This window comes from Pseudomonas sp. ADAK2 TE3594, from assembly GCF_053628675.1.
In genome coordinates, this window is sequence record NZ_JBRJGV010000001.1 from 3,466,876 (window position 1) to 3,524,546 (window position 57,671).

Below are 57,671 nucleotides of genomic sequence, written 5' to 3' on the forward strand. Positions count from 1 at the left end.
AGCAGATCGCCGATCGGCTTCTCGCGCACCGGGAACAACTGGCTCAGCTCGCGGCCGACCATCATTGAAATCAGGCTGTCGCCGTCCATGCTGTCGGCCCGCTGCAAGCCGATGTAGGCGCCGTCACGGAACACCGCCACTTCATCGGCGATGCTGAACACTTCGTTCATTTTGTGGGTGATGTAGATGATGCCTTTGCCTTGGCTCTTGAGGTCGGCAATGATCGAGAACAGATGCGCGACTTCCTTATCAGTGATGGCCGAGGTCGGTTCGTCCATGATCAGGATGTCGGAATCGTAGGACACAGCCTTGGCAATCTCGACCATCTGCCGTTCGGCGATACTCAGGTTGCCGACCAGCTCTTCCGGGTCGAGGTTGATCCGCAGACGCTCCAGCAGTTTGGCGGTGCAACGGTGCATCTCGCGATGGTCGATCATGTGCAGGCCATTGAGCTGTTCGCGGCCGATCCAGATGTTCTCGGCGATGCTCATGTGTGGCATCAGGTTGAGTTCCTGGTGGATCATCGCGATCCCGGCCTGGAGCGCAGCCAGTGGTGTTTCAAAGACCACCGGTTTGCCCCGCAGGCGCAACTCGCCGGCGTCCGGCTGGTAGATGCCGGCAATGATTTTCATCAGGGTGGATTTGCCGGCGCCGTTCTCGCCCATCAGCGCCAGCACAGAACCGGGACGTACCCGCAGCTGTACGTCGGACAAGGCCACCACACCGGGAAACCCCTTGCTGACGTTGATGATCTCCAGCAGGTACGGCTCATCGACAGGTGTTGCAGTTGGCTGGACACCCATTAACGGGGTGCTCGAAGCAGTCGCTGAAGCGAACATGATCAGGTACTCCATCAGCAAGGTCGCGTTGCAACCTTGCGTGCTTATTGTTGTTATCGAACGGACGGACTATTTGAAGGTGTCGACGTTTTGCAGCGTGATCAGGCGATACGGCACCCACACGGCCGGCTCGACCGGTTCGTTCTTGGCCATTTTCACCGCCGTGTCGATCGAACCGTCCGCCTGACCCTTGGCATCCTGGAACACCGAGACCAGCAGAGAGCCCTTCTTCACCGCATTCAAACCGTCGGGCGTACCGTCGACACCGGCGATCAGCACACTGCCTTTGGCGACGCCAGCCTGTTGCAGGGCCATTGCCGCGCCAATCGCCATCTCGTCGTTGTTGGAGACCACCGCGTCGAATTTGCGGCCCTGGGTCAGCCAGTCGTTGACCAGGGTCATGCCCTTGTCCCGCGACCAGATGCCGGACTGCTCTTGCTCGATCTTGATGTTCGGGTATTTGGTCAGCACCTCTTTTACGCCCTTGGTGCGGTTGGTGGTGGAGTTGTTGGCCAAATCACCGAGCAGAATCACGATGTCGCCCTTGCCACCCATTTTTTCGGCCAGGTACTGCATCTGCATCTGGCCGGCCTCCAGATCGTTGGAGGCGACAGTGACCACGCCTTTGGGCAGGTTCAGGTCATCGGGACGACGATTGACGTACACCAGCGGAATACCGGCCTTGACCGCCGCTTCAGTGATTTTTTTGGTGGCGGCGGTATCCACCGGGTTGACCACAATGGCGTCGACTTTCTGGCTGATGAAGCTTTCTACCTGGCTCAACTGCCTGACCACGTCGCTGCGGGCGTCTTCGAACTGCAGCTTGACGCCATCGGGGTAGGACTTGGCCTTGGTGTCCATGGATTCGCGCAGGTAGGTCAGCCAGGTGTCATCGAACTGCGACATGCTGACGCCAATCTTCATGTCAGCGAGTGCGGCGCCGCTGGCGAACATCAGGGACAAGGCCAGCGAGGCGAAACGGATCTTGGTCTTCATGAAAAGTCTTTCTCCACATTCTTGTTGGTTTTATGGATAAGGCGTGACGATTTCAGTGAACGGGCAAGCGGACAATCGGGGCACCCGGAATACAGCAGACCAGGGCGCCGTTGCGTTCGACGCAAAGCAAGCGAAAGAAGGAATGAAACGAGACGCGAGGCAGGTCGCGAGAGAGGTGCAGCGCGGAACGTAAAGCATGCAAAGCAGAGTTGAAGGTTTTCATCGACGGTACCTGGCTTTTGTTTCTTGTTTTTGGTGCGTCCTTCACCCGTTCAAGGCCTGCTTGAGCGTGATCGGACGTTGATAGTCGGCAACCTGGAAATGACTTTATTGGAAAATAATTTCTATATCAACTCATTTTAGAATTTTATTCTGATTTTATTCCATGACTCTCGAACGGGCTCAGTGCCACCACTTGATGTCGCTCGAAGCTGAGCCGCGCAGCGTCTAGCACGCGGGTGGTCGCCAGTGCATCACGTGCCTCGACCGGCAGTGGGCCACCGCTCTGTAACGCGGTTTGTAGCTGCAAATAGAACTGATTCCAGCAGCCACGCTCGGACGGCACCCGCTCACGCACCTCGCCCTGCTCGAACCAGCCCCAGCGCCGGTGCTCTTCGACACCCCAGCGCTCGCCTTCGGATTTGGGCGTGAGCCCGGCGAGGGTCGACGCCTCTTGCCCGTCCAGACCGTCGACGCTGTAGCAGCCCTGGGTGCCGGTCACGCGAAAACGCGGGCCGGGGGTGTTTTGCAGGCAACTGCCGCCCAGGTGCGAGATCACGCCGTTGGCATGGGTCAGGGACATAAAGAAGCCGTTGTCGAAGGCTTGGCCTTTTTCGAGGTAATCCAGTTCGGCGTACACCTGAGTGACGGGGCCGAACAAGAGTAGCGCCTGATCCACCAGATGGCTGCCCAGATCGCGCAGAAAACCGCCGCCGCTGCCGTTGTTCACCGACTGTGGCGAATAGCGTTCGATCCGCGATTCGAAACGGGTGATCTGACCCAGCGCACCGGACTCGATGAGTTTGCGCACAGTGAGAAAGTCCGAGTCCCAGCGCCGGTTCTGGTAGACGCTCAGTTGCACGCCCTGACGCTCGGCCATGGTGATCAGGGTTTGCGCCTGTTGCGCATCGGCGGCGAACGGCTTGTCGCTGACCACCGCCACACCGTGTTCGATGGCGTCGAGCACCAACGCCGGGCGACCTTTGAGCGGTGTGGAGATCACCAGCACATCGACCCCGGCTTCGACCAGTTGGCCGATGCTGTCGAAGGCCGGCACACCGGGATGTTCCGCCGCCAGCAGTTGTCGGCGCTCGGCGGAACGGGTGACCACGCCCACGAAGGTCGCCGCCGGCAAACTGCTGATCAGCGGAGCATGAAAAAACCGGCCGCCATGGCCGTAACCGACAAGTCCGATACGCATGAAAGTATTCTCCTTATAGAACGCAGCCCCTGTGGGAGCGGGCTTGCCCGCGATAGCGGTCTGATAATCACAGATATGTTGAATGTGCCGCCGTCATCGCGGGCAAGCCCGCTCCCACAGGTTTTGTGCAGGTCGGTCAGCGGCAGAGTTCGCTTTTGACACGTTCAAGCATCATGCGATTGGACTCGTCCGACCGGTCCTCCCAGGCGAATACCGAGACGGTCGCGATGCCGTCGAACTTGATCTCGCGCAAGATGCCAAAAAACGCTTCCCAGTCGACCTCGCCCTGGCCGATGTCCAGATGCTGGTGCACGGTGGCGGTGACGCCCGGCGGGTTGACGATGTAGCGCAAGCCCGAGGACGCCTTGTGGTTGTAGGTGTCGGCGATGATCAGGTGGCTCAGCTTTGAGCCGGCGTACTTGAGCATCGAGGCGATATCACCGACACCGTCGTCATAGAAAAACGTGTGCGGTGCGGCGTAGAGGTAGTTGATCCAGTCCCGGTCCAGACCGCGAATGATGTCCACAGACTCATTGTTGCGCTCGCAGAAATCGTAAGGATGGGCCTGGATATCGAGCTTGATGCCTTCGCGTTCGAACTCGGGGATCAGTTCGTCCATGGAGCGCATGAACTGGTTTTCGCACACCAGCGGGTTGTCCGACTGGCCGGTGAACTCGGTGTTGACCAGTTCGCAGTCCATCTCCACGGCAATCTGGATCGCGCGCTTCCAGTTACGCACGGCGGCCACACGCAAACCTTCATCGGCGGCAGCCCAGTGGTACATCGGTAACAAGGAAGAGAGTTTGACCCCGGTGTCGCTCAAGGCTTTGCGAAATTCCTTGATCCGCGCCTTATCAACCCGTGGGGCTTTATAGAACGGCAAGAAGTCTTCCCGGGGCGACAGCTCGATGTGTTCGTAACCGAGCTCGGCGACCTTGTCGACCATCTTGCCCAGGGACAGGCTGCGGTACATGTAGGGATCAAGTGCGATGCGCATGTTTTTTTGTTCTCCTTAACCAGAATCGACACCGCCCCCTGTAGGAGCGAGGCTTGCCCGCGAAGCTTTTAGCGATCTTGAGGGCCTCTTCGCGGGCAAGTCGGATCGCCGCCCGCTCGCTCCTACAGGGGGACGGGGTTAGCCGTAGAAACGGGGGCGGTCTGGCAGGCCGACTTTTACGATCTGGCCGCTGTTCTGCGCCTCGATGCAGGCATCCGCCGCCACCGCTGCCGCAAAACCATCCCATGCCGACGGCCCGCCGACCTGCCCGGCCCGCACGCCATCGATGAACGCCTGCAATTCGACGTCATACGCGGCGATGAACCGGTCCTTCCAGTCCATCAGAATCGCGTTGGACAGCTTCGCCCCGCTGCGCAATTGAACCTGCGACGGTTCCGGCAGTTTGGCGATGCCGGTCTCCCCCACCACTTCGCACTGGATGTCGTAGCCGTACTGGCAGTTGACGAACACTTCCACATCGATGCGCGTGCCCTTGGCGGTTTCCAGCAGCACGATCTGCGGGTCTTTCAAATGGGCGTGGGCCTTGCTGGTCTTGCGCGGGAACACCACTTGCACCGACACATAATCGTCGTCGAGCAACCAACGCAACACGTCCAGCTCATGGATCAGCGTGTCGGTGATCGCCATGTCGGTCTTGTAGTTTTCACCCACGGTCGGGTTGCGGTGGGCGCAATGCAGCATCAGCGGCTCGCCGATCTGGCCGCTGTCGATCACTGCTCTCAACGCCCGATAACCTTCATCGTACGGGCGCATGAAACCGACCTGCACCAGCCGCTTGCCGTGGGCCACTTCGGCCTCGACGATCTTGCGGCAGCCTTCGGCAGTGACCGCCAGCGGTTTCTCGCAGAACACCGGTTTGCCGGCGGCAATCGCTGCCAGTACAAATTCTTCGTGGCTCGGGCCCCAGGAGGTCACGAGGATTGCTTCGACTTCCGGTGCCTTGATCAGCGCATGACCGTCAGGATAGACCTCGGCAGTCAGTTTCAGATCGGAAACGACCTTGGCCGCTTGCTGCAGATTGATGTCGGTGACCGCGACAACCTGGCTGTTGAGCAAGGTCTGGCTGCAACGACGGATATGGTCCTGGCCGATGGCCCCGGTGCCGATGACGCCAATGCGCAACGAATTTGAAAGCGAAGACATATAAACACTCCTGTTTGTTCGTTTCAGGGCAATCAGTATTGACGGGCCTTGGCCAGTCGTTCGTTCAGGGTCTTGGCCACCGCATCGGTGCGGGCGCTGGTGGAGACTTGCGCCACGCCGACCCGCCACCACGACAGGTATTTGTGAATCATCGTCTTGGGCAAAACCTTGATATCGATCAGCGTCGACACCGTCTGCAACCGCGCATCCGCCAGGGCGTCTTGTAGTTGCTCGACCGTGTTCACTTTGTAAGTCTTGCAGCCATAAGCCGCCGCGCTCATGGCGAAATCCACCGGCACGAAGCCGCCATCGAGCTTGCCGGTTTCCGGATTACGGAAACGGAACTCGGTGCCGAAGCTGTCCATCCCGTGTTCCATTTGCAGGTTGTTGATGCAGCCGAAGGTCATGTTGTCCAGCAGCACCACGTTGATCTTGCGCCGCTCCTGGATCGAGGTCGCCAGTTCCGAGTGCAGCATCATGTAGGAGCCGTCGCCCACCAGTGCGTAGACCTCGCGCTCAGGCTCGGCGAGCTTCACGCCCAGTGCGGCGTTCACCTCGTAACCCATGCACGAATAACCGTACTCGACGTGGTAGCTGTTCACGCCTTTGCTGCGCCAGCTGCGCTGCAGGTCACCGGGCAAACTGCCAGCGGCGGCGACGATCACGGCATCATCGGCCAGGGTTTCATTGAGCACGCCGAGCACCCGGCTCTGGGTCAGGCAGGAACCGGTCAGCTCGATGAATTCGCGCAGCACCGCCGGGTCCATGTGGTCGTTGATTTCCGGAACGAAATCTTTCGCCTGGTATTCGACCTGATAAATGCGATCGACTTCTTCATCCAGTTGCGCCTTGGCTTGACGGGGTTGATCGCCCCAGCTCGAGCGGTAATCGCCCAGTGCTTCGGCCAGTGCCTGCAAACCGGTTTTGGCGTCTGCCAGCAGTTGCACGCCGTCGAGCTTCAGCGCATCGCAAGGGCTGATATTGAGGTTGAGAAATTGCACGTCCGGGTGTTTGAACAAGGATTTCGACGCGGTGGTGAAATCGCTGTAGCGAGTGCCGACACCGATGATCAAATCAGCGTCCTTGGCCAGCAGGTTCGCCGCCAGGCAACCGGTTTCGCCGATCCCGCCGACGTTCAGCGGATGGCTGGACACCACCGCGCTCTTGCCGGCCTGGGTTTCGGCGAAGGGAATATCGAAGCGTTCGGCAAACGCTTGCAACGCTGCATTGGCGCCGGAGTATTTGACCCCACCGCCGCAGATGATCAGCGGTTTACGCTTGCCTTTGAACAATGCCACGGCATCGCCAAGCATCGCTTCGGTGGCCGGCCGGCGCTCGATGCGGTGCACGCGTTTTTGCAGGAAATAATCGGGGTAGTCGTACGCCTCGGCCTGCACGTCTTGCGGCAAAGCCAGGGTTACCGCGCCGGTTTCGGCGGGGTCGGTGAGCACGCGCATGGCGTGGATCGCCGCGGTCATCAGTTGCTCGGGACGGTTGATCCGGTCCCAGTATTTGCTCACGGCCTTGAACGCATCGTTGGTGCTGATGCTCAGGTCGTGGAACTGCTCGATCTGTTGCAGCACCGGGTCCGGTTGGCGGCAGGCGTAGACGTCGCCGGGCAACAACAGCAAAGGGATGCGGTTGGCAGTGGCCGTCGCGGCAGCGGTCAGCATGTTCGCCGCCCCCGGCCCTACCGATGAAGAGCAGGCGTAGATCTTGCGTCGCAGGTGTTGCTTGGCAAAACCGATGGCGGCGTGGGCCATGCCTTGCTCATTGCGACCCTGATGCACGATCAGGTCGCCGCTGTCCTGTTCCAGGGCTTGCCCCAGACCCAGCACATTACCGTGGCCGAAAATGGTAAAGATCCCGGCGACGAATTTGCTCTGAACCCCATCGACCTCGATGTACTGGTTATCGAGGAATTTCACCAGGGCCTGGGCCATGGTCAGTCTTGTTGTGGTCATGTCCGATCCTTCAATACGTGAAGAAACCCTGTGGGACCGAGCCTGCTCGCGATTGCGGTGTGTCAGGCGATATCAATGTTGAATGTGCCGCCATCATCGCGAGCAGGCTCGCTCCCACAGTTGATCTCCATCAGCCCGAAAGTGTTGTCAGGCCAGGGATTTCTGCAGGTGATCCATGCTCGCGCCAATCGCCGTCTGGATATCCGCCAGGCCATGGACGCTGTCGGCGAACGGTTCGAACGACAGGTAGCCGCTGTAGCCAGTAGCGAGCAAGGTCTCGATCTGCGCCGCGTTGCCGAGGATGTCGCCCTCGCCCACCAGCACCCGGTGGCCGTCGCGGATGGTCGCCAGTGGCACCTCGGCATCTTCGACGCCGGAGATGTGCACCAGCCCGGTCAGCTCGGGGAAGAATTCATGTTCGCTGGCCAGGTGATGGTGAAAGGTGTCATGCACCAGACGGAACACATCCAGCCCGCCGATGGCTTTGATTGCATCGACGGCGGTGCGTTTGCGCCGCAGCGAGCATTCTTCGAAACCCAGCGGCTCGATGAAACCGAGGATGCCGTGATCGCGCAGGATCGGCGCCAGTTCACTCAACGCCGTGCGCAGCCCGGAAGCACGCTGCGCCTCGGTTCGTGGATCGGCACGGTCGTTCAATGGGCACATCACCAAACCCTGCGCGCCACAATCACGGGCATAAGCGGCGAGCTTCAGAGCGTGTGCGCGGCGCTCGTCATTCCAGACATCGAACGGATACAGCGCGTTGATCGACAGCACGGTGATGCCTTTGGCCGCGCACAGCTCACGGACATGTTCGGGCGCGGTGCCGTCCTCGATCTCGACACCCTTGAGGTCGTTGCGGATCTCGATGGCGTCAGCCTTGAGGGTCACCGCCAACTCGATGAACGCGGGCAGGGACAAACGTGGGGCGACCATACGGTTCAGGGCGAAACGCAGGGGTTTGCTCATTTTTTGTTGTTCTCCGCACAAGTGAATTATTTGGCTGTCGGCATGCTGAATTCAGGGCCCTTGGCAATACTGTCGGGCCAGCGCTGCATCACGCTTTTGTAACGGCTGTAGAAGCGAATGCCTTCTTCGCCATAGGCGTGGTGATCACCGAACAGCGAGCGCTTCCAGCCGCCGAACGAGTGCCAGGCCATGGGCACCGGAATCGGCACGTTGATGCCGACCATGCCCACCTTGATGTTGCGGGCAAACGAGCGAGCAATGCCGCCATCGCTGGTGAAGCACGACACGCCGTTACCGAATTCATGGGCGTTAATCAGCGCCACGGCGCTGGCGAAATCCGGCACGCGCACGATGCCCAGCACCGGCCCGAAGATCTCTTGCTGGTAGATGCTCATCTCGGTCGTGACGTTGTCGAACAGCGTCGCGCCGACGAAGAAACCATTCTCGGCCCCCGGCACCTTGAAGTTGCGCCCGTCGACAATCAGCTGCGCGCCCTGTGCCACGCCCCCGCCGATAAAGCCCTCGACCTTGGCCTTGTGCTCGGCAGTCACCAGTGGCCCCATGTCGCTGTCGCCCTGCATGCCGTTGCCGACCTTCAGTTGATCGATGCGCGGCAGCAGTTTGGCAATCAGTTGGTCGCCGACATCGCCGACGGCCACGGCAATCGAAATCGCCATGCAGCGCTCACCGGCCGAGCCGTAAGCGGCGCCGATCAATGCATCTGCCGCTTGGTCCAGATCGGCGTCGGGCATGACGATCATGTGGTTCTTCGCCCCGCCCAGCGCCTGTACGCGTTTGCCGCGCGAGGTCGCTTGCTGGTGGATGTACTCGGCAATCGGTGTCGAGCCGACAAAGGAGATCGCCTCGATGTCCGGGTGTTGCAGCAAGGCATCGACCGCGGCCTTGTCGCCCTGGACCACGTTGAACACACCGTCCGGCAACCCGGCTTCGGTGAGCAAACGGGCCATCAGCAAACTGGCCGACGGATCGCGTTCGGAGGGTTTGAGGATGAAGCAGTTACCGGTGACCAGCGCCAGCGGGATCATCCACAGCGGCACCATCACCGGGAAGTTGAACGGCGTGACGCCGGCACACACACCCAACGGCTGGCGCAGGTTCCAGTTGTCGATGCCGCCGCCGATGTTGTCGCTGAAATCGGTTTTCAGCAGGTTCGGTGCGCCACAGGCGTACTCGACGATTTCGATGCCGCGCGTCACTTCGCCCTTGGCGTCGGAGAACACCTTGCCGTGTTCGCGGCTGATGATTTCCGCCAGCTCGTTGTGATGACGGTCGAGCAGTTCCTTGAACTTGAACATCACCCGCGAACGGCGCAGGGAAGATTGCTCGGACCACGCCGGGAACGCCTTCAGGGCCGAGGCGACGGCATCGTCCACGGTCTTCTGGCTGGCCAGCCCGACCCGCGCCTGAACCGCGCCGGTGGCCGGGTTGAAGACATTGCTGAACCGCTCGTTGCCGCTGTCTTGCACCTGACCGTCGATGTAATGGCCTATTACCGGGGCGTCACTCATTGTTCTTGTTCTCCCTTTGAATGTTGAAATTCAGAGATCCAACAGCCAGCTGTGCTGCGGATCGTTGTGGAACTGCCAGACGCGTTTCGGTCCGGCCATCACGTTCAGGTAATACGACTCGTAGCCGTAGGGCACGCTGACCGGGTGATAGCCCTTGGGCACGACCACCAGGTCGCTGTTTTCCACGGCCATGGCCTGGTCGATGCTGCGGTCGTCGGTGTAGACCCGCTGGAACACGAAGCCCTGGGGCGGATTGATCTGGTGGTAATAGGTTTCTTCGAGAAAGCTCTGGTGCGGCAGATCGTCGGTGTCGTGCTTGTGCGGCGGGTAGCTCGAGGAGTGCCCGGACGGCGTACGCACTTCCACCACCAGCAGCGAATGGGCTGGCTCGGTGTCCGGCAGGATGTCGCAGACGTAACGGGTGTTGGCGCCCTTGCCGCGCACGCTGCGTTTCATGCTGTCGGGTTTGATCAGCCGTGGGCTGTGATTTTCGGCGGTCGAACCGGGCGCGGCGCAGACGGCGATCTGCACGTCGCTGAGTGCGACCACTTGCGCCTGACTGCCCGGTGGCAAGTACGCGGCGAACGGCGATTTGTCTTCGAACACCGATTGGCGATCGCCGATGTTGTCCCAATTGAACGCGCCCTGCCCCGGCGCTTCGCCCTTGATGCTGACCCGACCGCTGAGCAGCACCAGGCACAGTTCCTTGTCACCGGCGCTGACCGGCAGGGTTTCGCCGAGGCTCAGGCGGTACGCGGCGAAGCCGACGTATTCCAGCGCTCCCTGCCCCAACTCGACCATGGTCCGCCCGCGAGCATTGCTTTTGACCAACAGGCTCATCACTTAATCCTCTCGTCGAGCAGCGCACGCAGCGTGTCGTAGCCTTTTTTGGCATAGACGTAACTCGGTGCCACCGCCGGATCCTGCTCGGCCTCGACCACCAGCCAGCCGTGGTAATCGGCGCCCAGCAGGACGTCGAGCAAGGCGCCGAAGTCGATGTCGCCATCGCCGGGCACGGTGAAGGTGCCGTTGATGATGCAGTCCGGGAAGCTCCACAGGTTGTTGCGCGCCAGTTGCACCACCGGTTTGCGCACGTCCTTGAAATGCACGTGGCAGATGCGTTCGATGTGTTTGCGCAGCACCTGCAAGGGTTCACCGCCGCCCATGTAGCAGTGGCCCGAATCGAACAGCAGGCCGACTTCGCTGCCGGTCAATGCCATCAGTTTGTCGATGTCCGCCGGGGATTCGACGTAGGCGCCCATGTGATGGTGATACGCCAGGCGCACGCCCTGGGACAGGGTGAAGCGTGCCAGTTCGGTGAGTTTGTCGGCGTATTCCTGCCAGGCCTGCTCGGTGTGGAAACGCGGGCGCTCGACCAGTGGAATGCGCTGACCTTGAATCGAGTCGGCGACTTCGCCATAGACCAGCACCTTGGCGCCATTCTTCGCCAGTAGCTCGACATGGTTGGCGATGGCGTCGATTTCCTCGGCCACGGAGCGGCGGGCCAGACGGCTGGAATACCAGCCGGACACCAGCGCCAGATCGTAAGGCCGCAGCACGTCGCCGACGCCTTTGGCATCCTTGGGGAATTTACCGTTGAGTTCGAAGCCTTCGTAGCCGATGTCCTTGCCTTCGCTGAGGGCGGTGCTCAACGGCGTCTCGCCACCGAGGGACGGCAAGTCGTCGTTGCTCCAGGAGATCGGGTTGATGCCAATTCGGATAGCGGGCATGGCTGCACCTTTTATTGTTTTCTAAATTACCGTTAAGTCTGAGGCCGCCTTCGCGGGCAAGCCTCGCTCCTACAGAACACCGCAGCTTCCCGTAGGAGCGAGGCTTGCCCGCGAAGAACGATAACGCGGTGTTACGTCAGGCCCGGGCCGTGCGCCAGGCTTCGATCAATTCGACGAACGTGCCCTGCACCTGGCGGATCAGCGTTTTGTCGTCGATTTCACCGGCCATCCACGCGCGGCTCGGCTCCTGGAAAATCGTCCGGCCTACGGCGAAACCACGACAGGTCTGGCTCTGGCTGGCCTGCTGAAACCCTTCGGCCAACGCTGCCGCCGGTGCATTCAAGCCCAACAGCACGACACCACGGCAATACGGATCGCGTTCCTGAATCAGCTCGTCGAGTTGTTTCCATTCCTCGGCGCTTTGCGCTTCGATCTTCCACCACGCCGGGTAGATGCCCAGGTTGTAGAGGCGTTTCAGCGCGCGATACAGCACGTCCGGATGCGGTGATGGGTGATCCTTGGGCGGAATGATCTCCAGCAGCAGTTCATGACCGCTGACCTGGGAGGCCTGATACAAACCCTTGATCTGCGCTTCCTGCTCCAGACGCAGCAGCGGCTCGTCGTCGGGATGAAATTGCACCAGGCACTTGATGATTTGTTCCTGCGGCCAGGCGATCAGGTTGCTGCCGATCGAGCGACCGTGCTCGAACGCCAATGGCCGCGAACCCTGCACTTCCACCGGCCGAGCCACCCACCAGCCGCGACCGGTGGCAGCGTTCAGCGAGTCCTGACCGAAACGTTGATCGGCCAGCAAGCCGACGTCGGCGTCGACGCCCTGCTCACGCAAATCCGCTTCGACCCGTTCCACGGCTTTGATAAAGAGTTGTTTGAGTTCGCCAATGCTGCTCAGGTCGCGACCGCCCTTGTGGGCCAGTTCCACCAGTTGCCCGCGATGATCGAAAGCGAAGATGAACAGTTGCTTCCACTGTTTGCGCGGCACGCTGACCTGATGCAGGCGCTGCAACGCGGCGTCCTGATCCGGCCGGGTGATTGGCACCGGGCTGTTGAACAGATAGTCGAGTTCGGCACGGGTCGGCATCGCCGGGGCGCAGGCGTGGCGCGACACCACCAGAGCGCCGCAGGCATTGGCCAACTGGCAGCAGCGCTCGTCGCTGGCGTCCTCCAGCCAACCGCTGAGGAAACCCGACATGAAGGCATCGCCGGCCCCCAGCACATTCAGCACTTCGACGCGCACGCCGGGATAGATCGCGCCGTCTTCGAGACGCGCCGGAATCGCTCCATGAATCACCGTGCAGCCTTGCGGGCCGAGCTTGACCACCAACGTCGCCGCGCTCAGGCGCCGGACGTTTTGCAATGCAGTGAGCAAATCCTCGGAGCCCCCGGCAATCAGGAATTCTTCTTCAGTGCCGACGATCAGGTCGAAGCGCGGGAGGATTTTCTGCACGTGCTGGCTGACGTTCTGATCAGCAACGAACCGGGTTTCGCCGTCTGCCTTGCCGGCCAGGCCCCAGAGCACCGGGCGGTAGTCGATATCCAGCACCCGTTTGACGTTGTGCTTCTCGGCATAGTCCAGCGCCTGGATGCTCGCCTTGTAGACGCCGTCGGTGGAGAAATGGGTGCCGGTGATCAGCAAGGCTTTGCTGGAGGCGATAAAGGCTTCGCTGATGTCTTCGGCGCGCAACGCCATGTCGGCGCAGTTTTCGCGGTAGAACACCAGCGGAAAGGTTTCGCGGTCCTTGAGGCCCAGCAGGACCATGGCGGTCAGGCGTTCCGGATCGACCTTGATGCCGCTGACGTCGCAGCCTTCGCGGGTCAGCGATTCAACGAGGAAGCGGCCCATGTGGTCGTCCCCTACCCGGCTCAGCATCGCCGATTTCAGACCCAGCCGAGCGGTGCCGAAAGCAATGTTGGCGGACGAACCGCCGAGGTATTTGGCGAAGCTGCTCACATCCTCCAGCCGCGCCCCGACTTGCTGCGCATAGAGGTCGACGCCTAGGCGCCCCAGGCAAATCAGATCCAATTGACGCCCACTGGCAAAACGAGTCTGGCCCATGCTGGCTCCTGTTATTTTTATCAGCCTGCGTTCGGGGCGATGAAGGCGCCGAACACTCTTGGTGGATGCAGACTAAAACGACCGGGACCGAACAATCAATAATTATTCTAAATATTTTTTACGTGGAATATTTTTTCCAATAAACTTTTACACAAGCGTTCCAGACACAGTGCATCGTTTCAGCAGACCCCAAGGCGGGCGCAAGCCCAAGATTTTATTCCGGCCTACCCTGTAGACTGCGCACAGCCAACCTATTGTCAGGGGATGACGCGACCTGTCATCTCTATAAGCACAAGCCAGAAGGATTCCTTATGTCCCGCACCGATCAGCCGGCTACGACCGAGAGCACGCCCGACAGCGATCTCGCCAGCCCTCCGATCAATGCCGAGCGTTTGTTGCAGCTGATCACCGATGAATACGAAAGCCTGCCGCGCCAGCTCAAGCGCATCGCCAGTTACATGAGCCAGCAGAGCGACCGGATCATGGTCGACCGCATCAGTGACATCGCTCGTGAATGCGAAGTGCACCCGTCGGCCATCGTGCGGTTTTCCCAGCGTTTCGGGTTCAGCGGTTTCAGCGAAATGCAGGCACTGTTTCGCGAGGCCTACACCCACAAGACCACGCCGGTGCAGAACTACCAGCAACGCATCCGCAGCATGATCGCCAACAAGTCGCAGAAAGCCAGCGGCGGCGACCTGGCGCGCGAATGCATCAACGCCACCCTGTCGGGCATCGAGCGGCTGGGGCTGGAACTCGATGACCAGGCCTTCGACAAGGCCGTGGACCTGGTGGTGAATGCCGACAACATCTACGTGGTCGGGGTGCGCCGCTCGTTCGCGGTGGCCGATTACCTGGTCTACAACCTGCAACACACCAACAAGCGCATCCATCTGGTGTCGGGCCTGGGCGGCAGTTACCGCGAGCAGATGCGCAGCGTGCGCGCCAATGACCTGGTGATCGCCATCAGCTTCACGCCCTACGGCAAGGAAACCCAGCACTGCCTGCGTATTGCCCAGCACCATCAGGCGAAAACCCTGATCATCACCGACAGCAACCTTTCACCTTTGGCCAAGCGCGCCAACACGGTGCTGTTGGTCAACGAAGGCAGTTCGTTTGCCTTCCGTTCGTTGAGTGCGACCTTGTGCCTGTGCCAGGCGCTGTTTATCGCCGTGGCTTATCGACTGGAATTGAAGGTCGATGAGATTCATGAGCAGGTAGGCTTTGAAGATTAGCCTTTGAGGATTAGCGCGAGACCGTTTGCAGGTCGCTGAACCTCAGCTAAGGTTGTCCATCCCCCAAGGACCGTCGAGGAGAGGCTCAATGAAACTGATCGGCATGCTGGATTCGCCCTATGTGCGGCGCGTCGCCATTTCCGCCAAATGCCTGGGCATACCGCTGGAGCACGAGTCGGTTTCGGTGTTCAGAAACTTCGAGCAGTTCCAGCAGATCAACTCGGTGGTGAAGGCGCCGACCCTGGTGCTGGATGACGGCGAGGTGTTGATGGATTCGACGCTGATCATCGACTACCTGGAGGCTCTGGCCGCGCCGGGTAAAAGCCTGATACCCAACGATCTGGAGCAACGCTTGCGCTCGCTACGGCTGATCGGCCTGGCGTTGGCGGCATGTGAGAAGTCGGTGCAGCTTTACTACGAACGCAACCTGCGGCCGGCGGAGATTCAGTACGCGCCTTGGGTGGAACGGGTCGAAGGGCAATTGGCCGCGGCGTATTCGGCGCTGGAGCGAGAGTTGGAAAAACAGCCGCTGAAGACCGACGGTTCGATTGCGCAGGACGGAATTACCCTGGCGGTGGCCTGGAGTTTTACCAACCTGGTGGTGCCGGATCAGGTGGCGGCTGCGCAGTTTGCGCGGATCAGCGCGTTCACAGAGTATGCCGAGGGGCTTGAGGTGTTTGTCGGTACGCCGATCGATTGAGAATTGTTGCGCCAGTACCGAAGTCTTCGCGGGCAAGCCTCGCTCCTACAGGTCATCGCCGATCATGCGGGCGACCTGTAGGAGCGAGCGGTGCGGCGATCCGACTTGCCCGCGAAGGCGTCCTCAAGCATTCCATTTCTGCCGCGCTCGTCATCGATCGTCAGTTGGAAAACACGTAGCGTCCTTTGACCTTCTTCGAGCCGAGGAAGCCCAGATCCGGGAACAACAGCGTCTTGAGGTAAGCGACGAAAAACACCATGCCCAAGGTGATTGCCGCACCAACGAGCGTCAGCAACGGATCTTCCTCAAACCCCTGGAACATTCGCGGAAACTGGCTCAGGGACAGGATCACGTAAATGGTGTAGGCCTGCGCAACGTTCCTGTAAAAACCCCAGGCGAACAGCAGCGGCACCCCTGCGGCAAACAGGGTGAAAAACACAGCGGCACCTGGCCCGATCATCGAGCCGAGGAAGAACCCGAAGACTGCACCGAGCAACGCTTGAGCAATCGTCAGAAACAGTAATGTCTTGATCTTGCCGGAGTGCCGCTGACACAGCGCAGGGTCCGCATAGGCACCGATCCAGTACGCCAGCACCCGATCCTTGACCTCCCCGCCGGACAGCGTCTTGAAAATTTCGGTCTTCGAATGCCCGCTTTCGAGCATCGCCACCAGTTGCCGTTTGCTTTCCTTTTTGTCCAAGGTATTTCTCCTGTGAGGCAACACAAAATTTAAGTGGAAGCAGCTGTGAGATTCTCGCTGTATCAGGGACGGAAAAGCAAAACGCCGCTTCTACCTGAAGTAAAAGCGGCGTAGACAAGCGCCTCAAGGAGTCAATGCGTGAACAGGGCAATCAGAATGATGATCGGGATCGGTACGCCGAGAAGGAACAGCAATATAGAGCGCATGATGGATCTCCTGGGTTAGCGAACAGGGGGCAGCGTCGTGGTTGTGGTGGTGGTCACGTAGGCATCGGTTTCCAGATACTCCACGGCATCCCGACGACGACCGCCGAAGATCGCGGCGAGGCTGGCAAAAAATGCACCGGCCAGTAGCGCGACGAACATCCACAACGCCGTCAACGCTGCGGCTTTGGCCGCGGTGTCAGCCGCTTGTTGCGCGGCCAGTTTGGCGTCGGCGACGGCTTTCTGGGTGTGGGCATAGACTTCATCGACACGACGTTCGGCGTCCGCTTGAGTGAGGTTGGTCCGCTGGGCGACCAGTTGTGCCAGGTAAGTCCGGTCCTCGGGCGCCAGTTGACCGTCGTTACGCAGGCTGCGCGCGAAGATCCGGGTGACGGTGCCATTGACGGCGTCCTCGCTGACGGCGACTGGCCGATCATCACGAAACAGGCTGTCGATGAAGTAACCGTACGGGTCATTGTCGGTATTACCGACCGCGCTGCCGGCAGCCTGGGTCATGGCGCTGGCGGCACCGCCGGCGACCGTTGCCCCGGCCTGCACGCCGCCGCTGACGATGTTGCTGACCGAGCCGACCACCAGGGTCGCGGTCACCAGCGTCGCGATACACCAGGCCAGGAAGCCATGGGCGGTGTCACGGAAGTAGACCTCATCGCCGTGCAGGTAGGCCCACCTCACCCGCAGGCGACCGGCGATGTAGCCGCCGAGCCCGGACGCCACGATCTGGGTAAAGGCCAGCCAGACAATCGTCGAGATACCCAGGCTTTTGGCGCTGACACCTTCATGGGCCCACGGCGAAACCGCCGAAAAACCCAGGCCAAAACCAAGCAGCACGAGGATCAGCGATAACGCCGCAGCCGCCGCGGCCCCGGCGAAGATCGCGGCCCAGGACACGCCCGAGAGCGTGCTGAACTCATCTGCGACAGGATAAAAACCATCAGAGGATCTGTTCATTGTTGTAGTGCTCCAGGCAGGTGTTACAACTCGTCAAACGAGCAATTGCAGTCAACGTGCCAGTCGCACTACTTAGATAAATCTTTCTATTTCAATGAGTTGAAAACAATGAACTTCTCAGGGTCATGCAGTTTGCAAGGAGCCGGCCATATCGGCGGGTTTTATGCATTGCGCTAAACGAATTACTTGCGCTTGTAGCTCTTGTTGCCGCTGGGCGTCAGGCAATACACCCCGCCTCTTGGCCCGGTGCAGAAGGTACCGGTGCCGCAGGCGCAGCCATCGGAATCCTGTAACAGCGTCTGCGGACGCGCCTGGCTTTCACTACCAAACATCGCCGAGCAGCTTTTCTTCGAACCACTGATGGAACCGTCATTGCACAGGAACAGATCGCCGTCGCAACGATCGATGCCGCCCTTCTTCCCCGAACATGGCGTGTTGGCAGCCCAGGCAGATGAGCCGAACATGCACAACAACAGCAAAAACATCGGCATCCAGCCACGAACCATTAAAGTGCGCACAGTGCAGCTTCCCTTTAGAGTTATGGCCGGATGATATCAACGTTCCAGCCAGGCTCACGAGGCAACATGAAAGTTAATTTAAAAAGCCGCGCGTAATTCTTGGCAAAATGAGCCCCACTTCGCATTGAACCGATTATCAGGCAAGCCCTATGACCCGCATCTTGACCATCGAAGACGACGCTGTGACCGCCCGGGAAATCGTCGCCGAACTGAGTAGCCACGGCCTCGACGTGGATTGGGTCGACAATGGCCGTGAAGGCCTTGCGCGCGCGGTCAGCGGTGACTACGACCTGATCACTCTCGACCGCATGCTGCCGGAGCTCGATGGCCTGGCGATTGTCACCACCCTGCGCACCATGGGCGTGGCCACGCCGATCCTGATGATCAGCGCCCTCTCCGATGTCGATGAACGGGTGCGCGGCCTGCGCGCCGGCGGCGACGATTACCTGACCAAACCGTTCGCCACCGATGAAATGGCCGCGCGGGTCGAAGTCTTGCTGCGCCGGCAAAACACCGTGACCGCCCAGGCCACCACATTGCGCGTGGCCGATCTGGAGCTGAACCTGATCAGCCACGAGGCCAGCCGCGACAGCCAGTTGCTGACGCTGTTGCCCACCGAGTACAAGTTGCTGGAATTTCTGATGCGCAACACCGGGCAGATTCTGTCGCGGATGATGATTTTCGAAGAGGTCTGGGGTTATCACTTCGACCCCGGCACCAACCTTATTGACGTGCACATCGGCCGTCTGCGCAAAAAGATCGACCCGCCAGGCAAAGTCCCACTGATTCGGACGGTGCGAGGCTCGGGTTATGTCATTGCTGAACCCCTCTAAAGGCTGGCGCTCCTCCAGCAGCCGCTTGCTGGCGCTCTACAGTTCGCTGTTCGTGGCCTGGAGCGGGATTCTGATGGGAGTCATGTACTACGAGGTGTCCAGCTATCTGGACACCCTGGCCAAACATTCGTTGATGCAACGTCAGCATCTGTTTTCCCGATTCCAGGGCGCGCAACTGGAGGACGCCCTCGCCGCCAGTGTGACCTTCGACGTTCGCGGCATCGATGCCTATGGCCTGTTCGATGACCAGCGGAGCTACCTCAGCGGCCCCTTGCGCCAGATCCCCCAAGGCCTGCCGCTGGACGGCAAGATTCACATCCTCAGCGATTGCGTCGACGCCGACGACCCGACCCTGCCCACCGACAGTTGCGATGCCGCGGCGACCCGGACCCTGGACGGACGCTGGCTGGTACTGGTGCGGGACAACGGTTCGTTGTTTGCCGTGACCCGGATCATCCTCCACGCGCTGCTGTGGGGCGTGTCGCTGACCATTCTGCCCGGCATCGCCGGCTGGCACTTATTGCGACGGCGCCCGCTGCGGCGGATCCGGGCGATCCAGGCCAGCGCCGAAGCCATCGTCGCCGGTGACCTGACCCGGCGCCTGCCGCTGTCCAACCGCCGTGACGAACTGGACATGCTCGCCGCCATCGTCAACGCCATGCTTGAACGCATCGAGCGCTTGATGAACGAGGTCAAGGGCGTGTGCGACAACATCGCCCATGACCTGCGCACACCGCTGACCCGCCTGCGGGCGCAGCTGTACCGGATTCAGCAACAGGCCGATGACGGTTCGACGCTGGCCGTGCAACTGGATTCGGTGCTCGGCGAAGCCGATACCTTGATGGCGCGCTTTCGTGGCTTGCTGAGAATTTCCGAGCTGGAGGATCGCCAGCGCCGTTCGGGTTTCGTGCAACTGGACCCGGTGCCGTTGCTGCAAGAGTTGCATGACTTTTATCTACCGCTGGCCGAAGAAGGCGAACTGACCTTTGAGCTGCAACTGCCCGAGTCCCTGCCCCGGCTCAACGGCGACCGGGCGCTGCTGTTCGAAGCCGTGGCGAATTTGCTGAGCAACTCGATCAAATTCACGCCGCCGGGTGGCAAGGTGATTTTGCGTGGGGTGAATGACGCCGGCCATACGCGAATCGAAGTACTCGACTCCGGCCCCGGCATTGCGCTGGCCGAACGCGAGGCGGTGTTTCAGCGTTTCTATCGCGCCGAGGGCGGTAACCCGCAAAGCGGATTCGGGCTGGGCCTGTCGATCGTCGCGGCGATTGTCAGCTTGCATGGGTTTACGCTGGAAGTCGGCAGCAGCGAACTGGGTGGTGCGCTGTTGGTGCTTGATTGCCGGCAGAGTTTGATTCCTCAGGCCTGACACCATCTCCATCACAAAGAAGATCCAATGTGGGAGCGGGCTTGATCGCGAATGCGGTGTGCCAGGCAACATCATTGTTGACTGGCAGTCCGCATTCGCGAGCAAGCCCGCTCCCACAGGGGATTTCTTTGGGCAGGGGAATTCGACTCAATACCCCGGAACCTCGCTCAGAAATACCGGCAGATCTGTGATCGGCGGCAGGGCCGGTATCTCGACGTACATCTGGACCACCCAGCCTCGGTGATAACTGGCGTGGTTGACCACATGCAACAGCATTGCACCGGCGCTCATGACCCCGCTTTCCCCCGAGACGGAGGTGAATTCGATGGGTTGATCCAGCGAATCGTCGGTCTGGGCCGAGCTCCATCCACAGAACCATTGATCGATCTCCTGTTGCGCCATTCGCAGCTCGGGGAGTTCGGTATGGAGCAGGTCATGGGAGGTTTTGAAGTCGTGCCCTCGGCCCTCCAGGTGGGCTTGCCAGATGCAGTCCACCACGTAGATGTGGTTCAAGGTGCCGATGATGTTGCTGAACACCGACACCCGTTTACGGTTGAGCTCTTCCGGTGGCAGCGCCATGAGGCTGTCGAAAAGTCGCTGATCGGCCCAGCGCCTGTAATCGGCGAGCATACGGGCAGTGCGTACGTTGATCATCAGAGGTCTCCCATGACGATGGGCGCATTGCCAAGAATAGCCCTCGCGGTGAATGGCATCGCAGACACTGATAACCGGCACCTTCGCGGCGACCTGCGTAGCAGCTGGCGCCATGTGGGAGCGGGCTTGCTCGCGAATACGGACTGCCAGTCGACAATGATGTTGCCTGACACACTGCTTTCGCGAGCAAGCCCGCTCCCACATTGGGCCAGCGGCTACAGGATTTCGTCGCGCATCAAATCAATATCAGACGCTGCACCACCCGGTCGGCCAGCGCCAGGCAACTGGTCAGCCCCGGCGATTCGATGCCGAACAGGTTGACCAACCCCGGCACGCCATGCACATCCGGGCCGCTGATGACGAAGTCGGCGGCCGGTTCGCTCGGCCCGCTGATTTTCGGGCGAATCCCGCTGTAGGCCGGTTGCAGGCTGTTATCGGGCAATGCCGGCCAGTAACGCCGGATCGCCTGATAGAAACCTTCGCTACGGCGGGGATCGACGCGGTAATCGACTTGTTCGACCCATTCGACATCCGGCCCGAAACGCGCCTGACCGCCCAGGTCCAGGGTCATGTGCACGCCCAGCCCGGCGCTTTCCGGTGCCGGGTAAACCAGATGCCGGAACGGTGCCGGACCGCTGAAACTGAAATAACTGCCCTTGCACAACCAGGCCTTGGGAACATGCTGCGCGGGCAAGCCTTCGATCCGGCTCGCCACTTCAGGCGCGGACAATCCCGCGCAGTTGATCAACTGGCGACAGCTCAACGTCATCGGCTGAGCGCCCCCCATGCGTAGCTCGAAACCGTGCCCGGTGCAACGGGCCGATTCCAATGGCGTGTGAAAGGCTATCGAAGTACCGCACGCTTCAGCATCTGCCTGAAGCGCCAGCATCAGGGCATGGGAATCGACGATGCCGGTGGACGGCGACCAGAGCGCGGCAACGCAGGACAACGCCGGTTCAAGCGCCCGCGCCTGCCCGGCGTCCAGCCATTGCAGGTCATCGACACCGTTGCGCCGGCCCTGCTCGAGCAACGCCTGCAAGGCAAGGCGCTGACGGTCATCGGTGGCCACGATCAGCTTGCCGAGACGCTGGTAATCGACGCCGCGCTCATCGCAGAAGGCGTACAGCCGTTGCCTGCCCTCCACGCACAATTGCGCCTTGAGACTGCCGCTCGGGTAATAGATGCCAGCGTGGATCACTTCCGAATTGCGCGAACTGATGCCCACGCCAATCCCCTCGCCTGCCTCGACCAGAATCACTTCTCGCCCGATCCGGGCCAGGGCCCTGGCCACCGCCAGCCCGACCACGCCAGCCCCGACCACCACGCATTCGATATCGACGCTCACCTGCCCTCCACCCATTCAAGCCATCCCTCGCTCCCGATAATCGATCAGGATGAAGAAAATCACCAGCCATGACGATTGCATACGGTCTGCGTAGGAGCTGCCGAAGGCTGCGATCTTTTGATCTTCGGCGTCCGCTGAAATACCAAAGATCAAAAGATCAAAAGATCGCAGCCTTCGGCAGCTCCTACGTTCCAATCCAACAGCCATCAAAACGGTAATTAACTGTCTATTAGCTGAACCACCACACACTTCAATAACCGAACCCCGTTTAACCGGCCATTAAGCGGACTTTTACGATTGACTTCACAAGCCTCGCTGAGTAAATTGCCCGGGCCGGTAACAACGGCCTTTTATCAACTCACAAAAGAATCCAATGGACACAGTATCTAGTCGCTGTCGGATTACTGCGAACAGGCAGGATCTGGCACATAACCCAGACAATGACGGGACTCGACTTTTCGGTCCGGTGAGCTGCGCTAGAGCCTGAGGCTCCACCGTAACTTGCCTCACCGGAATCAGTCCGGCCCAGAGGCATGTTATGAACTTCAAAACCACTGTAATGCCAGGCGTACGCGCCTTTGCATCGACCATGCGGGTCAAGCTTTGCCGTGAGCGTCTGTTGACGACTCGGCCCAGTGCCCCGTTTTCCGCCCCTCCTGCCCACGCCAAGGCACAACCTCGTGCCAACTGGCGCGTCTGCCCGACAACGGGCCGGCTTCAGCAACGCTGGAGCTTCGACGAAAGCCAGGACCCACCGAGTCGGCGCATCGCGCGCCTTTTCCAGCAGGCGAGCCTGATGCTCGGCCTGTACGTTGGGGCACGCACTTCCAATTGATTTGATGGCACTTCCAGAGTCCTTCCAGAACGGTTTTCTTAAAACGAAATCCGATAACTTCTTATTGCCTGCCAGAAACAAAACTTATTGGAATTAGTTATGGACGAAGCCAGTAGTCGGTTCGCTGCCTGTCACGTGTTAGTTGATGGACAGCGAACGTTAAAACATCAAAACACAACTATCCGACTCGATCGCTTATTGGCGGCTCGACATACGTGCGCTCGTCTTTGATTAGCTGAGTACCTGTGTGTCGTGCCGCAAGACTGCGGCAGGAGCACAGCAATGACCCTAGTAAAAACCGCAAAGAAAACCACCCGCGGCGCCTCCAGCGACAACGCCAAGCTGTCGATGCGCGCCGCCCGGGAAGCGCAAAACGGCCTGGCCGTCACCCTCACCAACCTCAACGCCACCGCTGACGGTTTGACCGAGCTGGAAGCCGAAGGCCGTCTGGCTCGCGGGGGGCACAACGAAGTCGCCCACGACAAGCCGCCTCACGCCATCGTTCAACTGCTCAAAGCCCTGAACAATCCCTTCATCTACGTGCTGTTGACCCTGGCCGGCATCAGCTTCTTCACCGATTACTGGCTGCCGATCAGCCAGGGTCAAGGCGACGACGCCGACCTGACCAAGGTCATTATCATCATGACCATGGTCAGCCTGAGCAGCCTGCTGCGGTTCTGGCAGGAATACCGTTCGGCCAAGTCCGCCGAAACCCTCAAAGCCATGGTACGCACCACCGCCACCGTCCTGCGTCGCCCACAAAAGGACCGCCCGCCAGTGCTGCGCGAAGTGCCGATGCGCGAACTGGTGGCCGGCGACATCGTGCAACTCAGCGCTGGCGACATGATCCCGGCGGACATCCGCCTGATCGAATCCCGCGACCTGTTCATCAGCCAGGCCGTGCTGACTGGCGAAGCCTTGCCCGTCGAGAAGTACGACACGCTGGGGGATGTGGCGCAGAAGTCAGCGACCGGCAGCGCAGCCGATCAGTCTAACCTGCTCGACCTGTCGAACATCTGCTTCATGGGCACCAACGTGGTCAGCGGCACCGCCAAAGCGGTGGTGGTCGCTACCGGTTCGCGCACCTACTTTGGCTCGCTGGCCAAAGCCATTGTCGGCTCGCGGGTGCAAACCGCGTTCGACCGTGGGGTGAACAGCGTCAGCTGGTTGTTGATCCGCTTCATGCTGGTCATGGTGCCGATCGTGTTCCTGCTCAACGGCTTCTCCAAAGGTGACTGGAGCGATGCGTTCCTGTTTGCACTGGCAGTGGCGGTCGGCCTGACCCCGGAAATGCTACCGATGATCGTCAGCGCCAACCTGGCCAAAGGCGCCATGGCCATGGCCAAGCGCAAAGTGGTGGTCAAGCGCCTCAATGCGATCCAGAACTTCGGTTCGATGGACGTGCTGTGCACCGACAAGACCGGCACCCTGACCCAAGACAAGATCATTCTTGAGCACCACGTCGACATCAATGGCCAGCGCGACGATTCGCTGCTGGAGCTGGCCTGGCTCAACAGCCATCACCAGAGTGGCCTGAAAAACCTGATGGATCAGGCCGTGGTGCAGTTCGCCAACAACAACCCAAAATTTCGCGTGCCGTTCGCCTACAGCAAGGTCGATGAATTGCCGTTCGACTTCGTGCGTCGGCGCCTGTCGATCATCGTCAAGGACAGCCGCGACGATCACCTGATGGTGTGCAAAGGGGCGGTCGAGGAAATGCTGACCATCGCCAGCCACCTCAATGAAAACGGCACTGTCGTGGCGTTGGATGATCAGCGTCGCCAGGCGCTGCTGGCCCTGGCCAACGAGTACAACCAGGACGGCTTCCGGGTGCTGTTGGTCGCTACCCGTGAGATCCCGAAGGCACAGGCGAAAAACCAGTACGCCACCACTGACGAACGCGAACTGGTGATTCGCGGCTTCCTGACCTTCCTCGATCCACCGAAGGAAACCGCCGGCCCGGCAATCGCCGCGCTGCGTGATATGGGCGTGACTGTCAAAGTGCTGACCGGCGACAACGCCGTGGTGACCTGCAAGATCTGCCGCGAAGTCGGTCTGGAACCCGGCACGCCGCTGCTCGGCCAAGACATCGAGAAGATGGACGACGCCACCCTCCAGGCGCGGGTCGAGGAACGCACGGTGTTCGCCAAGCTCACCCCGCTGCAGAAATCCCGGGTGCTCAAGGCGTTGCAGGCCAACGGTCACACCGTGGGCTTCCTCGGTGACGGCATCAATGACGCCCCTGCCCTGCGCGATGCCGACGTCGGCATTTCGGTGGACAGCGGCACCGACATCGCCAAGGAATCGGCCGACATCATCCTCCTGGAAAAGAGCCTGATGGTGCTCGAAGAAGGCGTGCTCAAGGGCCGCGAAACCTTCGGCAATATCATGAAGTACCTGAACATGACCGCCAGTTCCAACTTCGGCAACGTGTTCTCGGTACTGGTGGCCAGTGCGTTCATTCCGTTCCTGCCGATGCTGTCGATCCACCTGCTGTTGCAAAACCTCATGTACGACATCTCTCAGCTGGCGCTGCCGTGGGACAAGATGGACAAGGAATTCCTGCGCAAGCCGCGCAAGTGGGACGCGAAGAACATCGGCCGTTTCATGCTGTGGATCGGGCCGACCTCATCGGTCTTCGACATCACCACCTTCGCGGTGATGTGGTACGTGTTCGCCGCCAACAGTGTGGAAATGCAGGGCCTGTTCCAGTCCGGCTGGTTCATTGAAGGGCTGCTGTCCCAGACCCTGGTGGTGCACATGCTGCGCACCCAGAAAATCCCGTTCTTCCAGAGCACCGCCGCCTTGCCGGTGATCCTGATGACCGGGCTGGTGATGGTGCTGGGCATCTACATTCCGTTCTCGCCACTGGGCACGCTGGTCGGTCTGCAACCGCTGCCGTGGGCGTACTTCCCATGGCTGGTGGGCACCTTGCTCAGCTACTGCGTGTTCGCGCAGGTCATGAAAACCCTCTACATCCGTCGCTTCAAGCAATGGTTCTGATGGTCTGAACACCGTAATCCATGTGGGAGCGAGCCTGCTCGCGATAGCGGACTGGCAGGCAACACAAGTGTTGAATGTACAACCGCCATCGCGAGCAGGCTCGCTCCCACAGGTTTTTTTGTGTTCGCCGCATCTTTGCACCACCCTCCGGCTTCCGGGCCGTCAATAAATGCAGTACGCAAAAAGGGAGAGTCCTCATGTCGGGAACTACTCTACTGATCAACCTCGCAGGCTCCATCGCCCTGTTGTTGTGGGGCACCCATATGATTTCTTCGGCGCTGTTGCGCGGCTTCGGCACGCCACTGCGTCAGTGGCTGGGCCACAACCTGAACAACCGCTGGATGGCTTTGCTGTCCGGCATCGGCATCACCGGCGTCCTGCAAAGCAGCACCGCCGTCAGCCTGATGGCGACTTCATTCACCGCTGCCGGGACGCTGGGACTGGCGCCGGCACTGGCGGTGATGCTCGGCGCCAACATCGGTTCGACCCTGGTGGGGCAACTGCTCAGCGCCGATGTGTCGATGCTTACCCCCATTGTTTTGCTGGCGGGCCTGATCGTCTTTCGGCTGCGTGATGATTCGCGCTACGAAAGCGTCGGTTGTGCGTTGATCGGCCTGGGGCTGATGCTGCTGGCCCTGCACATGCTCGGTTCGACACTCGCCGAAGTGGAAGGCACGCCGATCTTCCAGCTCATCATGCAAAGCCTTGATGGCGACCTGCTGATTGCACTGCTGGTGGCGCTGATCCTCACCTGGCTCTGTCACTCCAGCGTGGCCGTGGTGCTGCTGATCGTCTCGTTGGCCGCCACCGGCATGCTCTCGGCCAGCACGATTGTCGCGCTGGTACTGGGGGTGAACATCGGCGGTGCGCTGCCTTCGGTCATCAATGCCGGTTTGAGCGTTGGCCGACGCCTGCCGCTGGGCAATCTGCTGGTGCGGACGGTCGGTGCCCTGGTGGTCTTGCCGTTTGCTGGATTGCTCGCTCAGGCGCCGCTCGCGCCCTCGACACTGGTGGTGTGCCTGCACACCGGTTTCAATCTGCTGCTGGGGTTGGTGTTCATCGGTCTGACCGACGTGCTCGCCAATGCCCTCACCCGACTGTTGCCGGCGCCTGAGCGGGATGTCGACCCTGGCATGCCGCACTACCTGGATGAGGCTGGTCTGGAAGTGGCCAACATCGGTTTGTCGAATGCCGCCCGCGAAGCGTTGCGCATGGCCGACATGCTCTCGGCCATGCTCGGCCGGATGCTCCAGCTGTTCCACACATCGCTACCGAGCTGCGCCGATGAAGTACGGCGCATCGATCAATCCCTGGACCTGCTCAGCGCGGCGATTCGGGCTTATCTGGCCGACATCGGCAAGGAAGGCATCAGTGACAGCGATGCCGATCGATCCCAAGAAATCCTCACGTTCGTGATCAACCTCGAACATGCCGCGGACATTCTTTCCAGCAGCCTCGCACAGCTGGCCATGCGCCGCTTGCGCCGGGGTGAACAGTTCACGGCCTTCGAACTGGGCAACATCGCCCCGCTGCATGATGCCGTGCTGGAGAGTTTGAGCCTGGCGATCACCGTGTTCCTGCGCGAAGACATCGCCACCGCGCACCAACTGATTCATCGCAAGGAGATCGTCAGAAGGCTCGAAGCAGAAGCCAGCCGCGAGCATTTTCGCCAGTTGCAGGAAGACAAAAGTACCTGGGCGGAATCCGGCGATATTTTCCAGCGGGTGCTGCGTGATTACCGGCGTGTGCATCACCACATCGCCGCGCTGGCGTATCCGCTGCTCGAACGTGTCGGCGAGCGCTCGATCGAGAACATCGACCAGGCAAAGGAAAACCCGTCATGCGCCTGCTGATCTGTGCCGGGCGTCATTACGCCGACAGCCGTCTGTGCCGCCGGGTACTCGACGCCTTCCAGCGCATGCACCCGGTGCATGTGCTGATTCATGGCGGCAACCGCTTTCTGGGTGGCGAAATTGAAGAGTGGGCCCGGGAACAAGGCGCCGACATCGTGCGCTACCCGCCCAATTGGCAGCGACACGGCAAGTCGGCCGAACGCCTGCGCAACCACTTCATGTTGCTCGACAGCCGACCGGACGTAGTGATCGCCCTGCCCGGCGGCGAAGACACCGAAGAACTGGTCGCCCAAGCCCGGGCGGCCGGTTTGCAAACTTTATCGGTAGGAGATCGGAGCTGACCCGCTGCCTGCCATCGAAGACTTCAAGGTAAATCTCATGCAAAAACCAACATGTCACTTCATGTCCCTTGTGCGCAGTTTGCCGCCATCGCAAGGCCGGAGGGTGCGGCGCAATCTGTTGTTCATCAGTATCACCCTGGGCCTGATCACCCTCCTGACCGTGATCTCCAAGGCCAACGCGGCCGGCGGTGCGTACGTGGTGGACGACGCCGCGATCAATGCGCCGGGAGAATGCAACATCGACGCCTGGTACCAGAGCGGTCGGCATAATCACTCATCCAGCGACGCAGTGTTGTCCCAGGACTGCACGCTCAAGGGGCTGCCCAACCTGCAACTTGGCGCGGCCATACAGCACAGCCGCGATGACGGGGATTCGGAAACTCAACTGAGCCCGCAATTCAAAACCCTACTCTTCTCCCGCGAAGACCTCGGCATTCAATTGGCGCTGGCAGGGTCAGCGCATTTTGCCTTCAATCGTGACCACACCTTCGATGGCGCCGACCTGAACCTGCCATTCACCTACCAACCGATTGAAGCATTACGCCTGAACGTCAACGCCGGCTGGGCCCACGCCTATGACGACGGCGAGCAAAACCATCGCTGGACCTGGGGCACCGGCGTCGAGTATGACCTCGCCAGGTCCTTGACCCTGGTCGCCGAACGCTATGGCCAGCAAGGGGGCGAACAAGCCTGGCAGGCCGGGCCGCGTTTGCACATTGGCGAGCGGGTCGATGTCGATCTGGTGGTCGGCCGCGACCTGACGGGCGAGCGTGATCAGTGGCTGACCACTGGGGCTACCGTACGGTTCTGAGCGCTCGCCTGTGCCTATATCGAATCGGAGGGGAACTCCTGAGCACCGTCAGGCATCCTAAATTATGTGTTACTTCCTTTACGCTTTCGGAGGACGCCGTCATGCGCCGTCTGTTGCTCATATCTTCACTAGTGCTTTGTTTGCCCGTTGGTTCGGCCATGGCCGATGTAGATGCAAAAGATGTCGCCACTTCGGCAGGGGTCTCCGCATCGCTGTACTCGACGTTCAAGGATGACAAAATCGTGATTCCCGCACGGGATGATGCCTCTAGCTTCGTGGCGAGTGGCGGTACGATTCGCGGCGTTTACCTGGAGTCGGTGTTGAAGGAAATTCGACAAAATCATCCCGACCTCAAGGCAAGCGACGAGGACCTGGCCAAAGCGATCCTCGCTCAATAAGGTCCAGTCGCTGAACCTGTAAAAGTCAGCCGTGGGGCTCGCAACACTGAGAGGGTGTTCGAGCCCTAGGTTGCTTGCGCTCCAGCGGACAGGCGTGCCCAGCCGGCGACCAACTGCGCGCTGATGCTGACACCGCCGCACACCACAATCACCACGTCATGGGCCTCGGCAATCGCCGGATGGTCCAGGTAAGCCACTGCCAATGAAACGCCGCACGCCGGCTCGACCAACTGACGCAGGTCGTTGGCGTAACGAACCACGCCCATGATCGCCTCATCATCGCTGAGCACCACGCATTCGTGCGCAAAGTCGAGAATGTGCTGCACCGGCCAGGCCGCCACCTGCGCCGCGCCAAGTGACGTGGCGACGGTATCGATGCGCGCCAATCTGACCGGGTGGCCGGCACTCACGGCGGCCGCGAAAGACGCCGCGCCCTGGGTTTCGCACGCAACGATTCGACAATCCATGCGCTGATGACGAATCAGTCCAGTGAGCAGGCCCGCCAGCAAACCTCCGCCGCCCACCGACGTCACCAACACATCGACCTGAGGACAGTCCTCGAGGATTTCATCGACCATCGTGCTGTGCCCTTCCCACAACACTGGATGATCGAAGGCTGGCACGTATTCGGTGTCCGCACCCTTTGCAAGCTCTTTGGCCCGTTGATTGGCTTCGTCCCAGACCTTGCCGTGGACGATCACCTCGGCACCGGTTTTCCTGATCCTGGCGCGGGTGGTTTCCGGGGTGGTGTTCGGCACCACGATGCAGGCTTTCAGCCCAAGGCTGGCGGCGGCCACGGCGGTGGCCAACCCGGCGTTACCCCCGGAAGGACAAACCACTTTGCGCTTGCCCTGCTCCGCCGCCTGACTGCACAGCAGGCCCATGCCGCGCAGTTTGAACGAGCCGCTGGGTTGCAGGTTTTCCAGCTTGAGCCAGATCCGCCGGGCCGGAGTCGACAGGCCCGGGTGCAGAATCAGGGGCGTTCTGATGTGAAGCATCATGTGCTCCTTGTGACGCTCCCGGCTCCTCGAGATGTTCAACGAGCCGGGAGTGAACAGATAGAATCATCCTTATCCAAGCTTAGTTCACCCTGCCCCGCGGCTGTCGTCCTGGCGATAACGCGCCGCCCTGCGCCAGCTCCTACACTGTTTCATATGTCTTTTTGCGAAGTCAGTCATGAAAATCTCGGCCAAACTCGCGTTTTTCACCCTCCTCAGCACCCTTGCCTACCTCGCTCTGGCGGTGTTCGGGCTGGGCGGGTTGGCAGCTTTTTTCTCGCACCCGTCGTTGGTGGTCATTGCGCTTGCGACCCTGGTGATGGCGATCGTGTCTTTGTTCAGCGAGGGCAACCTGAGCTCCGGCGAGCGCGAAGACCGCGCCAATCGCTGGGTGCTGCCGGTTTTCGGGGTGCTCGGGTTGTTGAGTGGGTATTTGCCAGCCTATACCGACCGGATCGACTTCTGGACCTTCGGTAGCGAGGGCGTGCGTTGGCTGGGCGCGCTGCTGTTCATCGGTGGCGGCGCGCTGCGGATGTGGCCGGTGTTTGTGCTGGGCAAACGCTTCAGCGGCCTGGTGGCGATTCAGCCGGGGCACCGCTTGGTCACCGACGGGATTTATCGGACCTTGCGCAACCCCAGTTACCTGGGGCTGCTGATCAATGGCGTGGGCTGGGCGCTGGCCTTTCGTTCCGGGGTCGGGTTGCTGCTGGTGGCGCTGACGTTGATCCCGCTGATCGCCCGCATTCGCTCCGAAGAAGCGCTATTACGCACGCAGTTTGGCAGTGAATATGAGGCTTACTGCGCCCGTAGCTGGCGATTGATTCCGGGGATTTACTAACCGCCTTCGCGGGCAAGCCTCGCTCCTACAGGGGTAGCGGTGATTCCTGTAGGAGCGAGGCTTGCCCGCGAAGGCGGTGGCACATTCAGCATTGATGTGACTGAAAGCCCTCCCACATCAGAGTGTGTACAGGCTGATCTGGCTGTGGAGATCCACCCGTGCCTCAACCAAGTCATAACTGGCCAAGGTGGCATGCGGGGTCTGGAGCGGATGAACGTGTGTCGCGGTGATGACCATGACGTGGGCACCCGCCGCTTCGCCCGCACGAATCCCCACGGCGGCATCTTCAAAGATCAGGCATTCGGTGGGCTCGCACCCTAGCCGACGAGCGGCCAGTCGATAGCCCGCAGGGTCGGGTTTGCCGGCACTGACATCTTCGGCAGTGACCATCACCAAAGGTTCGGGAATACCTGCCGCCGCCATTCGGCGCAGGGCCAGCGCCCGTGGCGCGGAGGTGACGATGGCCCATTGATTGGCGGGCAGCGACTTGAGGAAACTCGCCGCGCCGGCCACCTCGACAATCCCTTCCACATCCTCGATTTCTGCCTCGGTGATCCACGCGGCTTCAGCTTCGGCATCCACCCCGGGCAAGGCCAGACGAGTGATAGTGTCGATCGCGCGTACGCCGTGGATGGTCGGCAGGAAGGTATCGACATCGACCCCGTGGCGCAGGGCCCAAGTGGTCCAGATCCGCTCGGCGGCAGCGATGGAATTGAGGACAGTTCCGTCCATATCGAACAGAAAGGCGCGGTACGAGGTGTTGAACACGGATGCTTGAACGGACAAAGGGCGATTTCCAGAACCAGGCGAATGTTGTCAGGCAATGTACATCACCCACGCAGCCTGCGGCAGCACCTACACGGTCCGGTTCGAATGCAAGGCGTTTTGCACACAATCGAGCAACTGCCCCACCGCCCAAGGTTTCTTGATGAAGGCAACCCGATGCTTGACCCCGGAGCTTTTCGGGGTTTCGAAGCCGGACATGATCATGATCGGTTTGTCCGGCCAACGGTCGCCGAACTGATTGGCCAGGTCCGCGCCATTGAGTTTGCCCGGCATGGTGATGTCCGTCAGCAACAGTCCTACCTCCGGCGCGTGCTGCTCCAGAAACTGCGACGCGGCGTCTGCGCTGACTTTTGGTACAACCGCAAAGCCTTCCTCCTGAAGAATTTCGCACAGAAACTCCAGGATCAACGGATCGTCCTCAACCACAAGAATCAATCCGTCAGACAAGTGCGCGCCCGCCGTCGATACTGGACCCATGACTGTGTCACTCCCTGATTACGTAAATGATTTGCGCGGGCTCAAATCCCCCACCTACAGGTATGAACAGCGGACTTCGTGGAAAATTCATTTTTGATACACCTGACGTGGACATTCTCCGTCCAGGCTGACAAATACGACCGTTTGTCAGCGCATAATTGTGGTTAAAATGCCGCCCCCCCATGCATGGCCGACTTTGCCCGATGAACCCAGATGCCCTCTCCGTCCTCCACGACCATTTGCTGACAGCGCTTGCGGCTGCGCCGGCAGAAACCCGTCGGCTGTTCCACGGCCGTGGCCGCTGCTGGCCGGGGCTGGAGCAATTGACTGTCGACTGGCTGCAGGGCGTGGTGCTGGTCTCGTTGTTCAAGGAGCCAGACCCTGCGCAACTGGAGGCGTTGAAGCGCTTGCTGATGGAGATCACTCAGGCGCCGGAGTGGCAACAATCCGGCGCGCACACCTTGCTGCTGCAACATCGCTATTTGCTGCAAAGCACCACCGAATGGCTGCTCGGGGACCCAATCGAGGAGATGACGATCACCGAGGGCGGCCTGCATTATCGTGTGGACCTGGGTCGCAAACAGAACACCGGCCTGTTCCTCGACATGCGCTATGGCCGCGATTGGGTGCGGGCCAATGCTCAGGGCAAACGCGTGTTGAATCTGTTCGCCTACACCTGCGGTTTCTCGGTAGCCGCCATCGAGGGGGGCGCTACGCATGTGGTCAATCTGGACATGTCCAGCCCGGCCCTGAGCCGTGGCCGCGACAATCACCGGCTCAATGGGCATGACTTGAGCAAGGTGAGTTTTCTCGGCCACGATCTGTTCAAGTCCTGGGGCAAGGTGATCGGCAAGGGCCCATACGACCTGGTGATCATCGACCCGCCGTCCTTTCAGAAAGGCAGTTTTCTGCTGACCAAGGATTACCAGCGCGTGCTGCGCCGCCTGCCGGAATTGCTCAGCCCTCAGGGCACGGTACTGGCCTGCATGAACGATCCGGCGTTCGGTGCGGACTTTCTCATCGATGGCGTCACCCGCGAAGCGCCAAGCTTGCGGTTTGAGCAGCGGCTGGAGAATCCGCCAGAGTTCCCCGATGCCGATGTTGAGTGCGGGTTGAAGGCGTTGGTGTTCACGCTGAAAAACTGAGTCACCGCCCGCCCCCTGTGGGAGCGAGCCTGCTCGCGATGACGGTGGGTCAGTCGATAGCCGTGTTGAATGATAAACCGCGATCGCGAGCAGGCTCGCTCCCACAAGGTATCAACGCGGCTGCAACACCAGCGCAAACAGCTCCCCATGCCCATTCACATTAAGCTTGTGATAGAGATTGCGCCGATGCACCTTCACCGTTTCCGGGGAAATACCCAGTTGCTGGGCGATGGCTTTGCTGGAGAAGCCCTGGAGAATCAGTCGCGCCGTCTCGACTTCGCGCATCGACAAACGCGCGTCGAAGCGATCCAGCAAAGTCGCCAGATCGCCGGCCACGGCCTCGGCGGTCGGCCCTTCCGGGGGCATCAGTTGCAGGTGACGGCGCATGGCCGCCAGCACCCAGTCGCGCACGCACAGCAGACGGCCCTGCTCCTCAAGGGTGAACGCCGTCGAGCGCCCCAACGATAAACCGAGCACCGCGCCGTCGACGTTGACCATGAACTGCAACTCGTCGCTACCCACCACCGAGCGGAAGTAGCTCAGGTAATACTCGCTCTGCTGAAACTGGTCGGGAGCCACGGCGGCCAGGCTGTGCAAGCCATCGGCAATACCGGCGCAAGCGGCCTGGTAGAACGGGTCGAGCAGGTACATGCCGGCGCTGTAGTCCGCCAGTTCTTCATGCTCGTCGGCACCGCCCCTGGAGTCGAAATCAATCAGCAGCCGTGGCACCCGCCCCGACCGCATCACCGCGACCAACGCGTTATCCAGCGGCACCAATAGCCGTAGCGTGTCCACCAGCGCACGCCAGAACCCGTCCTGCCCCAACGCCGCAAAGACCCGCGCCAACCCTTGGTGCACCGGCAATTCCTTGAGCAACGCGTCCACGCCCTACCCCTTTCGAGTAACCCATGATGGGAATGGGTGAGTCCCCCGCCTGCCGATACGCTGCAAGCACCTGATCATCACCGGCCTGCAGCAGGCCAGGAGTGCCGCATCATGAGTGGTCATCGCTCGCATATCAACCTGGGACTGGGCGCCTGTTTTTGCGCTTCGCTTTCGGCGGTCGCCGCCGACGCCCCCACCGTGAACGTCTACAACTGGTATGACTACATCGGCCCCAACACCTTGCAGGATTTCAAGCGCGACACAGGGATCCAGCCGGTTTACGACACCTTCGACAGCGCCGAAGTCCTGGAAGGCAAACTGCTGACCAGCCGCAGCGGCTACGACGTGGTGGTGGCCAGCAACTTCAGCCTGCCGACGCTGATCAAGGCCGGGGCACTTGCACCACTGCCCCGCGCGCAAATGCCTGACTACAAAAACATGGACACCGGGCTGCTGGCGAAACTGGCCAACAACGATCCGGGTAACCAATACGCTGTGCCGTATCTGTGGGGCACCAACGGCATCGGCTACAACGTCGACAAGGTCCGCGCCGCGTTGGGCGACAAGGCGCCGGTGGACTCCTGGGAACTGGTGTTCAATGAGGCGAACCTGGCCAAGCTCGGCGAGTGCGGTGTGGCGATGCTCGACTCGCCTTCGGAGATGCTGCCAGTCGCGCTGCATTACCTGGGCCTGCCACCCAACAGCACCAACCCCGAGGACTACAAGAAAGTCCAGGCGCTGCTGCTCAAGTTGCGCCCGCATATTGCCTACTTCAACTCGTCCAAATTCATCAGCGACCTGGCCAACGGCAACATCTGCGTGGCGGTGGGTTGGTCCGGCGCGATGCTGGAAGCCAAGACCAACGCCGAGCAGGCAGGCAATGGCGTGAAGATCGCCTACAGCCTGCCGAAGGAAGGTGCGCCGATGTGGTTCGATACGTTGGTGCTGCTCAAGGACGCGCCGCATCCGCAACAAGGCCTGGCGTTCATCGACTACTTGATGCGCCCGGAAGTCATCGCCCCGGTCACCGACCACCTGTCCTACCCCAACGGCAACCGCAGCGCGACCCGCCTGGTGGCCGAGGCGACTCGCAACAACCCCGCCGTTTACCCATCGGCCGAGGCCATGGCCAAGCTGTTCACCCTTGAACCGCTGCCCAAGGCGACCGAGCGCGTCCGCACGCGCGTCTGGAGCACCGTGAAGAACGGTCAGTGATCCTACGCAATCCCTGTGGGAGCGGGCTTGCCCGCGAAGGCGGCGGCACAGTCAACATTGATGTCGTCTGAGACACCGCTTTCGCGGGCAAGCCCGCTCCCACAGGTTCCTTACCTTCGGGCCAATAAGCCCCTTTTTTTCAGACCAATCGAACACGAGAACCACCATGAAACCACGAGCCCGCGACCTGAACATTCAGTTCGGCCAACTGCAACCCGGCCCTCTCAACGCCATCACCGATGTGCCCGGTGTACGAGTCGGCCACAGCAATGTGCGAGGACAAACCGCCAGCGGCCGCGACATCCACACCGGCGTCACGCTGATCGAGCCGCGTGCCGGTTCCGCCAATCAACAACCATGCTTTGCCGGCGTCCATGTGCTCAACGGCAACGGTGATGCCACGGGGCTTGAGTGGATTCGCGAGGCCGGTCTGCTGACCAGTCCGATTGCCTTCACCAACACCCATAGCCTGGGCATCGTGCGCGACGCGCTGATCGTTCTGGATCGTCAGGAGCAACCCGACGACGGGCGCCTTTACTGGAACATGCCCGTGGTGCTGGAGACGTTCGACGGCTTGCTCAACGACATCAACGGTTTTCATGTACGTCCTGAACATGTGGCCGAAGCTCTGCACGCAGCCGTTGGCGGCCCGGTCATCGAAGGCGCGGTGGGCGGTGGCAGCGGGATGATCTGTCATGAATTCAAGGGCGGGATCGGCACCGCATCGCGACGGCTGAATAGCGCTCAAGGAGGCTGGACCGTCGGTGCAATCGTCCAGGCCAACCACGGCATTCGTCACGAATTGCGCGTCGACGGTTACCCGGTGGGGCGTTATATGGAGCAGGTCGACTCGCCCTTCCTCAAAGCCTCCCTGCCCCATCCGGGCATGGGCTCCATCGTCGTCTGCCTGGCCACCGACGCGCCTCTTTTGCCACACCAATGCACGCGCCTCGCGCAACGTGCCAGCCTCGGCCTGGCCCGCACCGGTGGCGGCAACGAAGACCACAGCGGCGACATTTTCGTCGCCTTCGCCACCGGTAATCAGCACGTGCCGCCGGCTGCTTACGAAGGCAAAGGCGCGCCCACCTGCGATCACCTGAGGATGGTCAACAACGACCACATCAGTGAGCTGTTCCTGGCCGCCACCGAAGCCGTGGAAGAAGCCATCATCAACGCCCTGCTGGCCGCGAACACCACCGAAGGCAACGGCCATACGGTACCGGGCCTGGATGCCAACACCTTGCTCAAAGCGCTACGCCAGGCCGGTTGGCCGGGGGGATTAGACTAATGGTACTTGAGTGCCAGCCACCGGCTTCTTACGATGGTTGTACGTAGCGGTTGGAGGTTTAAAGCCGTTGCGTAGGTGGTGAGTGAACTGAACCCCAATAAGCTCACCACTTGTTTCATGCGCATCTTGAGCCTCTGGGCTCTACTTCCTCCCCATCAAAGAGCTTTGAGGCTCTTTTTTTGTCTGTAAAAACTCCATCCCGGCATCTGACCGCAATGCGAGTCAGGACTTCGTAGGAGCCAGGCTTGCCGGCGAAGGCGTCCTTGAGAGTGCCTTCGCCGGCAAGTCGGATCGCCGCACCGCTGGCTCCTACGAAAAGCGGTTTACTCGCTTACTGACGCCGACTGCAAAACAGCCCATTCAGACTGAGACAGCCCCCGCCAGGACAGCAGCGTAATGCCACCTATACTACAAGCCACCTTCCCCCACGGGGGTCTGCGCTACCAACAATAAAAAGCAGAGGTGGAACATGGTCTGGCAGCAAATCTACGACCCCTTCGGCAACCCGTTGCTATCAACCATCATGGCGGCGGTGCCGGTGGTGGTGATGCTGGTCTCCCTGGCGTTTTTCCACATCAAGGCGCACCTGGCGGCATTGTTGGCCCTGGGCTCGGCTTTGCTGATTGCGATTTTCGCCTTCGGCATGCCGGCGGACATGGCGGGCTCAGCCGCGCTATATGGCGCCGCCAACGGTCTGCTGCCGATCGGCTGGATCGTGCTTAACATCATCTTCCTGCATCGGCTGACCACCGAGAATGGCTCGTTCAAAGTGCTGCAGGATTCCCTGGCGCGCATCACCGACGATCGACGTCTGCAACTGCTGCTGATTGCCTTCTGCTTCGGTGCCTTCTTCGAAGGGGCCGCCGGTTTCGGCACCCCCGTGGCGGTGACCGGGGCCATTCTGATCGGGCTGGGCTTCTCGCCCCTGGCCGCGTCGGGACTGGCACTGATCGCCAATACCGCGCCCGTGGCGTTCGGCGCCCTGGGTACGCCCATCATCACCCTGGCCAAAGTGACCGGGCTGGATGAAATGGAGCTGTCAATGATGGTCGGTCGGCAACTGCCATTTTTCTCGGTGATCGTGCCGTTCTGGCTGATCTGGGCCTTCGCCGGCTGGCGCAAGATGCTGGAAATCTGGCCGGCGATCCTGGTCGCGGGAGTCAGCTTCGCCGTACCGCAATTCCTCGTGTCCAACTACCACGGGCCGATGCTGGTGGACGTGATCGCCGCGCTGATTTCCATGGCCTGCCTGACCGCTTTCCTCAAGGTCTGGAAGCCGGCCACCGTGCATACCTCCGCCGCTTTGTCCGGCCGGACCGACAACTCCACGGTGGAGGCGGAACCGAACGAGAAACCCAGTGCGACTTTTGCCAGCGACGCCAAACCTGCCGTGATGCGGGCGTGGATGCCATGGATCATCCTCACAGTCTTCGTGTTTGCCTGGGGCACCCAGAGCTTCAAAAACCTGTTCGATACCCGCCCGGTCATGGATCCGCAAACCCACTCGGCCAAGCTCGATCCCCAAGGCAAGCCGATGCGCGAGGCCAACCCGATCTTTGCCCCGACCTTGACCTTCGCCACGATTCACCAACAGATCGAAAAGGTGCCGCCCGTGGTACCTGCACCTAAAAAAGAGGACGCGGTCTACAAGTTCACTTGGCTCACCAGCACCGGCAGCGGCATCTTGCTGGCGGCGATCCTCGGCGGGCTGCTGATGGGTTATTCGATCCCGCAGCTGTTGCACCATTACCTGCGAACGCTGTGGGTGGTGCGCTACTCGCTCATCACGATTGTGGCCATGCTTGCCCTGGGCTTCCTGACCCGCTACTCGGGCCTCGACGCCACGATGGGTTTGGCCTTCGCCGCCACGGGGATTTTCTACCCCATGTTCGGCACGTTGCTCGGCTGGCTCGGCGTTGCCCTGACCGGTTCGGACACGGCCTCCAACGTGCTGTTCGGCGGCTTGCAACGGGTGACCGCCGAGCAACTGGGCCTGAGCCCGGTATTGATGGCCGCGGCCAACAGTTCCGGCGGGGTCATGGGCAAGATGGTCGACGCCCAGTCGATCGTGGTCGCGTCCACCGCCACCCGCTGGTACGGCCATGAAGGGGAAATCCTGCGCTACGTGTTTTTCCACTCCGTGGTGCTGGCGATTCTGGTCGGCGGGCTGGTGACGTTGCAGGCGTATGTGGCGCCGTTCAGCCATATGGTGGTGGGCGGGCATTGATCCAATCGGTCGCTGATCCAGGCCCGGGTTCACAACCCGGGCCATGGTTCAGGCCGGATAACCGCCGTTTACATCAGGCCGAAACTTGCGCATGGCAACAGTAGGCTAAGCTTTCAGCAGCTCATTGCTCACGATGCTCGATTCTGCAGGTTTTGGTTTTTCTGGAGAGCGTCTGCAACAGCTACTTCAGACAGGCCCAAACTTTTCACGCAGGACTGACGTGATGACCGAGCCCCTCCTCAGCTTTGATGCACTCAAGCGCGCCGCTGCCTCCGGCGAGATCGATACCGTGTTGGTCTGCATGGTCGACATGCAAGGGCGACTGGTCGGCAAGCGATTCCAGGTCGAGTTTTTCATCGACAGCGGCCATGAAGAAACCCACTGCTGCAATTACCTGCTGGCTGACGACATCGACATGGAACCGGTGCCGGGTTACGCCGCGGCGAGTTGGAGCAAAGGCTATGGCGACTTTGTCCTGAAACCCGACATGGCCACCTTGCGTCGCGTGCCCTGGCTGGAATGCACGGCGCTGGTGCTCTGCGACGTGCTCGATCATCACCATCGGCGTGACCTGCCGCACAGCCCAAGGGCGATCCTGAAAAAACAGGTCGAGCGCCTGCGCGAGCGTGGCTATACCGGCATGTTCGCCTCGGAGCTGGAGTTCTATCTGTTCGACGAGAGCTATGAGGCGATCCACGAGCGCAACTACCACAAGCCGAAGACCGCCGGCCATTACATCGAGGATTACAACATCCTGCAGACCACCCGCGAAGAGCCGGTGCTGCGGGCGATTCGCAAGCATCTGCAGGCCTGCGGCATTCCGGTGGAAAACTCCAAGGGTGAATGGGGGCCGGGGCAGGAAGAGATCAACATCCGTTATGCCGACGCCCTGACCATGGCCGATCACCACGTGATCATCAAGCACGCCTGCAAGGAGATTGCGCAACTGCAGGGCAAGGCGATCACGTTCATGGCCAAGTGGCGCTATGACGCCGCCGGTTCCAGCAGCCATGTGCACAATTCGCTGTGGGACAAGAATGGCAAAAAATCGCTGTTCTTCGACCCCAAGGCCGAGTTTGGCATGTCGAAACTGATGCGCTCCTGGGTGGCCGGGCAGCTCAAATACGCCAACGACATCACCTGTTTTCTTGCGCCCTACATCAATTCGTACAAGCGCTTCCAGGCCGGCACTTTCGCGCCGACGCGGGCCGTATGGAGTCGGGACAATCGCACCGCAGGCTTTCGCTTGTGCGCGGAAGGCAGCAAGGCCATCCGCATCGAATGCCGCATCGGTGGCGCCGACCTCAACCCCTATCTGGCCTTCGCTGCCTTGATCGCCGCAGGCCTGGCCGGTATCGACGAAAAGCTCAGTCTGACACCGCCCTTCGAGGGCGATGCCTACGTCGACGAGCACTTGCCCGAAGTGTCGAAAACCTTGCGCGATGCCTGCGCCGCGCTCAAGGCGTCTAGCATGTTGCGCGAGGCATTCGGTGATGAAGTGATCGACCACTACGTGCACACCGCCGAGTGGGAACAGAAAGAGTACGACCGGCGAATCACCGACTGGGAACTGCAGCGCGGCTTCGAGCGCTATTGAGCACGCCATGACTGAGATCGTTCAACTCATCTCACCGGTCGATGGCCGAGTCTACGCCGAACGCCGTCGTGTCGATGCAGCGCAGCTCGACCAGGCTCTGGCGGCGGCCGCAGCCGCCCAGGCGCAATGGCAGCGACGGCCACTGAGCGAACGCGCCGCGTTTTGCAGCGCCGCCGTGGACGCGATGCTGGCGATAAAGGCCGAGATCGTGCCGGAGCTGGCCTGGCAGATGGGTCGCCCGGTACGCTTCGGCGCCGGCGAACTGCGCGGTTTCGAAGAACGTGCGCGGCACATGATCGCCATTGCACCTGAGGCGTTGGCAGCAATTGAACCTGCGCCTGTCGCCGGTTTTCGGCGCTGTATCAAACGTGAACCGCTGGGTACGGTGCTGGTTGTCGCACCGTGGAATTACCCCTACCTGACGGCGGTGAATACGATCATCCCGGCGTTGATGGCCGGCAACAGCGTGATCCTCAAGCACGCCACACAAACGCTGCTGGTCGGCGAGCGTTTCGCCGAGGCGTTGCGCCACGCCAATCTGCCCGAAGGCCTGTTCCACAATGTGCTGCTCGATCATCAGCAGACCGCCGCGATCATCGCTTCAGGACGCGTGCAACAGGTGAACTTCACCGGTTCAGTCGACGCCGGCAAAGCCATGGAAAGCGCCGCCACTGGATGCTTCCTCGGCGTGGGCCTGGAGCTTGGCGGCAAAGACCCGGCTTACGTCCGGGCAGACGCCAACCTTGAGCATGCGGTGGAAAACCTGGTGGACGGCAGCTTCTTCAACTCCGGGCAAAGCTGCTGCGCCGTCGAGCGTATCTATGTCGATGAAAAAATTTACCCGGCGTTTGTCGAGCGCTTCGTCGCCTTGACCCGCCAATACGTGCTGGGCAATCCGCTGGACGAAGCCACCACCCTCGGCCCGCTGATTACGCCGAGCGCCGCTGAATTCGTTCGCGGGCAGATCGCCGATGCGCTGGCACAAGGGGCCAGGGCGTTGATCGATCCAAAGGACTTTCCCGCCGATGCACCGGGCAGCGCCTACCTCGCGCCGCAGGTGTTGGTGGACGTCACCCACCAAATGTCGGTGATGCGCGAGGAAAGCTTTGGCCCGGTGGTCGGCATCATGCGGGTGGCCAGCGACGACGAAGCTATTGCCTTGATGAACGACAGTGAGTTTGGGCTCAGCGCTTCTATCTGGACCCAGGATCTCGCTGCCGCCGAACGCATCGGCGACGAGATCGCCACCGGCACCGTGTTCATGAACCGCTGCGATTATCTGGACCCGGCCCTGGCCTGGACCGGGGTGAAAAACAGCGGGCGCGGCGTCACGCTGTCGCGCCTTGGCTATGAACACCTGACTCGCGCGAAATCCTTCCATCTGCGCCACGAGATCTGAGCCATGAGCCTGACCGCGAACTGGAACTACCCCACGAGCATCCGCTTTGGCGTCGGCCGCATCGCCGAACTGGCCGAAGTCTGCCGCAGCCAAGGGATCCAGCGACCGTTGCTGGTCACCGACAGTGGCTTGGCGCGTGCCCCGATCACCACGGCGGCGGTGGAATCCTTGCGCGCCGCCGGCCTCGGTGTAGCGCTGTTTTGCGACCTCAAGCCGAATCCGATTGAAGCCAATCTGGCCGGAGGACTCGATGCCTGGCGCGCCGGCAAACACGATGGTGTGGTCGCCTTCGGCGGTGGCAGCGGGCTGGACATGGGCAAGCTCATCGCGTTCATGAGCGGCCAGACCCGACCGGTTTGGGATTTCGAAGACATCGGCGACTACTGGACACGCGCCGACGAAAGCAGCATCGCCCCGGTCATTGCAGTGCCGACCACCGCCGGCACCGGTTCAGAGGTGGGCCGTGCGGCGGTGATCATCGACGAACGTACGCACACCAAACGCATCATTTTCCACCCGAAGATGATGCCGCGCGTAGTCATCAGCGACCCGGCCCTCACCGTCGGCATGCCGGCAAAAGTCACCGCCGGCACCGGCATGGATGCCTTTGCCCATTGCCTGGAATCGTACTGCGCTCCCGGCTTTCATCCGATGGCCGAAGGCATTGCGGTGGAAGGCATGCGCCTGGTGGCCAATGCGCTGGTACGTGCCGTGCACACCCCCTCCGACCTCGATGCGCGCGCGCAAATGCTGGCGGCTGCGGCGATGGGCGCTACTGCTTTCCAGAAAGGCCTGGGTGGCATGCACGCACTCGCGCATCCGGTGGGCGCTCTGTACGACACCCACCACGGCATGACCAATGCCACGTTCATGCCCTATGTACTCAAGTTCAATCGCCCGGCCATCGAAGAACGCATCACCCGCCTGGCGGCTTATTTGCGTCTGCCCTCCCCGGGCTTCGACAGCTTTCTGGCCTTCGTCCTCAAGCTGCGCAAAGACATCGGCGTGCCGCATACGCTGTTTGAACTGGGGGTGGATGACAAGCAGGCCGATTTGATCGCGGACATGGCGATTGTCGACCCCTGCGCCGGCGGCAACCCGTTGCCGTTGACACGAACTGGCGCGGCAGAAATTTTCGACGCGGCGTTTCACGGCCGTCTCTAGAGCAAACGTCTGTCCATGGCCAACGTGTGAGTACGCAACCTGGATGGATTTCAACTGTTAGAGGCAGGAGCAGTACGACAGGGGGTTGAAGACAAACCCATTCGGCAACGCACCACGCGGATGGATGTGGATCAAAACCTGAACAAGAGCACACGTTATGAGTCCAGTAAGCCAACCCGGCGCCACCGCGCCACAAGACGACGACCTCAAGGTGTTGCACAACATGGGCTATGCCCAGCAACTCTCGCGACGCATGGGCGTTTTCTCCAACTTTGCCATTTCCTTTTCGATCATTTGCATCCTCTCGGGTGGCATCAACTCGCTGGCGCAGGGCACTTCGGGTGCAGGCGGTGCAGCCATCGGCATCGGTTGGCCACTGGGCTGCCTGATCTCCGGGGTTTTCGCCATGGCCATGGCACAGATTTCCTCGGCCTACCCAACGGCTGGCGGCCTCTATCACTGGGGCTCGATTCTCGGTAACCGCTTCACCGGCTGGCTGACGGCCTGGTTCAATCTGTTGGGGCTGATCACGGTGCTCGGCGCGATCAACGTCGGTACTTACTATTTCTTTTTCGGTGCCTTCGGACCGGCCCTGGGAATGGAAGACACCATCACCACGCGGATCACTTTTCTGGCGATCCTGACCGGCCTCCAGGCTTTGTGTAACCACTTTGGCATCGGCCTGACGGCAAAGCTCACTGACTTCTCGGGCTACCTGATCTTCGCCACCGCGATCGCACTGACCGTCGTCTGCCTGATCGCCGCACCCAGCTTTGAGTTCGCCCGGTTGGTGACCTTCGGCAACTACTCCGGTGAGGCCGGCGGCAGCGTCTGGCCACAGGTGTCGAACGGCTGGATTTTCATGCTCGGCCTACTCTTGCCGATCTATACCATCACCGGCTATGACGCCTCGGCGCATACCTCCGAAGAAACCCATCAGGCATCCGTGTCGGTACCGGTCGGGATGGTCAGCTCGGTGGCCTGGTCGTTGCTGTTCGGCTGGGTCATGCTCTGCTCGTTTGTGCTGATGCTGCCGAGCATGGACGAAGCGGCGAAGCACGGTTGGAATGTGTTCTTCTGGGCGATGGACACTCAGGTGAACCCTGCGATCAAAATGGCGCTTTACCTGGCCATTTTCATCTCGCAGGTTCTCTGCGGGCTGGCGACCGTGACCTCGGTCTCACGCATGATTTTCGCGTTTTCCCGTGACGGCGGCCTGCCCTTCTCCAAAGCATTGGCCTCGGTCTCACCGACCCATCGCAGCCCGGTGGCGGCGATCTGGACCGGTGCCACGCTCGCGGTGTTGTTCGTGTGGGGATCGTCCCTGGTATCGATCGGCGAAACGCCGGTTTACACGATCGTGGTCTCCTGCACGGTGATCTTCCTGTTCTTCTCTTTCATCATTCCCATCGTGCTGGGCCTGTTTACCTACGGGACTGCGAAGTGGCCGACCATGGGGCCGTGGAACATGGGGCGCGGGTTTTACTCGTTGTTCGCCATCCTCTCGGTCCTTTCGATGGTGCTGATCTTTGTCATCGGCATCCAGCCACCGAACGATTGGGCGCTGTACATCACGCTCGGTTTTCTGCTTCTGACGGCAATCATCTGGTTCGCCTTTGAAGCCCGGCGCTTCCAGGGCCCGCCCGTGGGCGACATGATCATCAAGCGTCAGGCAGAAATCGCCGCGGCTGAAGAGGCGTTGAACAAACAGGCTGGGAGCTGATTGCCATTAACGGTAAACCGGACATGTAGGAGCCAGGCTTACCGGCGAAGGCGTCCTCAAGAGCGCCTTCGCCGGCAAGCCTGGCTCCTACGAAAAGCGTATCAACCAACAGGAAGCACAAGGTGCGTTACTTGTCTTGATTAATCAAATACGAATAATGGCGATAAGGAACGTAACGTTTATGAAGAAGTCACTGAACAGGTCTTTCTTCATTACCATTCTTAATATTGAACCTACCGCCGCCTAACCCATCGCGATTAATAAAATAATATTTAAAATTACTCTTCTATTGCCCATTGCATATTTATCCGCGCCTGCTTAACTGCAAAAACTGCTGATGACAGCAGTGCCCGCAAACACCACGAAAGGAATCGTTATGAGCAGTTCAACCCGCCATAGCATGCCCCCCTATGGGGTGGCCATCCAAAGCGCGATCAAGGCCGGCAGCCTGCCGGAAATGAAGACGCTATTGAAACAACGCGATGCATCCACACCAGAAAACAAAGAGCTAACGACCGCTTACGAGCAATTGGCAAAGGAAGTCGCACGCCTGGAAAAGCACTAACCGCTATTTCCGCTCCCCTTATTGCAATGGAGGCAATAACCATGTCTGGTTCTAATCAACAACTTGTCGGTTTGTTCCCGCTCGGTTACCGAATTGGTACTTCGGCACCGGGTGCACAAAGCCTGGCACTTAATCTTTTGGTCTTTACCCCTGACGAGACTGTCAACGGCACCGCCGCAATCACTCAGGCGACCAACCCGCCTCTGGATGTGCATTCCGATGTCTGGGGCGAATACACCTACCTGACGGTCATGTCACCCGGCGTCAGCAAAATCCTGATCACCGCACAAGGCAATCACGGCGGCTCAGGCTCGAATTCCATCGTGAACTTCAAGTTGCAACTGGTGGTGGGCACCGACTGGAAAGAAGGCGTCGCCAACTATTCGTACTTGAATGGTCAGCAGCAGTGGGTCGAGGTCAACAATGCTCCCGCCCATCTCATTGAGGCGGTGCCGTCCCACGTCTCCCCGCTGCCGTTGGAACCCGGGCCGGTGATTCCGCCGGAGTCATCGTATCCGCCAATCATGCCGCTGTACGCCGCACCGATTCAAAGTGCAATGGCCAGCGGTGACCTGGCCCAGATGAAAAACCTGTCGCGCCTGGCCCAGCAGCAACTCGATCAGCAACCCCAACTGCAGAGTGCGCTTGAAACGGCCAAGGAAGAAATCAGCCGACAGGAACGCCGCTGACTCGCCCACGACACATGCCCGACTTGTCTTGAATACAAATAAGGGAGCAGCACCATGTCAATCGGACTTTTTCATACCCGCCTCAATGTCAGTAATCACCTGCTGGGCGCACCGGTTTTAACCCTTGATCTGCTGGTGGATACCACAAAGAAAAAAGTCAGCGGGATTGCCAGTATTTTCCAAAGCACCTATCCACCCCTCAACTTCCGTGCCCGTGTATGGGGTGAGTATTCGGAGGCCAAACTGGTGCCGACGGCGGAGAACCACATCATCCTCACCCTGGTCGGCAGCCCGAGCGGCCCTCTCAGCCAGATCGCCCAGACCTTCGGTTTGAAGGGCATTTTAGGCGGCGATTGGGCGAGCGGTTATGCCGACTACAAGTACCAGGAACAGGGCGTCTGGCATTACGTGAAACACGCAGCGGTCAGCCAGGCTCCCGTTATTGTGCGCCCAGAGCATCCGCACCATGCGGTGCCGCTCTACGCCGTCGCGGTCCAGCAAGCGCAAACCAGCGGTGACCTGGCGCAACTGAAGGCCGTGGTGAGCCAGGGTGAACAGCAACTGGCCCACAGCGGTGCGCTGCGCAACGCGCTGGACCAGTTGAACGTTGAAATCAAGCGGCTGGAGGCTCGCTAACCCGCACTACCGGGCTTGCCCCCAACCTGTGGGAGCGAGCCTGCTCGCGATGAGGGCGGTACATTCAGCGCCAACATTGGCTGACCCAACGCCATCGCGAGCAGGCTCGCTCCCACAGGGCTACGGTGTTCAGTCCTTAACTGACTGGCATTAGCCGAGCCCGGGTTCTTTTCAACTTCAAAAGGTAAATCCGGTCGCGCCACTGCCCCAAGGAAGGCGCGAACACTTCGATGGATTCGTGCCGCGCACGCGTTGTGCGCAAGGATTTTCCATGTCAGACAGTCGCCCTGCCCGCTACCTCAGTGAAACCGACCTCAAACGCTACGTGCCGGTGCATGTGGTCTGGGAAATCACCCTGGCCTGCGATCTCAAATGCCTGCATTGCGGCTCACGCGCAGGCCACAGACGCCCCGATGAATTGAACACCCGGGAATGCCTGGACGTCATCGATTCCCTGGCCGCCCTCGGCACCCGCGAAATCACCCTGATCGGTGGTGAAGCCTATTTACGCAAGGACTGGACGCAACTGATCCAGGCCATCCATGATCACGGCATGTATTGCGCCATACAAACCGGTGGACGCAACCTGACACCGGCGAAAATGCAGGCAGCGGTGGATGCCGGGCTCAATGGCGTGGGTGTTTCACTGGATGGACTGGCCCCGCTGCATGACGCAGTGCGCAATGTTCCGGGCTCCTTCGACAAGGCGGTAGACACCTTGCGACGCGCCAAACAGTCCGGGCTTGCGGTGAGCGTCAACACACAAATCGGCGCGGCCACGTTGCCCGATCTGCCTGAGCTGATGGACCTGATCATCGGCCTCGGCGCCACTCACTGGCAGATCCAGCTGACGGTCGCGATGGGCAATGCGGTCGATCACCCGGAGCTGCTGTTGCAGCCCTATCAACTGCTGGAAGTGATGCCGTTGCTGGCGCGTCTGTATCGCGAAGGCGTCGATCGCGGCCTGCTGATGAACGTGGGCAACAACATTGGTTACTACGGTCCTTATGAACACATGTGGCGTGGTTTCGGCGACGAGCGCGTGCACTGGAGCGGCTGCGCCGCCGGCCAGACTGTGCTGGCGCTGGAAGCCGACGGCACCGTCAAGGGTTGCCCGTCATTGGCAACCGTGGGGTTTTCCGGCGGCAACGTACGCACCATGAGCCTGCACGATATCTGGCACTACAGCGAAGGGATGCACTTTGGCCGACTGCGCGGCGTCGAAGACCTGTGGGGTTACTGCCGAAGCTGTTACTACAACGACGTCTGCCGTGGCGGCTGCACCTGGACGTCGCACTCTCTGCTTGGCAAACCCGGCAACAACCCCTACTGCCATTACCGCGCGCTGGACCTGCAAAAACGCGGGCTGCGCGAGCGCATCGTCAAACTCGAAGACGCGGCCAAGACGTCCTTCGCCGTCGGCCGCTTTGACCTGATCACCGAACGCATCGATACCGGCGAGACAGTCAGTAGCGTCAGCGACAGCGGCCAGGTGATCAAACTGGCCTGGGCAAACCAGGGCCAGAAATCGCCGGACGAAGGACGTATTCCACCGCAATTGGCGCTGTGTCGCGGTTGCTTGCAGTACATCCATGCCCACGAAGTGACCTGCCCTCACTGTGACGCCGATGTCGCCGCCGCAGAAGCCGTGCACCAGACAGACCGTGCCCGGCAACAAGCGATCATCAACACCCTGACCGGCCTGTTGGGGGTGCCGCAAAATACCTTGATGTGACTTCATCATGCCCATAAAAACGCCCATGTAGGAGCCGGGCTTGCCGGCGAAGGCGTCCTAAAGAGCGCCTTCGCCGGCAAGCCTGGCTCCTACGAAAAGCCAAGGCGGCCCTTGCGCAAATCTTGCCTCCAGCCATTCCTTGAATGCCATGAGCGTTGCCGGCGTAAAAGCGGCGGATGCTCGCACCAGATAAATCCCGCCCTGGGCATCCAGGTCCCACTCCGGCAGCACGCGCACCATCTGGCCGCTGGCGATCTCCCGGCTCATCAGCCACTCCCCGGCGCCCAAAATACCGACGCCGGCCTTGGCCGCGGCGAGCAACGCCTCGCCGTCGTTCGAGGTCAAGGTTCCCCTGGTGATGACCCTCTCCTGCCGATCACCCTTCGACAAACGCCATTCAGGAAACGCCGCAAGGCCGGTGAAGCCCAGGCAATTGTGCTCGGTCAGTTCTTTCGGGCTGGTCGGTAAACCATGCTGTTCTATGTAACTCGGTGAAGCGCAGAGAATGCGGCGATGATCGCTGAGCTTCTTCGCGACCAGGCGGTTGTCGTTCAATTCGCCAATACGAATCGCCGCATCGAATCCTTCACCAATAATGTCGACGACACGATCGCTGTAATCCACCTCGACGGAGACCAATGGATGAGCCGCCATAAATTCCGGCAGCATCGACGCCAGCCACAGGCGCCCCATCGCGGCGGGAAAAGCCAGGCGCAAGACGCCGCGAACCTGTGCCGCACCCAGTGACGCTTCCTGTTCGGCTTCGATGATCAACCCCGTGGCGGAGCGCAGACGTTCGACGAGACGGTTGCCGGCATCGGTCAACCGCACTTGTCGCGTCGTGCGCTCCATCAGCCGCACGCCCAAGCGCTTTTCCATCGCCGCCAGGCGCTTTGAAATCACCGTCGGATGGCGTTGCAGCAGGCGTCCGGCAGCCACGAACGAATGCGCCGAGGCGACCGCAAGAAGCGCTGCAATTTCATCGATGTGGCGGCTGTCCAGTGGGTTCACAAAACACTCTTTTGTTCAGGTAAAAACAATCACGGCTTGAGGACGATCGCTCCGCGAGATTGGCCGCCTTCCAGATCGGCATGGGCCTTGGCCACGTCGGCCAATGCATAGCGGCCCCAGATGCCGGGCTTGATTATGCCCGCCTCGACCGCGGCCAGTACATCATCGGCCCGTTGCCGGTATTCGGCGATATCCGTGGTGTGCGCGGCGAGGGAAGGACGGGTCAGGAACAGCGAGCCCTTGGCATTGAGCGTGGCCACTTCGACCGCCGTCGGCGCCCCGGAGGACGCCCCGAAAGACACCATCAACCCACGTGGTCGCAAGCAGTCGAGCGACGCTTCGAACGACACCCGCCCGATGGGATCGTAGACCACATCGGCTTTCTTGCCGTGGGTGATCTGCGCCACATCCGCGGCGAATGTCTGGGCATTGAACACCAGCACCGCATCGCAGCCCAGCGCCTTGGCTGTCTCGACACTCTCGGCCCGGGACACGATGCCGATGACAAAAGCTCCCAAATGTTTGGCCCATGTCGCCATGATCTGCCCGAGGCCGCCCGCCACGCCATACAGCACCAGGGTGGTGCCGGGGCCGACCGGATAAGTCGTCTTCAGCAGGTACTGCGCGGTAATACCTTTGAACAACACCGCGGCGGCCTCTTCAGCCGTCAACCCGTCGGGAATCGGCACCAGCCGCTCGGCCGGAAACAGCCGCGCACTGGCGTAAGCACCAATAGGCCCTGTTGCGTACGCCACCCGATCACCCACCTTGACGTTGCTCACCCCCGCGCCGATGGCGGCAACCCGGCCCGCCCCTTCAAGGCCCAGACCCGACGGCAATGGCAGCGGCACGGCACCCTTGCGCTGACTTACATCGAGGAAGTTGACGCCAATCGCTTCCTGCTCCAGCCAGACTTCACCCGGCCCCGGCTCACGCGCCGTCACCTGCTCGATGGTCATCACCTCAGGTGCGCCGGTGTGTGCGATACGAACGACAGAAACCATTGCCTGACTCCTTCACTTCAGCGCAGCCCATCTGCGCCATGTGGGGGAAGTATCGGTATTCGATTTCAGGTGAACAATACAGACTCACTGCAGTTCATTACTGCATGCAGTGCAGCAGTGTGAAACTCGCAGCGCCAGCGCGACAACAAAGGCCACGACGATCAACACCATGGCGACGGCAAACGTTATCCGCATACCGCTGGCGATGGCGGCGGGAGATGCCGTGGTGATGTCTGCCGTCGCCGATGCAAAGGCGAACACCGCGCCCATGACCGAGGCCCCGGTGATCAGCCCTAGATTGCGCGACAGGCTGAGCATGCCGGCAATCACGCCGCGCTGGTCCGCACGGATGTCGGCCATGACCGCCGTGTTGTTGGCCGCCTGAAATAACGCATAGCTGGCCGTGATCACCGCGATGGGCGCGAGGTAACCGAGGAGGCCGAAACCCGCCGGCATCATCGATAAAGCGCCCGTGCCGAGCGCCATTGCCGCAAGCCCGACAAGGGTCATGCGCCGAGTGCCAAAACGGTCCACCAGGCGGCCGGCCGGCATGCCGGTCAGCGCCGCCACCAACGGGCCAACCGACAAGGCGAAACCGACAAGTGCCGTGCCGAGCCCAAGCGCCCCCGAAAGATAAAACGGCCCGACCACCAGCGTCGCCATCATCACCGTCGAAACGAGCGTGCTCATGGCCAGGCTCGCACTCAATCCTGGCTCGCGGAACAGCGCCAATTTAATCAGGGGTGATGCAACCGTGGTCTCAACGAAGATGAAAAGCCCAACACCGAAAACAGCCGTCAGCAGCAGTGCGATGTTGAGCGGACCAAAATCACCGTGCCCGATCGTCATGGCCAGCGCATACGCCCCGAGCGTCAACGCCAGCAGCAACGTGCCTGCCTTATCGAACCCCGTCCGCCGCGCTTTCGCCCGCAGTGCATCCGTCGGCAAGTAGCGATACGCGAGCCAGATATTCAGAATACCCAGCGGCACGTTGATCAGAAAAATCGCCTGCCAACCTGCGCCTGCGATCAACATTCCACCCAGCGACGGCCCCAGCGTGGTACCGATCGCCGACATCGTGCCGAGCAGCCCCATGGCGCTGCCGGCCTGCGCTTTCGGCACCGTCTCACCGACAAACGCCACGGTCAGCGCCAGCATGATCGCCGCCCCGAGCCCTTGCACTGCCCGGGCGCCGACCAGCCACCCAAGCGATGGCGCGACACCACAGGCCAGCGATGACAGGGTAAAAATACCGATGCCCGCCAGCAGCAAACGCCGACGACCGACGAGGTCACCGAGTCGTCCAACGCTGACAATCAGCGTGGTAATCGCCAGCAGATACGCCAGAACGATCCACTGCACCTCCTGAAAGGAAGCATCGAACGCTTGGGCCAACGTCGGCAAGCCGGCATTGGCGATGCTGGTGTCGAGCGAAGGTATCAACATCGACAGCGAAAGGCTCGCCAGCGTCCAGCGGACCGAGCGTGATTGAGTGCTGAGTTTCATGGTTTGGCCACATCTGAAAGGTAGATCAGCAGCGTATGCCCGTGCGTGACATGGCGGAAGGCGCACCACTTGCACTTGATAGTTGCGTTTGACGCCATGTCACCCGCACGCCGTGCTAACGTTGAGGCATGACGACTCCCGACCTGAATTTGCTGATTACCCTGGATGCGCTGCTCACCGCCGGCAGCGTCGCACGCGCCGCCCAACGACTGCGCCTGAGCCCTTCGGCCATGAGCCGGGCACTGGCGCGATTGCGCGAAACGACGGGCGACCCGCTGCTGGTCCGGGCCGGACGCGGGCTGGTGCCGACGCCCCGAGCACTCGAACTGCGCGAACAGGTCCGTCAATTGGTGCAGGACGCAGAGGCCGTTTTACGCCCCGCCGAACAGCTTGATCTCAAACAACTGGTCCGGACGTTCACGCTGCGCATCAGCGACGGTTTCGTCGAAAACTTCGGCCCGGCGCTGATTGCCCGCGTCAGTGAACAAGCACCCGGCGTGCGCTTGCACTTTGTGCAGAAGCTGAACAAGGACAGCGCCGCGCTTCGCGACGGTTCCGTCGACCTGGAAACCGGTGTGGTCGGCGGCACGACAAGCCCGGAAGTGCGCACCCGTGCGTTGTTCGAAGATCATTTCATCGGCGTCGTGCGCACGGGGCATCCGCTGAGTCAGGGTGAGGTCAGCGCCTCCCGTTATGCCACTGGCAAGCACATCCTGGTCTCACGACGCGGGCTCGATAAGGGGCCGATGGATGAAGCCCTGGAAGTGCTGGGGCTGGAGCGCGAGATCACCACCATCGTCGGCGGCTTTTCGGCCGCGCTGGCGCTGGCTCGCGCCTGCGACCTGATCGCCACCGTGCCCGCGCAACACACCCAAAACCTGCGCGCTGGCCTGCACAGTTTTGCTCTTCCGTTCGACCTGCCGCCGATCACCATTTCGATGCTCTGGCACCCACGCATGGATGCCGACTCAGCGCATCGGTGGCTGCGTGAATGTGTGCGGGAAGTTTGTGCGCAGCCCTAAGAGCCGGTGAAGTCAATTTAGCCACGACGCACGCTTTGTAGCTGCTCTACTGTGGCGAGGGAGCTTGCTCCCGTTCGGCTGCGCAGCAGTCGTAAATTGGTTTTGGGACAGCTGCGCTGTCCAGCGGGAGCAAGCTCCCTCGCCACAATAGTGCAGCCTTCGCCAAATGCTACAGATCGCATCACGGCTTGCTGACGGGCATTACCCTCAAACACTCTTTTTCTTCAGCCCCTTCAACCGCAAACTCGCCCGCTGCGCCGCCGCCATTTTTTCCGGACGCTTCATGCGTTTCCATTTTCTGATGTCGTCCTTGGTGCGGCCACAACTGACACACAGTTCACCACTGAGCTGGCAAATGGAAATACACGGATTTTCGATATCCTTGGCCACGTTTCAACCCCGCGTCGAGCGCTTGGGCGCCAGGCGTTGCTGCCAGTTGCCGGCATGGGTGCGCTGACATTGTTCTTCAGAATCAAACTGCACATGGGCCGCTACCGGGCTGACGAGAACATCCGCTTCACTTAACGCCACGGCCGTCAGTTCGACCATGCGCTCGCCCTGCCCGTTCACCAGCGCCTGAGCCTTGTTGGCCTGTGTATCGAACACCCAGATCACCCGCAGGCTGGAGGGAAAGACCGCGTAATCGATTTCGTGGGTCAGCCAGCAGAACCCGACTATTTCCGCTTTGGCGGTTTCACATGCCTCGGTCAGGGTGGCGACCAGGCGACGTTCGATATGGGCCTGATCGCGTTTGCTTAAAGACATCGGGTAAGGGTCCTTGGGTGGGCGTCGAAAGGAAGGGGCTCATCATACGATACCGATTGGCGAATAACGGAATTTGGGCTGAGCCGAGAGCGGCTGTGTCTGGGCTGCCGTCTTCGCGGGCAAGCCTCGCTCCTACAGGGGTATCACACAGTCTGTAGGAGCGAGGCTTGCCCGCGAAGAGGCCAAAACACCCGCCGAAAATTCATGCTCTGGAAACGATTGCGACGGGCCAGATAAAAGAAAACGCCTATCACCCCCCAATACTCCACCTATTAGCTGACTGCTTTATAGGCGTCTAACCTTACTGGAGCGCTGGCGTGAGCCGGCCGGTTGAGACTTGATAAAAAATACGAATGAGTCAGAAGCGTACTAGGCTTGCCGTGGGCCACCGTACAGGCAACTCGATTGCTGCTATCCAGATTTCCCGTGTGACCACAACGATCGGTTGATCGAACGGCTGCAGCCTATGTCATTGATTTCACTCGTCGCTATTTAACGCCCACCCCGGGCCGGATAGCCGGATGAATACGACCAAAGGTAGTGCACACATGGCAAATGAATCGAAATGCCCGTTCAATCACGCCGCCGCGGGCGGTGGTACGACGAACCGCGATTGGTGGCCGAACCAACTGAACCTGAAGATCCTGCACCAGAATTCGCGGCTGTCCGACCCCACGGACGAAGGCTACAACTACGCCGAAGCGTTCAAAAATCTGGACTTTCAGGCGCTCAAGCAAGACCTGCATGCCCTGATGACCGACTCGCAAGACTGGTGGCCTGCGGACTTCGGTCACTATGGGCCGCTGTTTATTCGCATGTCCTGGCACGCCGCCGGCACGTACCGCGTCGGTGACGGTCGTGGCGGTGCCGGCTCCGGTCAGCAGCGCTTCGCACCGCTCAACAGTTGGCCGGACAACGTCAGCCTCGACAAGGCGCGCCGACTGCTTTGGCCGATCAAGCAAAAGTATGGTCGCAACATCTCCTGGGCCGACCTGATCGTCCTCACCGGTAACGTCGCGCTGGAATCCATGGGCTTCAAGACCTTCGGTTTTTCCGGCGGTCGGCCAGACGTTTGGGAACCGGATGAATCCGTCTACTGGGGCTCGGAAAACAAGTGGCTGGGCGGCGACACCCGCTACGAAAAAGACAAAAAGGAACCCATGCAAGAACCCGGCGAAGGCCCACTCGTTGCTGAGCCGGGGGAAAATGAGGACAGCCGTACCGAGGGAGGACGCAACCTGGAAAACCCGCTCGCCGCGGTGCAAATGGGTCTGATCTACGTCAACCCGGAAGGCCCGGAAGGCAACCCGGATCCGGTCGCTGCTGCGGTGGACATCCGCGAGACCTTCGGGCGCATGGCGATGAATGACGAAGAAACCGTGGCACTGATCGCCGGTGGCCACGCCTTCGGCAAGACCCACGGCGCCGGCCCTGCCGACAACGTCGGTGCCGAGCCCGAAGCCGCTGGCCTCGAAGCTCAGGGCCTGGGCTGGAAGAGCACCTTCGGCAGCGGCAAGGGCGGCGACACCATCACCAGCGGCCTGGAAGTGACCTGGACCACCACGCCCACCCAGTGGAGCAACAACTACCTGGAAAACCTGTTCGGCTTCGAGTGGGAACTGACCAAGAGCCCGGCGGGTGCCAACCAGTGGACAGCGAAAGGCGGTGCTGGCACGGGCATCATTCCAGATGCTCACGACCCGTCGAAGCGGCGTAACCCGACCATGCTGACCACGGATTTGTCGCTGCGATTCGACCCGATCTATGAGCCGATTTCACGGCGGTTCCTGGCGAACCCCGATCAGTTGGCCGACGCGTTCGCCCGCGCCTGGTTCAAGCTGCTCCACCGCGACATGGGCCCCCTCTCCCGCTACCTCGGCCCGGAAATGCCCAACGAAGAACTCCTGTGGCAAGACCCCATTCCGAAGGTCGACCATGCCCTGGTCAACGACAGCGACGTCGCTGCACTCAAAGGCAAACTCCAGTCCTGCGGCCTGTCGGTCTCGCAACTGGTGTCGACTGCCTGGGCGGCAGTCTCCACCTTCCGCGGCTCCGACAAACGCGGCGGCGCCAACGGCGGGCGCCTGCGTCTGGCCCCGCAGAAATTCTGGCAGGCCAACCAGCCTGAGCAACTGGCGAGCGTACTGGCGAAGCTCGAGAGCATCCAGAACGAGTTCAACAGCAGCGGCAAGAAAATCTCGCTGGCCGACCTGATCGTGCTGGCCGGTTGTGCCGGCGTCGAACAAGCGGCGAAAAATGCCGGCCAGACCGTGACGGTGCCTTTCACACCGGGCCGGATGGACGCCTCGCAAGAGCAAACGGATGTCGAGTCCTTCGGGTTCCTCGAACCCGCCGCCGATGGCTTCCGTAACTACCTCAAAACCCGCTACAGCGTACCGGCCGAGGCCTTACTGATCGACAAGGCGCAACTGCTGACACTCACCGCGCCAGAAATGACCGCGCTCATCGGTGGCCTGCGGGTGCTGAACACCAACGTCGGACAAACCCAACACGGCGTCTTCACGAAACAGCCGGAAGCGTTGACCAACGACTTCTTCAAAAACCTGCTCGATATGAGCGTGGAATGGAAACCGGTGTCGCAGGCCAATGAAGAGTTTGAAGGCCGCGATCGGAAAACCGGCGACCTTAAATGGACGGGTACGCGTGTTGATCTGGTGTTTGGCTCGAATGCGCAGTTGAGGGCATTGGCTGAGGTCTATGCCTGCGACGATGCGAAGGAGAAGTTTGTGAAAGACTTCGTTGCGGCTTGGGTCAAGGTGATGAATCTGGATCGGTTTGATCTCAAGTAACGCGAGCAGTACTGCCGAAAACCCGCAACGCCTCCCTGTGTGGAGGCGTTGTGCTTTTTGCTGATCGCAGGAAGAGACTAAACGGGTGAGATCGTGGCAAGCGCACCAATCAAAATGGTCAACACCAGAAATCCACCCAGGAAAAATGCCATCTTGCCCATGGGGCCTCCTACGTAATGAGTTTGCGGTGCAGCGACTGACGCGACTGCTGACCGTGCTGTCATTGTGAGCCGGAGGCTGGGTGCATTACAGATGCAGATAGCCTGGAAAAATACGGATCAGCCCGACACCGACCCGAACAATCCCCGCCCCGTAGGTGAAAATCAAAAGATCGCAGGCTTCGCCAGCTCCTACGCCGACCGCATACACCCCTGGGGTACGCCATCTCCGTAGAAGCCTTGGCCCGCTCGATGCTAAAGCAAGTCACTCAAGGTGTCGTACTTGTAATACTGGCCGTAATTCAAGACATCTCGAGGTGTCACCTTTTCCGGGAAAGGGCTGTACATCGGGTCATCAATCCGATGGAACTTGAGCGTATCCGGGGCATTTCCCGCAGGTACGTATGCGGCGGCGGGATGCTTCGCTTGCCATGCAGCCCAGAGCCGGTCGACGTTGCAATGATGCAGAAAAAACACTGGGTCATTCGGCGAGGACGACAATCCCATGTCACCACCGACCCACACATGGACGTTGTTATGAATGCGTTCTTCGCCCGCCCATCCCTCGATGCTGTTGCG

Annotated in this window: 51 protein-coding genes (2 of these 51 only partly in view); 25 read left to right on the forward strand and 26 right to left on the reverse strand. The window is 60.6% G+C overall.

All coding sequences use genetic code 11. The features are described from left to right. From AB7M22_RS15285 to AB7M22_RS15335, 11 genes are all read right to left on the reverse strand, one after another. Positions 1–839 carry the 5' portion of a sugar ABC transporter ATP-binding protein gene (locus tag AB7M22_RS15285; protein ID WP_454186929.1) on the reverse strand. 727 nt of this gene lie to the left of the window's left edge, so only the first 839 of its 1,566 coding nucleotides appear in the window; the start codon lies at positions 837–839; its stop codon lies off the left edge, out of view. Between the two features lie 69 nt (positions 840–908). Further along, positions 909–1,835 carry a sugar ABC transporter substrate-binding protein gene (locus tag AB7M22_RS15290; protein WP_007907891.1) on the reverse strand — a complete coding sequence of 309 codons (927 nt, stop codon included), beginning with the start codon at positions 1,833–1,835 and terminating at the stop codon, positions 909–911. A 367-nt stretch (positions 1,836–2,202) separates the two neighbouring features. Further along, positions 2,203–3,255 carry a Gfo/Idh/MocA family protein gene (locus AB7M22_RS15295; RefSeq protein ID WP_454186930.1) on the reverse strand — a complete coding sequence of 351 codons (1,053 nt, stop codon included), beginning with the start codon at positions 3,253–3,255 and terminating at the stop codon, positions 2,203–2,205. Between the two features lie 136 nt (positions 3,256–3,391). Continuing rightward, positions 3,392–4,252 (reverse strand): sugar phosphate isomerase/epimerase family protein, encoded by an 861-nt coding sequence (locus AB7M22_RS15300; RefSeq protein ID WP_454186931.1) that lies wholly within the window; start codon positions 4,250–4,252, stop codon positions 3,392–3,394. 138 nt (positions 4,253–4,390) lie between these two features. Further along, positions 4,391–5,416, reverse strand: a complete 1,026-nt coding sequence (locus AB7M22_RS15305) for a Gfo/Idh/MocA family protein (protein ID WP_454186932.1) — start codon at positions 5,414–5,416, stop codon at positions 4,391–4,393. Between the two features lie 32 nt (positions 5,417–5,448). Continuing rightward, positions 5,449–7,380, reverse strand: a complete 1,932-nt coding sequence (gene iolD / locus AB7M22_RS15310) for a 3D-(3,5/4)-trihydroxycyclohexane-1,2-dione acylhydrolase (decyclizing) (protein ID WP_454186933.1) — start codon at positions 7,378–7,380, stop codon at positions 5,449–5,451. Between the two features lie 147 nt (positions 7,381–7,527). After that, positions 7,528–8,349, reverse strand: a complete 822-nt coding sequence (locus AB7M22_RS15315) for a TIM barrel protein (RefSeq protein WP_454186934.1) — start codon at positions 8,347–8,349, stop codon at positions 7,528–7,530. A gap of 26 nt (positions 8,350–8,375) precedes the next feature. Continuing rightward, entirely contained in the window at positions 8,376–9,878 is a 1,503-nt protein-coding gene (locus AB7M22_RS15320) for a CoA-acylating methylmalonate-semialdehyde dehydrogenase (RefSeq protein WP_454186935.1), read from the reverse strand. A 30-nt stretch (positions 9,879–9,908) separates the two neighbouring features. Continuing rightward, a complete protein-coding gene (iolB, locus tag AB7M22_RS15325; RefSeq protein ID WP_008012142.1) occupies positions 9,909–10,718 on the reverse strand; it encodes a 5-deoxy-glucuronate isomerase in 810 nt (269 codons plus the stop codon). After that, on the reverse strand, positions 10,718–11,608 hold the full coding sequence (iolE, locus tag AB7M22_RS15330) for a myo-inosose-2 dehydratase (RefSeq protein ID WP_454186936.1): 891 nt from the start codon (positions 11,606–11,608) through the stop codon (positions 10,718–10,720). The genes iolB and iolE overlap by 1 nt, the downstream gene beginning before the upstream one ends. A gap of 136 nt (positions 11,609–11,744) precedes the next feature. Further along, positions 11,745–13,682 (reverse strand): bifunctional 5-dehydro-2-deoxygluconokinase/5-dehydro-2-deoxyphosphogluconate aldolase, encoded by a 1,938-nt coding sequence (locus tag AB7M22_RS15335; RefSeq protein ID WP_454186937.1) that lies wholly within the window; start codon positions 13,680–13,682, stop codon positions 11,745–11,747. 311 nt (positions 13,683–13,993) lie between these two features. Here AB7M22_RS15335 and AB7M22_RS15340 point away from each other — a divergent pair, with 311 nt between their 5' ends. Next, positions 13,994–14,914 carry a MurR/RpiR family transcriptional regulator gene (locus tag AB7M22_RS15340; RefSeq protein WP_007907898.1) on the forward strand — a complete coding sequence of 307 codons (921 nt, stop codon included), beginning with the start codon at positions 13,994–13,996 and terminating at the stop codon, positions 14,912–14,914. An 88-nt stretch (positions 14,915–15,002) separates the two neighbouring features. Next, on the forward strand, positions 15,003–15,614 hold the full coding sequence (locus tag AB7M22_RS15345) for a glutathione S-transferase (protein WP_454186938.1): 612 nt from the start codon (positions 15,003–15,005) through the stop codon (positions 15,612–15,614). Positions 15,615–15,774: 160 nt separating this feature from the next. Here the strand turns inward: AB7M22_RS15345 and AB7M22_RS15350 are convergent, their stop codons facing one another. From AB7M22_RS15350 to AB7M22_RS15360, 3 genes are all read right to left on the reverse strand, one after another. Then, a complete protein-coding gene (locus AB7M22_RS15350; RefSeq protein ID WP_454186939.1) occupies positions 15,775–16,314 on the reverse strand; it encodes a hypothetical protein in 540 nt (179 codons plus the stop codon). A 221-nt stretch (positions 16,315–16,535) separates the two neighbouring features. Beyond that, a complete protein-coding gene (locus AB7M22_RS15355; RefSeq protein WP_454186940.1) occupies positions 16,536–17,486 on the reverse strand; it encodes a hypothetical protein in 951 nt (316 codons plus the stop codon). Positions 17,487–17,668: 182 nt separating this feature from the next. Further along, positions 17,669–17,992 carry a YdcA family protein gene (locus AB7M22_RS15360; protein ID WP_454188821.1) on the reverse strand — a complete coding sequence of 108 codons (324 nt, stop codon included), beginning with the start codon at positions 17,990–17,992 and terminating at the stop codon, positions 17,669–17,671. A 161-nt stretch (positions 17,993–18,153) separates the two neighbouring features. Here AB7M22_RS15360 and AB7M22_RS15365 point away from each other — a divergent pair, with 161 nt between their 5' ends. Both AB7M22_RS15365 and AB7M22_RS15370 read left to right on the forward strand, forming a co-directional pair. Next, positions 18,154–18,837, forward strand: a complete 684-nt coding sequence (locus tag AB7M22_RS15365; protein WP_048397077.1) for a response regulator transcription factor — start codon at positions 18,154–18,156, stop codon at positions 18,835–18,837. After that, positions 18,815–20,209 (forward strand): sensor histidine kinase, encoded by a 1,395-nt coding sequence (locus AB7M22_RS15370; RefSeq protein WP_454186941.1) that lies wholly within the window; start codon positions 18,815–18,817, stop codon positions 20,207–20,209. Before AB7M22_RS15365 ends, AB7M22_RS15370 begins: the two co-directional genes overlap by 23 nt. Before the next feature lie 147 nt (positions 20,210–20,356). Here AB7M22_RS15370 and AB7M22_RS15375 read toward each other — a convergent pair whose 3' ends face one another. Then, on the reverse strand, positions 20,357–20,863 hold the full coding sequence (locus tag AB7M22_RS15375; RefSeq protein ID WP_454186942.1) for a DinB family protein: 507 nt from the start codon (positions 20,861–20,863) through the stop codon (positions 20,357–20,359). Between the two features lie 235 nt (positions 20,864–21,098). Next, on the reverse strand, positions 21,099–22,208 hold the full coding sequence (locus tag AB7M22_RS15380; protein WP_454186943.1) for an NAD(P)/FAD-dependent oxidoreductase: 1,110 nt from the start codon (positions 22,206–22,208) through the stop codon (positions 21,099–21,101). A gap of 538 nt (positions 22,209–22,746) precedes the next feature. Between AB7M22_RS15380 and AB7M22_RS15385 the strand changes: the two genes are divergently transcribed. The 6 genes from AB7M22_RS15385 to AB7M22_RS15410 all read left to right on the forward strand — a co-directional run bounded on the left by AB7M22_RS15385 (position 22,747) and on the right by AB7M22_RS15410 (position 29,449). Next, positions 22,747–23,043 carry a hypothetical protein gene (locus AB7M22_RS15385; RefSeq protein ID WP_454186944.1) on the forward strand — a complete coding sequence of 99 codons (297 nt, stop codon included), beginning with the start codon at positions 22,747–22,749 and terminating at the stop codon, positions 23,041–23,043. 282 nt (positions 23,044–23,325) lie between these two features. Next, the gene (gene mgtA, locus AB7M22_RS15390) at positions 23,326–26,046 is read left to right on the forward strand and encodes a magnesium-translocating P-type ATPase (protein WP_454186945.1); all 2,721 of its coding nucleotides are present in this window, start codon (positions 23,326–23,328) and stop codon (positions 26,044–26,046) included. A 197-nt stretch (positions 26,047–26,243) separates the two neighbouring features. Beyond that, positions 26,244–27,899 carry a Na/Pi cotransporter family protein gene (locus AB7M22_RS15395; RefSeq protein ID WP_454186946.1) on the forward strand — a complete coding sequence of 552 codons (1,656 nt, stop codon included), beginning with the start codon at positions 26,244–26,246 and terminating at the stop codon, positions 27,897–27,899. Beyond that, on the forward strand, positions 27,887–28,240 hold the full coding sequence (locus AB7M22_RS15400; protein WP_454186947.1) for an SLOG family protein: 354 nt from the start codon (positions 27,887–27,889) through the stop codon (positions 28,238–28,240). The genes AB7M22_RS15395 and AB7M22_RS15400 overlap by 13 nt, the downstream gene beginning before the upstream one ends. Before the next feature lie 37 nt (positions 28,241–28,277). After that, positions 28,278–29,051 (forward strand): hypothetical protein, encoded by a 774-nt coding sequence (locus AB7M22_RS15405; RefSeq protein WP_454186948.1) that lies wholly within the window; start codon positions 28,278–28,280, stop codon positions 29,049–29,051. Positions 29,052–29,152: 101 nt separating this feature from the next. Then, the gene (locus AB7M22_RS15410) at positions 29,153–29,449 is read left to right on the forward strand and encodes a DUF2388 domain-containing protein (protein WP_008012177.1); all 297 of its coding nucleotides are present in this window, start codon (positions 29,153–29,155) and stop codon (positions 29,447–29,449) included. Positions 29,450–29,514: 65 nt separating this feature from the next. Here the strand turns inward: AB7M22_RS15410 and AB7M22_RS15415 are convergent, their stop codons facing one another. Beyond that, the gene (locus tag AB7M22_RS15415; RefSeq protein WP_454186949.1) at positions 29,515–30,447 is read right to left on the reverse strand and encodes a pyridoxal-phosphate dependent enzyme; all 933 of its coding nucleotides are present in this window, start codon (positions 30,445–30,447) and stop codon (positions 29,515–29,517) included. Positions 30,448–30,625: 178 nt separating this feature from the next. Here AB7M22_RS15415 and AB7M22_RS15420 point away from each other — a divergent pair, with 178 nt between their 5' ends. Then, positions 30,626–31,285 (forward strand): methyltransferase family protein, encoded by a 660-nt coding sequence (locus AB7M22_RS15420; RefSeq protein ID WP_454186950.1) that lies wholly within the window; start codon positions 30,626–30,628, stop codon positions 31,283–31,285. A gap of 117 nt (positions 31,286–31,402) precedes the next feature. Here AB7M22_RS15420 and AB7M22_RS15425 read toward each other — a convergent pair whose 3' ends face one another. Together AB7M22_RS15425 and AB7M22_RS15430 are read right to left on the reverse strand one after the other, a co-directional pair. Then, positions 31,403–32,071, reverse strand: a complete 669-nt coding sequence (locus tag AB7M22_RS15425; RefSeq protein WP_454186951.1) for an HAD-IA family hydrolase — start codon at positions 32,069–32,071, stop codon at positions 31,403–31,405. Between the two features lie 69 nt (positions 32,072–32,140). Beyond that, the gene (locus AB7M22_RS15430; RefSeq protein WP_454186952.1) at positions 32,141–32,548 is read right to left on the reverse strand and encodes a response regulator; all 408 of its coding nucleotides are present in this window, start codon (positions 32,546–32,548) and stop codon (positions 32,141–32,143) included. Positions 32,549–32,751: 203 nt separating this feature from the next. Between AB7M22_RS15430 and AB7M22_RS15435 the strand changes: the two genes are divergently transcribed. Beyond that, entirely contained in the window at positions 32,752–33,693 is a 942-nt protein-coding gene (locus tag AB7M22_RS15435) for a class I SAM-dependent methyltransferase (protein WP_454186953.1), read from the forward strand. A 111-nt stretch (positions 33,694–33,804) separates the two neighbouring features. Here AB7M22_RS15435 and AB7M22_RS15440 read toward each other — a convergent pair whose 3' ends face one another. Then, entirely contained in the window at positions 33,805–34,578 is a 774-nt protein-coding gene (locus tag AB7M22_RS15440; RefSeq protein ID WP_454186954.1) for a LuxR C-terminal-related transcriptional regulator, read from the reverse strand. Between the two features lie 111 nt (positions 34,579–34,689). On the opposite strand from AB7M22_RS15440, the gene AB7M22_RS15445 reads away from it, so the two are divergent. The 11 genes from AB7M22_RS15445 to AB7M22_RS15495 all read left to right on the forward strand — a co-directional run bounded on the left by AB7M22_RS15445 (position 34,690) and on the right by AB7M22_RS15495 (position 48,816). Beyond that, positions 34,690–35,793 carry a polyamine ABC transporter substrate-binding protein gene (locus AB7M22_RS15445; RefSeq protein WP_454186955.1) on the forward strand — a complete coding sequence of 368 codons (1,104 nt, stop codon included), beginning with the start codon at positions 34,690–34,692 and terminating at the stop codon, positions 35,791–35,793. 166 nt (positions 35,794–35,959) lie between these two features. Beyond that, positions 35,960–37,081 (forward strand): DmpA family aminopeptidase, encoded by a 1,122-nt coding sequence (locus AB7M22_RS15450; protein WP_454186956.1) that lies wholly within the window; start codon positions 35,960–35,962, stop codon positions 37,079–37,081. Positions 37,082–37,550: 469 nt separating this feature from the next. Next, positions 37,551–39,308 carry an L-lactate permease gene (locus AB7M22_RS15455; RefSeq protein WP_454186957.1) on the forward strand — a complete coding sequence of 586 codons (1,758 nt, stop codon included), beginning with the start codon at positions 37,551–37,553 and terminating at the stop codon, positions 39,306–39,308. A 223-nt stretch (positions 39,309–39,531) separates the two neighbouring features. Then, entirely contained in the window at positions 39,532–40,905 is a 1,374-nt protein-coding gene (locus AB7M22_RS15460; protein WP_008012195.1) for a glutamine synthetase family protein, read from the forward strand. Positions 40,906–40,912: 7 nt separating this feature from the next. Then, positions 40,913–42,304 (forward strand): aldehyde dehydrogenase family protein, encoded by a 1,392-nt coding sequence (locus tag AB7M22_RS15465; protein ID WP_454186958.1) that lies wholly within the window; start codon positions 40,913–40,915, stop codon positions 42,302–42,304. Between the two features lie 3 nt (positions 42,305–42,307). Beyond that, positions 42,308–43,468 carry an iron-containing alcohol dehydrogenase gene (locus tag AB7M22_RS15470; RefSeq protein ID WP_008012200.1) on the forward strand — a complete coding sequence of 387 codons (1,161 nt, stop codon included), beginning with the start codon at positions 42,308–42,310 and terminating at the stop codon, positions 43,466–43,468. Positions 43,469–43,625: 157 nt separating this feature from the next. Continuing rightward, on the forward strand, positions 43,626–45,191 hold the full coding sequence (locus AB7M22_RS15475; RefSeq protein ID WP_454186959.1) for an amino acid permease: 1,566 nt from the start codon (positions 43,626–43,628) through the stop codon (positions 45,189–45,191). 376 nt (positions 45,192–45,567) lie between these two features. Further along, positions 45,568–45,756 carry a DUF1843 domain-containing protein gene (locus AB7M22_RS15480; RefSeq protein WP_008012203.1) on the forward strand — a complete coding sequence of 63 codons (189 nt, stop codon included), beginning with the start codon at positions 45,568–45,570 and terminating at the stop codon, positions 45,754–45,756. A gap of 41 nt (positions 45,757–45,797) precedes the next feature. Further along, entirely contained in the window at positions 45,798–46,445 is a 648-nt protein-coding gene (locus AB7M22_RS15485) for a DUF1842 domain-containing protein (protein ID WP_454186960.1), read from the forward strand. Between the two features lie 54 nt (positions 46,446–46,499). Further along, a complete protein-coding gene (locus AB7M22_RS15490; RefSeq protein ID WP_454186961.1) occupies positions 46,500–47,081 on the forward strand; it encodes a DUF1842 domain-containing protein in 582 nt (193 codons plus the stop codon). A 271-nt stretch (positions 47,082–47,352) separates the two neighbouring features. Beyond that, entirely contained in the window at positions 47,353–48,816 is a 1,464-nt protein-coding gene (locus AB7M22_RS15495; RefSeq protein WP_454186962.1) for a GDL motif peptide-associated radical SAM/SPASM maturase, read from the forward strand. 57 nt (positions 48,817–48,873) lie between these two features. Here AB7M22_RS15495 and AB7M22_RS15500 read toward each other — a convergent pair whose 3' ends face one another. The 3 genes from AB7M22_RS15500 to AB7M22_RS15510 all read right to left on the reverse strand — a co-directional run bounded on the left by AB7M22_RS15500 (position 48,874) and on the right by AB7M22_RS15510 (position 52,337). Then, on the reverse strand, positions 48,874–49,827 hold the full coding sequence (locus AB7M22_RS15500; RefSeq protein ID WP_454186963.1) for a LysR family transcriptional regulator: 954 nt from the start codon (positions 49,825–49,827) through the stop codon (positions 48,874–48,876). A 29-nt stretch (positions 49,828–49,856) separates the two neighbouring features. Next, complete coding sequence (locus tag AB7M22_RS15505; protein WP_454186964.1) at positions 49,857–50,831, reverse strand: quinone oxidoreductase family protein; 975 nt, start codon at positions 50,829–50,831, stop codon at positions 49,857–49,859. Positions 50,832–50,915: 84 nt separating this feature from the next. Then, complete coding sequence (locus tag AB7M22_RS15510; protein WP_454186965.1) at positions 50,916–52,337, reverse strand: MFS transporter; 1,422 nt, start codon at positions 52,335–52,337, stop codon at positions 50,916–50,918. Positions 52,338–52,465: 128 nt separating this feature from the next. Between AB7M22_RS15510 and AB7M22_RS15515 the strand changes: the two genes are divergently transcribed. Continuing rightward, positions 52,466–53,359, forward strand: a complete 894-nt coding sequence (locus AB7M22_RS15515; protein WP_454186966.1) for a LysR family transcriptional regulator — start codon at positions 52,466–52,468, stop codon at positions 53,357–53,359. Between the two features lie 207 nt (positions 53,360–53,566). Here the strand turns inward: AB7M22_RS15515 and AB7M22_RS15520 are convergent, their stop codons facing one another. Continuing rightward, entirely contained in the window at positions 53,567–53,749 is a 183-nt protein-coding gene (locus tag AB7M22_RS15520; protein ID WP_081235310.1) for a DUF1289 domain-containing protein, read from the reverse strand. Positions 53,750–53,752: 3 nt separating this feature from the next. Then, on the reverse strand, positions 53,753–54,124 hold the full coding sequence (locus tag AB7M22_RS15525) for a hypothetical protein (RefSeq protein WP_454186967.1): 372 nt from the start codon (positions 54,122–54,124) through the stop codon (positions 53,753–53,755). Positions 54,125–54,645: 521 nt separating this feature from the next. Between AB7M22_RS15525 and katG the strand changes: the two genes are divergently transcribed. Next, complete coding sequence (gene katG / locus AB7M22_RS15530; RefSeq protein WP_454186968.1) at positions 54,646–56,934, forward strand: catalase/peroxidase HPI; 2,289 nt, start codon at positions 54,646–54,648, stop codon at positions 56,932–56,934. 413 nt (positions 56,935–57,347) lie between these two features. Here katG and AB7M22_RS15535 read toward each other — a convergent pair whose 3' ends face one another. After that, positions 57,348–57,671, reverse strand: the 3' end of a protein-coding gene (locus AB7M22_RS15535; RefSeq protein ID WP_454186969.1) for a tyrosinase family protein. 570 nt of this gene lie beyond the right edge of the window; 324 of the gene's 894 nt are visible here — the last part of the coding sequence; the start codon falls outside the window, past its right edge — the gene reads right to left on this strand; it ends in the stop codon at positions 57,348–57,350.

What these genes read in the sequence shown, in the direction of transcription:
- AB7M22_RS15290 (WP_007907891.1), bottom strand. Translation starts at nt 1,835, where the DNA reads ATGAAGACCAAGATCCGTTTCGCCTCGCTGGCCTTGTCCCTGATGTTC.
- AB7M22_RS15295 (WP_454186930.1), bottom strand. Translation starts at nt 3,255, where the DNA reads ATGCGTATCGGACTTGTCGGTTACGGCCATGGCGGCCGGTTTTTTCAT.
- AB7M22_RS15300 (WP_454186931.1), bottom strand. Translation starts at nt 4,252, where the DNA reads ATGCGCATCGCACTTGATCCCTACATGTACCGCAGCCTGTCCCTGGGC.
- AB7M22_RS15305 (WP_454186932.1), bottom strand. Translation starts at nt 5,416, where the DNA reads ATGTCTTCGCTTTCAAATTCGTTGCGCATTGGCGTCATCGGCACCGGG.
- iolD (WP_454186933.1), bottom strand. Translation starts at nt 7,380, where the DNA reads ATGACCACAACAAGACTGACCATGGCCCAGGCCCTGGTGAAATTCCTC.
- AB7M22_RS15315 (WP_454186934.1), bottom strand. Translation starts at nt 8,349, where the DNA reads ATGAGCAAACCCCTGCGTTTCGCCCTGAACCGTATGGTCGCCCCACGT.
- AB7M22_RS15320 (WP_454186935.1), bottom strand. Translation starts at nt 9,878, where the DNA reads ATGAGTGACGCCCCGGTAATAGGCCATTACATCGACGGTCAGGTGCAA.
- iolB (WP_008012142.1), bottom strand. Translation starts at nt 10,718, where the DNA reads ATGAGCCTGTTGGTCAAAAGCAATGCTCGCGGGCGGACCATGGTCGAG.
- iolE (WP_454186936.1), bottom strand. Translation starts at nt 11,608, where the DNA reads ATGCCCGCTATCCGAATTGGCATCAACCCGATCTCCTGGAGCAACGAC.
- AB7M22_RS15335 (WP_454186937.1), bottom strand. Translation starts at nt 13,682, where the DNA reads ATGGGCCAGACTCGTTTTGCCAGTGGGCGTCAATTGGATCTGATTTGC.
- AB7M22_RS15340 (WP_007907898.1), top strand. Translation starts at nt 13,994, where the DNA reads ATGTCCCGCACCGATCAGCCGGCTACGACCGAGAGCACGCCCGACAGC.
- AB7M22_RS15345 (WP_454186938.1), top strand. Translation starts at nt 15,003, where the DNA reads ATGAAACTGATCGGCATGCTGGATTCGCCCTATGTGCGGCGCGTCGCC.
- AB7M22_RS15355 (WP_454186940.1), bottom strand. Translation starts at nt 17,486, where the DNA reads ATGAACAGATCCTCTGATGGTTTTTATCCTGTCGCAGATGAGTTCAGC.
- AB7M22_RS15360 (WP_454188821.1), bottom strand. Translation starts at nt 17,992, where the DNA reads ATGGTTCGTGGCTGGATGCCGATGTTTTTGCTGTTGTTGTGCATGTTC.
- AB7M22_RS15365 (WP_048397077.1), top strand. Translation starts at nt 18,154, where the DNA reads ATGACCCGCATCTTGACCATCGAAGACGACGCTGTGACCGCCCGGGAA.
- AB7M22_RS15370 (WP_454186941.1), top strand. Translation starts at nt 18,815, where the DNA reads ATGTCATTGCTGAACCCCTCTAAAGGCTGGCGCTCCTCCAGCAGCCGC.
- AB7M22_RS15375 (WP_454186942.1), bottom strand. Translation starts at nt 20,863, where the DNA reads ATGATCAACGTACGCACTGCCCGTATGCTCGCCGATTACAGGCGCTGG.
- AB7M22_RS15385 (WP_454186944.1), top strand. Translation starts at nt 22,747, where the DNA reads ATGAACTTCAAAACCACTGTAATGCCAGGCGTACGCGCCTTTGCATCG.
- mgtA (WP_454186945.1), top strand. Translation starts at nt 23,326, where the DNA reads ATGACCCTAGTAAAAACCGCAAAGAAAACCACCCGCGGCGCCTCCAGC.
- AB7M22_RS15395 (WP_454186946.1), top strand. Translation starts at nt 26,244, where the DNA reads ATGTCGGGAACTACTCTACTGATCAACCTCGCAGGCTCCATCGCCCTG.
- AB7M22_RS15400 (WP_454186947.1), top strand. Translation starts at nt 27,887, where the DNA reads ATGCGCCTGCTGATCTGTGCCGGGCGTCATTACGCCGACAGCCGTCTG.
- AB7M22_RS15405 (WP_454186948.1), top strand. Translation starts at nt 28,278, where the DNA reads ATGCAAAAACCAACATGTCACTTCATGTCCCTTGTGCGCAGTTTGCCG.
- AB7M22_RS15410 (WP_008012177.1), top strand. Translation starts at nt 29,153, where the DNA reads ATGCGCCGTCTGTTGCTCATATCTTCACTAGTGCTTTGTTTGCCCGTT.
- AB7M22_RS15415 (WP_454186949.1), bottom strand. Translation starts at nt 30,447, where the DNA reads ATGCTTCACATCAGAACGCCCCTGATTCTGCACCCGGGCCTGTCGACT.
- AB7M22_RS15420 (WP_454186950.1), top strand. Translation starts at nt 30,626, where the DNA reads ATGAAAATCTCGGCCAAACTCGCGTTTTTCACCCTCCTCAGCACCCTT.
- AB7M22_RS15430 (WP_454186952.1), bottom strand. Translation starts at nt 32,548, where the DNA reads ATGGGTCCAGTATCGACGGCGGGCGCGCACTTGTCTGACGGATTGATT.
- AB7M22_RS15435 (WP_454186953.1), top strand. Translation starts at nt 32,752, where the DNA reads ATGAACCCAGATGCCCTCTCCGTCCTCCACGACCATTTGCTGACAGCG.
- AB7M22_RS15445 (WP_454186955.1), top strand. Translation starts at nt 34,690, where the DNA reads ATGAGTGGTCATCGCTCGCATATCAACCTGGGACTGGGCGCCTGTTTT.
- AB7M22_RS15450 (WP_454186956.1), top strand. Translation starts at nt 35,960, where the DNA reads ATGAAACCACGAGCCCGCGACCTGAACATTCAGTTCGGCCAACTGCAA.
- AB7M22_RS15455 (WP_454186957.1), top strand. Translation starts at nt 37,551, where the DNA reads ATGGTCTGGCAGCAAATCTACGACCCCTTCGGCAACCCGTTGCTATCA.
- AB7M22_RS15460 (WP_008012195.1), top strand. Translation starts at nt 39,532, where the DNA reads ATGACCGAGCCCCTCCTCAGCTTTGATGCACTCAAGCGCGCCGCTGCC.
- AB7M22_RS15465 (WP_454186958.1), top strand. Translation starts at nt 40,913, where the DNA reads ATGACTGAGATCGTTCAACTCATCTCACCGGTCGATGGCCGAGTCTAC.
- AB7M22_RS15470 (WP_008012200.1), top strand. Translation starts at nt 42,308, where the DNA reads ATGAGCCTGACCGCGAACTGGAACTACCCCACGAGCATCCGCTTTGGC.
- AB7M22_RS15475 (WP_454186959.1), top strand. Translation starts at nt 43,626, where the DNA reads ATGAGTCCAGTAAGCCAACCCGGCGCCACCGCGCCACAAGACGACGAC.
- AB7M22_RS15480 (WP_008012203.1), top strand. Translation starts at nt 45,568, where the DNA reads ATGAGCAGTTCAACCCGCCATAGCATGCCCCCCTATGGGGTGGCCATC.
- AB7M22_RS15485 (WP_454186960.1), top strand. Translation starts at nt 45,798, where the DNA reads ATGTCTGGTTCTAATCAACAACTTGTCGGTTTGTTCCCGCTCGGTTAC.
- AB7M22_RS15490 (WP_454186961.1), top strand. Translation starts at nt 46,500, where the DNA reads ATGTCAATCGGACTTTTTCATACCCGCCTCAATGTCAGTAATCACCTG.
- AB7M22_RS15495 (WP_454186962.1), top strand. Translation starts at nt 47,353, where the DNA reads ATGTCAGACAGTCGCCCTGCCCGCTACCTCAGTGAAACCGACCTCAAA.
- AB7M22_RS15505 (WP_454186964.1), bottom strand. Translation starts at nt 50,831, where the DNA reads ATGGTTTCTGTCGTTCGTATCGCACACACCGGCGCACCTGAGGTGATG.
- AB7M22_RS15510 (WP_454186965.1), bottom strand. Translation starts at nt 52,337, where the DNA reads ATGAAACTCAGCACTCAATCACGCTCGGTCCGCTGGACGCTGGCGAGC.
- AB7M22_RS15515 (WP_454186966.1), top strand. Translation starts at nt 52,466, where the DNA reads ATGACGACTCCCGACCTGAATTTGCTGATTACCCTGGATGCGCTGCTC.
- AB7M22_RS15525 (WP_454186967.1), bottom strand. Translation starts at nt 54,124, where the DNA reads ATGTCTTTAAGCAAACGCGATCAGGCCCATATCGAACGTCGCCTGGTC.
- katG (WP_454186968.1), top strand. Translation starts at nt 54,646, where the DNA reads ATGAATACGACCAAAGGTAGTGCACACATGGCAAATGAATCGAAATGC.